The sequence below is a fragment of the Mesorhizobium sp. M0590 genome (assembly GCF_040320905.1).
In the GTDB taxonomy this organism is placed as follows: Bacteria; Pseudomonadota; Alphaproteobacteria; order Rhizobiales; family Rhizobiaceae; genus Mesorhizobium.
In genome coordinates, this window is record NZ_JAMYQN010000027.1 from 1 (window position 1) to 55,551 (window position 55,551).

At 62.8% G+C, this 55,551-nt stretch carries 52 protein-coding genes and 2 tRNA genes (1 of these 54 only partly in view); 21 read left to right on the forward strand and 33 right to left on the reverse strand.

All coding sequences use genetic code 11. From position 1 onward, the window contains the following. Positions 1–93 precede the first annotated feature (93 nt). The 3 genes from NKI52_RS29430 to recA all read right to left on the reverse strand — a co-directional run bounded on the left by NKI52_RS29430 (position 94) and on the right by recA (position 4,978). Positions 94–888 (reverse strand): PhzF family phenazine biosynthesis protein, encoded by a 795-nt coding sequence (locus NKI52_RS29430; protein WP_352474728.1) that lies wholly within the window; start codon positions 886–888, stop codon positions 94–96. Positions 889–952: 64 nt separating this feature from the next. Continuing rightward, the gene (alaS, locus tag NKI52_RS29435) at positions 953–3,619 is read right to left on the reverse strand and encodes an alanine--tRNA ligase (protein ID WP_352700505.1); all 2,667 of its coding nucleotides are present in this window, start codon (positions 3,617–3,619) and stop codon (positions 953–955) included. Between the two features lie 261 nt (positions 3,620–3,880). After that, on the reverse strand, positions 3,881–4,978 hold the full coding sequence (recA, locus tag NKI52_RS29440; protein ID WP_352700506.1) for a recombinase RecA: 1,098 nt from the start codon (positions 4,976–4,978) through the stop codon (positions 3,881–3,883). Between the two features lie 277 nt (positions 4,979–5,255). On the opposite strand from recA, the gene NKI52_RS29445 reads away from it, so the two are divergent. Further along, entirely contained in the window at positions 5,256–6,188 is a 933-nt protein-coding gene (locus tag NKI52_RS29445; protein ID WP_352700507.1) for a PfkB family carbohydrate kinase, read from the forward strand. Positions 6,189–6,222: 34 nt separating this feature from the next. On the opposite strand, the gene NKI52_RS29450 is transcribed toward NKI52_RS29445, so the two are convergent. Continuing rightward, positions 6,223–6,546 carry a TfoX/Sxy family protein gene (locus tag NKI52_RS29450; protein WP_023717364.1) on the reverse strand — a complete coding sequence of 108 codons (324 nt, stop codon included), beginning with the start codon at positions 6,544–6,546 and terminating at the stop codon, positions 6,223–6,225. 90 nt (positions 6,547–6,636) lie between these two features. Here NKI52_RS29450 and NKI52_RS29455 point away from each other — a divergent pair, with 90 nt between their 5' ends. Then, entirely contained in the window at positions 6,637–7,134 is a 498-nt protein-coding gene (locus tag NKI52_RS29455; RefSeq protein ID WP_352449380.1) for a GFA family protein, read from the forward strand. A 163-nt stretch (positions 7,135–7,297) separates the two neighbouring features. Here NKI52_RS29455 and sufA read toward each other — a convergent pair whose 3' ends face one another. The 8 genes from sufA to NKI52_RS29495 form a co-directional block, all read right to left on the reverse strand. Further along, positions 7,298–7,678 (reverse strand): Fe-S cluster assembly scaffold SufA, encoded by a 381-nt coding sequence (gene sufA, locus NKI52_RS29460; protein WP_006206001.1) that lies wholly within the window; start codon positions 7,676–7,678, stop codon positions 7,298–7,300. A 109-nt stretch (positions 7,679–7,787) separates the two neighbouring features. Next, the gene (locus tag NKI52_RS29465) at positions 7,788–8,183 is read right to left on the reverse strand and encodes an SUF system Fe-S cluster assembly protein (RefSeq protein WP_352458424.1); all 396 of its coding nucleotides are present in this window, start codon (positions 8,181–8,183) and stop codon (positions 7,788–7,790) included. A gap of 5 nt (positions 8,184–8,188) precedes the next feature. Then, positions 8,189–9,430, reverse strand: coding sequence for a cysteine desulfurase (locus NKI52_RS29470; RefSeq protein ID WP_352700508.1), 1,242 nt, complete (start codon positions 9,428–9,430; stop codon positions 8,189–8,191). 179 nt (positions 9,431–9,609) lie between these two features. After that, positions 9,610–10,878, reverse strand: coding sequence for a Fe-S cluster assembly protein SufD (gene sufD / locus NKI52_RS29475; protein WP_352637793.1), 1,269 nt, complete (start codon positions 10,876–10,878; stop codon positions 9,610–9,612). A gap of 43 nt (positions 10,879–10,921) precedes the next feature. Further along, positions 10,922–11,677 carry a Fe-S cluster assembly ATPase SufC gene (sufC, locus tag NKI52_RS29480; RefSeq protein ID WP_352458427.1) on the reverse strand — a complete coding sequence of 252 codons (756 nt, stop codon included), beginning with the start codon at positions 11,675–11,677 and terminating at the stop codon, positions 10,922–10,924. After that, positions 11,670–12,086: a hypothetical protein gene (locus NKI52_RS29485; protein WP_023674686.1), complete on the reverse strand. Its 417-nt coding sequence runs from the start codon at positions 12,084–12,086 to the stop codon at positions 11,670–11,672. Before NKI52_RS29485 ends, sufC begins: the two co-directional genes overlap by 8 nt. Further along, on the reverse strand, positions 12,083–13,600 hold the full coding sequence (sufB, locus tag NKI52_RS29490) for a Fe-S cluster assembly protein SufB (RefSeq protein ID WP_352458429.1): 1,518 nt from the start codon (positions 13,598–13,600) through the stop codon (positions 12,083–12,085). The genes NKI52_RS29485 and sufB overlap by 4 nt, the downstream gene beginning before the upstream one ends. 188 nt (positions 13,601–13,788) lie before the next feature. Beyond that, positions 13,789–14,967 (reverse strand): cysteine desulfurase family protein, encoded by a 1,179-nt coding sequence (locus tag NKI52_RS29495; RefSeq protein ID WP_352700509.1) that lies wholly within the window; start codon positions 14,965–14,967, stop codon positions 13,789–13,791. Between the two features lie 290 nt (positions 14,968–15,257). Between NKI52_RS29495 and NKI52_RS29500 the strand changes: the two genes are divergently transcribed. Further along, on the forward strand, positions 15,258–15,932 hold the full coding sequence (locus NKI52_RS29500) for an alpha/beta hydrolase (RefSeq protein WP_023674683.1): 675 nt from the start codon (positions 15,258–15,260) through the stop codon (positions 15,930–15,932). Between the two features lie 6 nt (positions 15,933–15,938). Further along, on the forward strand, positions 15,939–16,589 hold the full coding sequence (locus NKI52_RS29505) for an FMN-binding negative transcriptional regulator (protein ID WP_352700510.1): 651 nt from the start codon (positions 15,939–15,941) through the stop codon (positions 16,587–16,589). A gap of 41 nt (positions 16,590–16,630) precedes the next feature. Here NKI52_RS29505 and NKI52_RS29510 read toward each other — a convergent pair whose 3' ends face one another. Continuing rightward, a complete protein-coding gene (locus NKI52_RS29510; RefSeq protein WP_023674681.1) occupies positions 16,631–16,963 on the reverse strand; it encodes a lipid-A-disaccharide synthase N-terminal domain-containing protein in 333 nt (110 codons plus the stop codon). Then, entirely contained in the window at positions 16,956–17,684 is a 729-nt protein-coding gene (locus NKI52_RS29515) for a glycosyltransferase family 2 protein (protein WP_352575977.1), read from the reverse strand. The genes NKI52_RS29510 and NKI52_RS29515 overlap by 8 nt, the downstream gene beginning before the upstream one ends. A 385-nt stretch (positions 17,685–18,069) precedes the next feature. Between NKI52_RS29515 and tyrS the strand changes: the two genes are divergently transcribed. Then, on the forward strand, positions 18,070–19,323 hold the full coding sequence (tyrS, locus tag NKI52_RS29520) for a tyrosine--tRNA ligase (protein ID WP_352700511.1): 1,254 nt from the start codon (positions 18,070–18,072) through the stop codon (positions 19,321–19,323). Between the two features lie 530 nt (positions 19,324–19,853). Here the strand turns inward: tyrS and NKI52_RS29525 are convergent. Further along, complete coding sequence (locus NKI52_RS29525) at positions 19,854–20,948, reverse strand: alkene reductase (protein ID WP_352700512.1); 1,095 nt, start codon at positions 20,946–20,948, stop codon at positions 19,854–19,856. 58 nt (positions 20,949–21,006) lie between these two features. Then, a complete protein-coding gene (locus NKI52_RS29530) occupies positions 21,007–21,795 on the reverse strand; it encodes an SDR family NAD(P)-dependent oxidoreductase (RefSeq protein WP_352700513.1) in 789 nt (262 codons plus the stop codon). A gap of 110 nt (positions 21,796–21,905) precedes the next feature. Here NKI52_RS29530 and NKI52_RS29535 point away from each other — a divergent pair, with 110 nt between their 5' ends. After that, positions 21,906–22,469 (forward strand): TetR/AcrR family transcriptional regulator, encoded by a 564-nt coding sequence (locus NKI52_RS29535; protein WP_352700527.1) that lies wholly within the window; start codon positions 21,906–21,908, stop codon positions 22,467–22,469. Positions 22,470–22,897: 428 nt separating this feature from the next. Here NKI52_RS29535 and NKI52_RS29540 read toward each other — a convergent pair whose 3' ends face one another. Further along, positions 22,898–26,272: a hypothetical protein gene (locus NKI52_RS29540; RefSeq protein ID WP_352700514.1), complete on the reverse strand. Its 3,375-nt coding sequence runs from the start codon at positions 26,270–26,272 to the stop codon at positions 22,898–22,900. A gap of 96 nt (positions 26,273–26,368) precedes the next feature. Here NKI52_RS29540 and NKI52_RS29545 point away from each other — a divergent pair, with 96 nt between their 5' ends. Further along, a complete protein-coding gene (locus NKI52_RS29545; protein ID WP_352575971.1) occupies positions 26,369–26,836 on the forward strand; it encodes a peroxiredoxin in 468 nt (155 codons plus the stop codon). Between the two features lie 138 nt (positions 26,837–26,974). Continuing rightward, positions 26,975–28,255 (forward strand): M23 family metallopeptidase, encoded by a 1,281-nt coding sequence (locus NKI52_RS29550; protein ID WP_352700515.1) that lies wholly within the window; start codon positions 26,975–26,977, stop codon positions 28,253–28,255. A 75-nt stretch (positions 28,256–28,330) separates the two neighbouring features. Here NKI52_RS29550 and NKI52_RS29555 read toward each other — a convergent pair whose 3' ends face one another. Further along, positions 28,331–29,122: an alpha/beta fold hydrolase gene (locus tag NKI52_RS29555; RefSeq protein ID WP_352700516.1), complete on the reverse strand. Its 792-nt coding sequence runs from the start codon at positions 29,120–29,122 to the stop codon at positions 28,331–28,333. A 324-nt stretch (positions 29,123–29,446) separates the two neighbouring features. Here NKI52_RS29555 and NKI52_RS29560 point away from each other — a divergent pair, with 324 nt between their 5' ends. From NKI52_RS29560 to NKI52_RS29585, 6 genes are all read left to right on the forward strand, one after another. Beyond that, positions 29,447–30,613: an ROK family transcriptional regulator gene (locus tag NKI52_RS29560; RefSeq protein WP_352619162.1), complete on the forward strand. Its 1,167-nt coding sequence runs from the start codon at positions 29,447–29,449 to the stop codon at positions 30,611–30,613. Continuing rightward, a complete protein-coding gene (locus tag NKI52_RS29565) occupies positions 30,610–31,374 on the forward strand; it encodes an ATP-binding cassette domain-containing protein (protein WP_352571437.1) in 765 nt (254 codons plus the stop codon). Before NKI52_RS29560 ends, NKI52_RS29565 begins: the two co-directional genes overlap by 4 nt. 39 nt (positions 31,375–31,413) lie before the next feature. Next, entirely contained in the window at positions 31,414–32,454 is a 1,041-nt protein-coding gene (locus NKI52_RS29570) for a sugar ABC transporter substrate-binding protein (protein WP_352571438.1), read from the forward strand. Positions 32,455–32,617: 163 nt separating this feature from the next. After that, positions 32,618–33,613: an ABC transporter permease gene (locus NKI52_RS29575; RefSeq protein ID WP_352571439.1), complete on the forward strand. Its 996-nt coding sequence runs from the start codon at positions 32,618–32,620 to the stop codon at positions 33,611–33,613. Then, positions 33,610–34,380 carry an SDR family oxidoreductase gene (locus NKI52_RS29580; protein ID WP_023674668.1) on the forward strand — a complete coding sequence of 257 codons (771 nt, stop codon included), beginning with the start codon at positions 33,610–33,612 and terminating at the stop codon, positions 34,378–34,380. The genes NKI52_RS29575 and NKI52_RS29580 overlap by 4 nt, the downstream gene beginning before the upstream one ends. Beyond that, positions 34,377–35,033: a GNAT family N-acetyltransferase gene (locus NKI52_RS29585; RefSeq protein ID WP_352571440.1), complete on the forward strand. Its 657-nt coding sequence runs from the start codon at positions 34,377–34,379 to the stop codon at positions 35,031–35,033. The genes NKI52_RS29580 and NKI52_RS29585 overlap by 4 nt, the downstream gene beginning before the upstream one ends. A gap of 203 nt (positions 35,034–35,236) precedes the next feature. Here NKI52_RS29585 and NKI52_RS29590 read toward each other — a convergent pair whose 3' ends face one another. Beyond that, a complete protein-coding gene (locus NKI52_RS29590; RefSeq protein WP_352575960.1) occupies positions 35,237–35,557 on the reverse strand; it encodes a hypothetical protein in 321 nt (106 codons plus the stop codon). A 198-nt stretch (positions 35,558–35,755) separates the two neighbouring features. After that, positions 35,756–35,831 (reverse strand) — tRNA-Val (locus NKI52_RS29595). A 217-nt stretch (positions 35,832–36,048) separates the two neighbouring features. Between NKI52_RS29595 and NKI52_RS29600 the strand changes: the two genes are divergently transcribed. After that, positions 36,049–36,125: transfer RNA gene (locus NKI52_RS29600), tRNA-Asp, on the forward strand. Positions 36,126–36,219: 94 nt separating this feature from the next. On the opposite strand, the gene rbsK is transcribed toward NKI52_RS29600, so the two are convergent. The 3 genes from rbsK to NKI52_RS29615 are packed head-to-tail and all read right to left on the reverse strand — an operon-like array spanning position 36,220 to position 38,708. Then, a complete protein-coding gene (gene rbsK, locus NKI52_RS29605; RefSeq protein ID WP_031211227.1) occupies positions 36,220–37,161 on the reverse strand; it encodes a ribokinase in 942 nt (313 codons plus the stop codon). A 4-nt stretch (positions 37,162–37,165) separates the two neighbouring features. Next, positions 37,166–37,618, reverse strand: a complete 453-nt coding sequence (locus tag NKI52_RS29610) for an RbsD/FucU family protein (RefSeq protein ID WP_352571442.1) — start codon at positions 37,616–37,618, stop codon at positions 37,166–37,168. A 31-nt stretch (positions 37,619–37,649) separates the two neighbouring features. Next, a complete protein-coding gene (locus NKI52_RS29615; RefSeq protein WP_352456634.1) occupies positions 37,650–38,708 on the reverse strand; it encodes an ABC transporter ATP-binding protein in 1,059 nt (352 codons plus the stop codon). Positions 38,709–39,001: 293 nt separating this feature from the next. Here NKI52_RS29615 and NKI52_RS29620 point away from each other — a divergent pair, with 293 nt between their 5' ends. From NKI52_RS29620 to NKI52_RS29630, 3 genes are all read left to right on the forward strand, one after another. Next, complete coding sequence (locus NKI52_RS29620) at positions 39,002–40,666, forward strand: ABC transporter substrate-binding protein (protein WP_023674663.1); 1,665 nt, start codon at positions 39,002–39,004, stop codon at positions 40,664–40,666. 128 nt (positions 40,667–40,794) lie between these two features. Beyond that, a complete protein-coding gene (locus tag NKI52_RS29625) occupies positions 40,795–41,916 on the forward strand; it encodes a carbohydrate ABC transporter permease (RefSeq protein ID WP_031211226.1) in 1,122 nt (373 codons plus the stop codon). A gap of 13 nt (positions 41,917–41,929) precedes the next feature. Beyond that, the gene (locus tag NKI52_RS29630; protein WP_352571443.1) at positions 41,930–42,847 is read left to right on the forward strand and encodes a carbohydrate ABC transporter permease; all 918 of its coding nucleotides are present in this window, start codon (positions 41,930–41,932) and stop codon (positions 42,845–42,847) included. A gap of 50 nt (positions 42,848–42,897) precedes the next feature. Here NKI52_RS29630 and NKI52_RS29635 read toward each other — a convergent pair whose 3' ends face one another. The 3 genes from NKI52_RS29635 to NKI52_RS29645 are packed head-to-tail and all read right to left on the reverse strand — an operon-like array spanning position 42,898 to position 44,407. After that, positions 42,898–43,641 (reverse strand): creatininase family protein, encoded by a 744-nt coding sequence (locus tag NKI52_RS29635; RefSeq protein ID WP_352700517.1) that lies wholly within the window; start codon positions 43,639–43,641, stop codon positions 42,898–42,900. Between the two features lie 5 nt (positions 43,642–43,646). After that, the gene (locus NKI52_RS29640) at positions 43,647–44,213 is read right to left on the reverse strand and encodes an SIS domain-containing protein (RefSeq protein ID WP_352700518.1); all 567 of its coding nucleotides are present in this window, start codon (positions 44,211–44,213) and stop codon (positions 43,647–43,649) included. After that, entirely contained in the window at positions 44,210–44,407 is a 198-nt protein-coding gene (locus NKI52_RS29645; RefSeq protein WP_352590603.1) for a hypothetical protein, read from the reverse strand. The genes NKI52_RS29640 and NKI52_RS29645 overlap by 4 nt, the downstream gene beginning before the upstream one ends. Here NKI52_RS29645 and NKI52_RS29650 point away from each other — a divergent pair. Beyond that, positions 44,398–45,420: an aldo/keto reductase gene (locus NKI52_RS29650; protein ID WP_352681562.1), complete on the forward strand. Its 1,023-nt coding sequence runs from the start codon at positions 44,398–44,400 to the stop codon at positions 45,418–45,420. The two genes, NKI52_RS29645 and NKI52_RS29650, sit on opposite strands and share 10 nt — an antisense overlap. 87 nt (positions 45,421–45,507) lie before the next feature. Here the strand turns inward: NKI52_RS29650 and NKI52_RS29655 are convergent, their stop codons facing one another. The 4 genes from NKI52_RS29655 to NKI52_RS29670 all read right to left on the reverse strand — a co-directional run bounded on the left by NKI52_RS29655 (position 45,508) and on the right by NKI52_RS29670 (position 50,877). Then, the gene (locus tag NKI52_RS29655) at positions 45,508–45,780 is read right to left on the reverse strand and encodes an HU family DNA-binding protein (RefSeq protein ID WP_023674657.1); all 273 of its coding nucleotides are present in this window, start codon (positions 45,778–45,780) and stop codon (positions 45,508–45,510) included. A 196-nt stretch (positions 45,781–45,976) separates the two neighbouring features. Next, on the reverse strand, positions 45,977–48,388 hold the full coding sequence (gene lon, locus NKI52_RS29660; RefSeq protein ID WP_352619243.1) for an endopeptidase La: 2,412 nt from the start codon (positions 48,386–48,388) through the stop codon (positions 45,977–45,979). Between the two features lie 280 nt (positions 48,389–48,668). Then, entirely contained in the window at positions 48,669–49,943 is a 1,275-nt protein-coding gene (gene clpX, locus NKI52_RS29665; RefSeq protein WP_006332719.1) for an ATP-dependent Clp protease ATP-binding subunit ClpX, read from the reverse strand. Between the two features lie 304 nt (positions 49,944–50,247). Beyond that, positions 50,248–50,877 (reverse strand): ATP-dependent Clp protease proteolytic subunit, encoded by a 630-nt coding sequence (locus tag NKI52_RS29670; protein WP_023674655.1) that lies wholly within the window; start codon positions 50,875–50,877, stop codon positions 50,248–50,250. Between the two features lie 347 nt (positions 50,878–51,224). On the opposite strand from NKI52_RS29670, the gene NKI52_RS29675 reads away from it, so the two are divergent. Then, complete coding sequence (locus NKI52_RS29675; RefSeq protein ID WP_352700519.1) at positions 51,225–51,815, forward strand: hypothetical protein; 591 nt, start codon at positions 51,225–51,227, stop codon at positions 51,813–51,815. Between the two features lie 3 nt (positions 51,816–51,818). Here the strand turns inward: NKI52_RS29675 and NKI52_RS29680 are convergent, their stop codons facing one another. Then, a complete protein-coding gene (locus NKI52_RS29680; RefSeq protein WP_352700520.1) occupies positions 51,819–52,922 on the reverse strand; it encodes an NAD(P)/FAD-dependent oxidoreductase in 1,104 nt (367 codons plus the stop codon). 97 nt (positions 52,923–53,019) lie between these two features. Between NKI52_RS29680 and NKI52_RS29685 the strand changes: the two genes are divergently transcribed. Then, positions 53,020–54,267 carry a cytochrome P450 gene (locus tag NKI52_RS29685; protein ID WP_352700521.1) on the forward strand — a complete coding sequence of 416 codons (1,248 nt, stop codon included), beginning with the start codon at positions 53,020–53,022 and terminating at the stop codon, positions 54,265–54,267. Positions 54,268–54,289: 22 nt separating this feature from the next. On the opposite strand, the gene NKI52_RS29690 is transcribed toward NKI52_RS29685, so the two are convergent. Both NKI52_RS29690 and NKI52_RS29695 read right to left on the reverse strand, forming a co-directional pair. Next, positions 54,290–54,640 (reverse strand): cupin domain-containing protein, encoded by a 351-nt coding sequence (locus tag NKI52_RS29690; RefSeq protein WP_352700522.1) that lies wholly within the window; start codon positions 54,638–54,640, stop codon positions 54,290–54,292. A gap of 5 nt (positions 54,641–54,645) precedes the next feature. Further along, a protein-coding gene (locus NKI52_RS29695; RefSeq protein WP_352700523.1) for an O-acetylhomoserine aminocarboxypropyltransferase crosses the window boundary here: on the reverse strand, positions 54,646–55,551 show its 3' portion. Its footprint extends 375 nt past the window's final position; the window shows 906 of its 1,281 coding nt (coding positions 376–1,281); its start codon lies off the right edge, out of view; the stop codon is at positions 54,646–54,648.

The window sequence follows — 55,551 nt, forward strand, 5'->3', positions numbered from 1 at the left end:
CCCCTCTGTCCTGCCGGACAGAGGGGGGTGCTGTCCCGCCGAGGCTGGCGACAAATTCTCCCAGATCCTTGCCTTCTCTGCCTCGCAAGCCGCTCAATCGGGAAGGTAGATCTCCGCCTTCATGAAGGTCTTCGCACGGCCTGTGATCAGCACGCGATCTCCGGCCAGTTCGCATAGCAAATGCCCGCCGCGCTGCGAGCATTGGAATGCCGACAGATGCGTCTTGCCGAGTTTTTCAGACCAATAAGGCACCAGCGTCGCATGAATGGAGCCGGTTACCGGATCCTCGGGAATGCCCGCCCCGGGCACAAAGTAACGGGAGACGAAATCGTGGGCTCGCCCAGGCGCGGTAATAACCAGGCCGAGAGGATGAAAACGTCCGATCCTGAGCAGATCGGGAACGAAAGATCGCACGGTTGTCTCGTCGGCAAGCTCGACAAACAGGTTCTCGAAATTGCGGAAGCTCGCAACCGGCCGCTGAGGCAATATCGCTTGCAGCGCCGAGTTCAGCTCTTCCTCGATGGGCTGCGGCGGAAAACAAGGCAGATCGAGCTGATAGCCCCCTTCCCACCGGGAAACCCGCAGCTCGCCGACCCGGGTGGCGAAGGCCATTTCGCCCTGACCATTGTATTCCGTAGCCAGCACATGGGCGGCCGCAAGAGTGGCGTGGCCGCAGAAGTCGACTTCATGGACCGGCGTGAACCAGCGCAAATCCCAACCTTTGCCATTCGGCCGCACAAACGCGGTTTCAGCAAGATTGTTTTCGTTGGCGATGGCCTGCATTACCTGCTCCGACAGCCATTCCTCTAAAAGGAGAACGGCGGCAGGGTTACCCTGGAAGGCCCGTTCGGCAAAGGCATCGACCTGATACATCGTCAGCGTCGGCATATCGGCCCTCAAAGATATCCGCTGGGCGGCGCGCCATTTCGGCCGTGCCGCCCCCGGTGCAGGTTCACGCCGCTTCGAGAGCCGCCTTCACCGCAGCGATCGCGTCTTCGGCCTTCGAGCCGTCCGGGCCGCCGGCCTGAGCCATATCGGGTCGCCCGCCGCCGCCCTGCCCGCCCAATGCCGCGGACGCGACGCGCACCAGATCGATGGCGTTGAAGCGGCCGGTCAGATCATCGGTGACGGCGACGACGACGCTCGCCTTGTTGTCCTCGCCGGCGCCGACAAAGACGACGATGCCGGAGCCGAGCGACTTCTTGCCGGCATCGGCCAACGGCTTAAGATCCTTTGGCGAGACGCCCGATACCGCCTTGCCGAGAAAACCGACACCGGCAATGGTTTCGTTTTCCGCAGGCACACCGGCTGGCGAGCGATCGCCCAGCGCCAGCTTCTTGCGCGCCTCGATCAGCTCCTTTTCGAGCTTCTTGCGTTCGTCCAGCAGCGCCTCGACGCGGGCCGGCACATCGGCCGGCGAAATCTTCAACGCGGCGGCGGCCGCCTTCAACCGCTTGTCCTGTTCGTCGAGATGCTTTCTGGCCGCCTCGCCGGTCAACGCCTCGATGCGGCGCACGCCGGCAGCGACCGCGCTGTCGGACACGATGCGCACCAGGCCGATATCGCCGGTCGCCCTGACATGCGTGCCGCCGCATAGCTCGACCGAATAAGGCCGGTTGGCCTTGGCGCCATGCAAGCCCGTGCCCATCGAAACGACGCGCACTTCATCGCCATATTTCTCGCCAAACAGCGCCATGGCGCCTTCGGCAATGGCGTCGTCGACAGACATCAGGCGTGTGGTTACAGGGCCGTTCTGAACGACGATCTCGTTTGCCATGCGCTCGACCTCTTCGAGCTCGTCAGGCGAGATCGGCTTGTTGTGCGAAATGTCGAAGCGCAGACGCTCGGGCGCGACCAGCGAGCCCTTCTGCGCCACATGGGTACCCAGCACCTCGCGCAGCGCCTCATGGATCAGATGCGTGGCGGAATGGTTCGCGCGCAGCCTGGAGCGACGCGCGTGGTCCACCTTCAGCTCGACGGTCGCGCCCGTCTTGACCGTGCCGTTAGCCACCTTGCCGAGATGGACGAAAAGCCCATCGGCCTTCTTCTGGGTATCGGATATTTCGATCGAGAACCCGTCGCCCGAAATGACGCCGGTGTCGCCCATCTGGCCACCGGACTCGCCATAGAACGGCGTCTGGTTGACAACCACGGCAACGGCGTCACCTTTGCCGGCGCTGTCGACGGTCTTGCCGCCCCTGACCAGCGCTTGGATGAGGCCTTCCGCCTGCTCGGTCTCATAGCCGAGGAACTCGGTGGCGCCGGCGTTCTCGCGCACCGGAAACCATACCGTCTCGGTCGCCACGTCGCCGGAGCCGGCCCAGCTTTTGCGCGCCTCCGCTTTCTGCCGCTCCATCGCCTCGGTGAAGCCGGCAAGGTTGACCGAGATGTTGCGCTGGCGCAGCGCGTCCTGCGTCAGATCGAGCGGAAAGCCATAGGTGTCGTAGAGCTTGAACGCTGTCTCGCCATCCAGCATGTCGCCGGAGGCCAGCTTTTCCGTCGCCTCCGAAAGCAAGCCCAAGCCGCGCACCAGCGTCTTGCGGAAGCGCGTCTCTTCCAGCTTCAGCGTTTCGGTGATCATCTGTTCGCCGCGCACCAGTTCCGGGTAGGCTTGGCCCATCTCGCGGACCAGTGCCGGCACCAGGCGCCACATCAGCGGATCGCGGGCGCCGAGCAACTGCGCGTGGCGCATAGCGCGGCGCATGATGCGACGAAGCACGTAGCCGCGTCCTTCGTTGGACGGCAGCACGCCGTCGGCGACCAGGAAGCAGGACGAACGCAGGTGATCGGCGATGACGCGCAACGATGCGACGGCGTCCGCATCCGGACCTTTGCCAAGCGCCGACGACGCAGCGTCGATCAGGTGGCGGAACAGGTCGGTTTCGAAGACGCTTTCAACCCCTTGCAGGATGGATGCCATGCGCTCGAGGCCCATGCCTGTGTCGATCGACGGACGCGGCAGGTCGACGCGCTCCTCCTTCGTCACCTGTTCGTACTGCATGAACACCAGGTTCCAGAATTCAAGGAAACGGTCGCCATCCTCCTCGGGGCTGCCGGGAGGGCCGCCCCAGATATGCTCGCCACGGTCGATGAATATCTCCGAACACGGCCCGCAAGGTCCAGTGTCGCCCATTGCCCAGAAATTGTCCGAAGTCGCGATGCGGATGATGCGATCGTCCGAAAGGCCGGCGATCTTCTTCCAGTACGAGGCCGCCTCGTCGTCGGTGTGGTAGACGGTGACCAGCAGCTTGTCCTTCTTCAGCCCGAACTCCCTGGTGATCAGGTTCCAGGCAAGCTCTATGGCCCGCTCCTTGAAATAGTCGCCGAAGGAGAAATTGCCGAGCATCTCGAAGAAGGTCAGGTGGCGCGCGGTGTAGCCGACATTGTCGAGGTCGTTGTGCTTGCCGCCGGCGCGAACACTCTTCTGGGCAGTCGTGGCGCGCGAATAGGGCCGCTTCTCCAGACCGGTGAAAACGTTCTTGAACTGCACCATGCCGGCATTGGTGAACATCAGCGTCGGGTCGTTGCGCGGCACCAGCGGGCTTGACGCGACGACCTCGTGACCTTCCTTGCGAAAATAGTCGAGAAATGCCGACCGGATCTCGTTGACGCCACTCATGAATACTGCCTTTTCGAGAGAACCGCCGGCTGCCGGCGGAAAATAGACATGGCCTTTTAGCGGTCGCACCGCAGCCTGTCCAGAAACACCAAATGGGCTCAAATCCCGGCTTTCACCAGCGCCTTGAAATGCGTCTGCCTCGCCGTCAAACGCGAACCGCCGGCCCAGGGCCGGCGGTTCGAAACGCATCGATTACGCAAACTCAAAATCAAAACATCAAATCCAAAAACCTGGCTGACGCTCCGCCAGGCGTCGCTTGCCCTACATCACCCCGGCGTCGTCCTCGAAACCGTCATCGCTGCTTTCGGAGCTGCCGTTCTCAAGGAATTTTTCGGCGATCAGTCCGGCATTCTGCCGCAGCGCCAGCTCGATCTCGCGCGCCGTATCGGGATTGTCGCGCAGGAACAGCTTTGCGTTTTCGCGGCCCTGGCCAAGACGCTGCGAATTATAGGAGAACCAGGCGCCCGACTTTTCGACCACGCCCGCCTTGACGCCGAGATCGACCAGCTCGCCGGTCTTCGAGACGCCCTCGCCATACATGATGTCGAACTCGACCACCTTGAAGGGCGGCGCCAGCTTGTTCTTGACGACCTTGACGCGGGTCTGGTTGCCGACGACCTCGTCGCGATCCTTGACCGAGCCGATGCGGCGGATGTCGAGGCGGACCGAGGCATAGAATTTCAGCGCATTGCCGCCGGTCGTCGTCTCGGGCGAACCGAACATGACGCCGATCTTCATGCGGATCTGGTTGATGAAGATGACCATGGTGTTGGAGCGCGAGATCGAGGCGGTCAGCTTGCGCAGCGCCTGGCTCATCAGGCGGGCCTGCAGGCCGGGCAGCGAATCGCCCATCTCGCCTTCGATTTCCGCTCGCGGCGTCAGCGCCGCCACCGAATCGACCACCAGCACGTCGATGGCGCCGGAGCGCACCAGCGTGTCGCAGATCTCCAGCGCCTGCTCGCCGGTATCGGGCTGCGAGATCAGCAGGTTTTCGAGATCGACGCCGAGCTTGCGGGCATAGACCGGGTCGAGCGCGTGCTCGGCATCGACGAAGGCGCAGATGCCGCCCTTCTTCTGGGCTTCGGCCACCGTGTGCAGCGCCAGCGTCGTCTTGCCCGAGCTTTCCGGTCCGTAGATCTCGACGATGCGGCCGCGCGGCAGGCCGCCGACGCCAAGCGCGATGTCCAGCCCAAGCGAGCCGGTCGGCACCGTTTCGATCTCGACGACCTGCTCGTTCGCGCCGAGCCGCATGATCGAGCCCTTGCCGAAGGCACGCTCGATTTGCGACAGCGCCGCATCCAGAGCCTTTGATTTGTCCACCGCTTTGTCCTCTACAAGCCGCAAAGAATTCTGAGCCATGATACATCACCCCGTGGTCGTCAATGGAGGCCGGACAATCCCGCAATCCTTAAAAGAATGTACCTCATTTGTTCTCATTTGTCAATGAGCACCAAGGGTTTGAAAAATAACGGATATCCATATTTGTTCTATTTTTGTTTCGCAATTATTGCTTCCGATGTGTCTCGCCTCGCATGCGGCGCCGTTGCCGTCACCAACCGAATCGGACCCGCGATTGCAGGGTTCCGTCCGGCGACCTAGTCTCCCCCGGGCAACAGCTAAAGGGCATTTTGACGGCATGATCAAATCCCCGACGATCCTGGCCGTGGGCGGCGCCTATATCGAGCGGCGCGGCCGGGTTGCCGGCGCCTTCGTGCCGGCCGCTTCCAACCCCGGCACGATGCGCGAGCATGTCGGCGGTGCCGTCTTCAACGCCTTGCGCTGTGCGGTGCGACGCGGCGCCTCGGCCTCGCTGCTTTCGGTGCGCGGCGGCGATGCCCTTGGCGACACGGTTTTACGCGCCGTCACCGAGGCCGGCATTGCCGACCTGTCGGCGGTGTTCCTCGACCGAGCAACGCCAAGCCATACGATGCTGATCGATAGCGACGGCGGGCTGATCGCCGGCCTTGCCGACATGGTGCTCTACGAGCTGGCGCTTCCCAAGCAGATCCGCCGCGCCAAGGTGCGGGAAGCGATCGGTTCGGCCGACGCGGTGCTGTGCGACGCCAACCTGCCGTCGACCGCGCTGGGGCGGCTGGCGGCACTCGCCGCCGACAAGCCGGTGTTTGCGCTTGCGGTCTCGCCCAATAAGGCGGCGCGGCTGATGCCGGTGCTCGACCGTCTGGCGCTGGCCTTCATGAACCGGCAGGAGGCCGGCGTGCTCGCCGGCGTCGGCATCGATGCTGACGATCAAGGCATCGTCGACGGCCTAAGACGCGCCGGGCTGAAAAGCGGCGTGATCACCGCCGGCGACGAACCAGTGCTCGGTTTCGACGAATTGAGCGCGTTCTCAATCTCGCCACCGCCGCTACAAAAGCGGACCGATACTGCCGGCGCCGGCGACGCATTGGCAGGCGCCACGATCGCTGCCCTGCTGCGCGGCCTGACGCTACGCGCGGCACTGCGCGAAGGCATTGCCGCAGCTATGCTCGTCGTCGAGAGTGCCGCCTTCACCAGCGCTGGCTTTGCCGAAGCGCTGGCGCTCGTGCCCGAGGCGCGGGACCTGGCATGAAGTGCGGCCCGGAATTGCCGAAGCATGACGCAGCCTATTTGCCGGCGCGCCGTCCTGCCTCGTAGGCGCGGCGTGCCCAGATCGCCATCTCGTCGGGATCGTCGAAGGCGCTGTCGGGAACGCTCCAATAGGGCATCGACACGAGCTTGCCGTGGCGCGAGCCGGTATAGGTCCATTGACGGCAGCCGGCCGCTTCGAAATCCGGGGCGCTTTCGGCGTCGGCCTTCAGCATCAATTCGCCACGGATGACGATGGCGACGATGACGCCGTCGAAATAGATGCCCTTGCCGCCGAACAGCTTGCGGATGCTGACCGGGCCGAGGCCTTCGAAAAGCTCTTCTATGCGCTCGTTGTCCATGCGGCGATCATGTCACCCGGATTTCCCCTTGTCATCGACGCAACCGGCACCATCCTGACAAGTTCGGAATCAGTTTCATCGGAGTTTCTCATGCCGCTTCTGCTCAAAGGGTCCTGCCGGTGCAATGCCGTGCGTTTCGAGGTGGAAAGCCATACGCCGGTGCCGTTCATGCTGTGCTACTGCTCGATCTGCCGCAAGCAGCAGGGCGGCGGCGGTTTTGCCATCAATCTCGGCGCCGATTACGAGACGCTGAAAATCCAGGGCAAGCGCCATCTCGGCGTCTACCGGGCCGAGATCGAGGACGACGAGCACCCGCAACGCGAGATCTCGACGGGCGAGCGGAACTTCTGCACGAAATGCGGGACGGCACTCTGGCTCTACGATCCGACCTGGCCGGAGCTGGTGCACCCCTTCGCCTCGGCTGTCGACACAGACCTGCCGAAGCCGCCGGAGAAGGTGCATCTGATGCTGAAATACAAGGCGAACTGGGTCGAGCCGGATATCGGCAAGGGCGACAAGGTTTTCGATGTCTACCCGGAGGAGTCGATCGCCGACTGGCACAAGCGAACGGGGATGTGGGTGGATTAGCTTCGGCAGTCCCCCTCATCCGGCCCTTCGGGCCACCTTCTCCCCGCTGGGGAGAAGAGACTGGCTCAACCGTTCGCGACCTCTTCTCCCCTCGGGGAGAAGGTGGCCGCGAAGCGGCCGGATGAGGGGGTCTCGCGAAATCCTACTAAGGAAAAGAAAATTCTCAGGCCGAAGCGCGTGCTTCGGCCAGTGCCTTCAGATCAGCCGGCTTCAATTCGACCGATTCGCCGCAGCCGCAGGCCGAGCTCTGGTTCGGATTGCGGAAGGTGAAGCCGGTGCGCAGCGTCGTCTGCTCGAAATCCATCTCGGTGCCGAACAGGAAAAGGGCCGCCTCCGGCGCGACATAGACATGGGCGCCGTCACGCTCGATATGGTCGTCCTTGGTATTGGGTTCGGTCACCAGATCGACCGTATATTCCATGCCGGCGCAGCCGCCCTTCTTGATGCCAAGGCGAATGCCATGCGCATTCTCACGGGTCGCAACGATCTCGCGAACCCGGTCGGCGGCCTTTTCGGTCATCGTGATGACGGCGAAGCGTCCCATGTTTTCCTTCTCCATGCGCGCAGGTTCAAGGCCTGCCGAATGATTCCTCACCTAAAATGGTGAAGTTTTGTACCCGGCGCAAGTGCGCCAGCCTCTGGCTGGTCGGATGCTAGTACCACCCAACCGCCACCTGCGCCTCTTCCGACATGCGGTCGGGCGACCAGGGCGGGTCGAAGGTCATGTTGACCTCGACGCCGGAGACGCCTTCGACGGCGCCGACGGCGTTTTCGACCCAGCCCGGCATTTCGCCAGCCACCGGGCAGCCCGGCGCGGTCAGCGTCATGTCGATCTTGACCGAGCGGTCGTCCTCGATGTCGATCTTGTAGACCAGGCCGAGCTCATAGATGTCGGCCGGGATTTCCGGGTCATAGACCGTCTTCAGCGCCGAGACGATGTCGTCGGTCAGCCGCGCCAGTTCGTCGGCGGGAATCGTTGACCCGGAAACCGCCGCATTGGTGGTCATATCCAGTGCCGTGCTTTCGGCGGTGTGGCTGGCATCATCCATGATCGTCACCCGAAGAACTTTCGCGCCTTTTCCAGCGCATCGGCCAAAGCATCGACTTCAGCCCTGGTATTATACATGCCGAACGATGCCCTGCATGTGGATGTTACGCCGAAGCGTTTCAACAGCGGCTGGGCGCAATGGGTGCCGGCGCGCACCGCCACGCCCTGCCGGTCGATGACCATCGACACGTCATGCGCGTGGATGCCCTGCAGCTCGAACGAGATGATGGCGCCCTTGCCGGGCGCATCGCCGAAGATGCGCAGCGAGTTGATGGCGCGCAGTTTTTGATGCGCATAATCCTTCAGATCGGCCTCGTGCGCGGCGATGCGCTCGCGGCCGATGTTTTCCATGTATTCGAGCGCGGCACCCAGCCCGATCGCCTGGACGATCGGCGGCGTGCCGGCCTCGAAACGGTGCGGCGGATCGTTGTAGGTGACGATGTCTTGCGTCACCTCCTCGATCATCTCGCCGCCGCCCATGAACGGGCGCATGCGCTCCAGAATATCCTTCTTGCCGTAGAGCACGCCGATGCCCGACGGGCCATAAACCTTGTGGCCGGTGAAGACGAAGAAATCGCAGTCGAGGTCCTGCACGTCGATCGGCATATGCACGGCGCTCTGGCTGCCGTCGACCAGCACCGGAATGCCGCGGGCATGCGCGATGCGCACAATCTCCTTGATCGGCGTCACCGTGCCCAGCGCATTCGACATATGCGTGATAGCGACGAGCCTGGTGCGGTCGGTCAGCCGCTTTTCGAATTCCTCGATGTGGAAGACGCCGAGATCGTCGACCGGCACCCAGACCAGCTTGGCGCCTTGCCGCTCGCGGATGAAATGCCACGGCACGATGTTGGAATGATGCTCCATGATCGAGAGCACGATCTCGTCGCCTTCGCCGATGTTCGGCATGCCGAAACCATAGGCGACCGTGTTGATCGCCGCCGTGGTGTTCGAGGTGAAGACGATGTTGTCGGTGCTCGGCGCATTGAGGAAACGGCGAACCGTCTCGCGAGCCTTCTCATAGGCGTCGGTCGCGGCATTCGACAGGAAATGCAGGCCGCGATGGACGTTGGCATATTCCTGGGAATAGGCGTGCTGGATGGCGTCGAGCACCGCCTGTGGCTTCTGCGCCGAGGCGCCATTGTCGAGATAGACCAGCGGTTTGCCGTAGACTTGCCGCGACAGGATCGGGAAGTCGCGGCGGATCGCCTCGACGTCGTAGGGGATGTTTTCGACTTTCTGGTCCATCACAAGCTCTCTCGAGGCACCGCCTCATTCCGTCCAGCACCCCTCATCCGACCGAGCTTCGCTCGGCCACCTTCTCCCACAAGGGGAGAAGGAAGAGCGCCTCTCCTTCTCCCCTTGTGGGAGAAGGTGGCGCCGAAGGCGACGGATGAGGGGTGTTGGCACCAACCCCTCAGTCACCTCTACCCGTGCGTCAAAAACCAATCGTCGAGTCTCGCTTCAAGCGCCTCGACGATGGCCTCGTCGTCCAGTTCCTCGATCACCTCGGCGACGAAGGCCTTGACCAGCAGGCCGCGCGCGGTCTTCTCGTCGACGCCGCGCGCCATCAGGTAAAACAGATGGCTGTGGTCGATCTCGGTGACGGTCGCGCCATGGCCGCAGACGACGTCGTCGGCGAAGATTTCGAGCTCCGGCTTGGTCGAGAACTCGCCGTCGTCCGACAACAGCAGCGTGTTGCAGGCCATCTTGGCGTTGGTCTTCTGCGCATATTGGTGGACATTGATGCGGCCTTGGAAGACGCCGCGCGCGCTGCCGGTCACCACATTGCGGATGACTTCCGTCGAGGCTGTGTGCGGCACGGCGTGGTCGAGCACCATGGTGACGTCGGTATGGGTGTCGCCGGCGAGCAGATTGATGCCGCGCAGGGTGAATTCGGCGCCCTCGCCGGTCGTCTTCACAACAACCTCCTGGCGCACCAGCTTGCCGCCGGCATTCATGACGAACAGCGTCAGTTTCGAATTCTTACCGAGATGCGCCTTGAACTGGGCGAGATGCGTCGCCGTATCCGGCTGCTCCTGCACGACCAGCCATGTCACTTCGGCGCCCTCGCCAAGCACAAGCTGGCTGACCGAGCTGACCAGTGCCGCCCCCTCGCCCGCCTGGCGTTCGACGATAACAGCGTTGGCGCGGGCACCGACGCGGACGGCCAAGCGTACATGCGTCTGTCCACCGGCCTGCAAATTCTGCATTTCGACCGGCTTGTCCAGTTGGGCACCGTCGGCGATGTCGACGAAATAGCCGTCGGCGACAAAGGCGGTGTTGAGCGCGCCGATGGCATCGTCGCTGCCATAGGAATCCAGCCCCGGGGCGATGCTGCCGTCGGTCAGCTTCTCCGATAGGCGCTGTACCGTGACGCCCTCGACAACAGCCCATTTCGCGCTCGAAACGCCGTTCAGCACCGGTAAAACGCTGGAGCCTTCGACGATCGGCGCAATGGCTTTCGCGACCGCTGCCGGATCGAAGTCCGGCACCGAAGTCAGCAGCCGGCGCAGGTCCGTATAATGCCAGGATTCGACGCGCCGCGTCGGCAGGCCGCCCTTGATCGCCTCGATGGCGTCGTCGCGCTTCAGCATCACCGCGCCGTCGCCGGGCAGCAGCGACAGCCGCTCGCCAAAGGCGTCGATCAGCGCCGTTTCGGCCAATGTTCGCTGGGGTGTCGTGTGCATATTCATCAGTATCGCCTTATTTGGCTTGCCTTCCGGGCCTGCTGGCATCTCACGCGGCTTGCCCGATCACGCCGGCATAGCCATTGGCCTCGAGGTCGAGCGCCAGCGACTTGTCGCCCGACTTGATCACCTGACCCCTGTAGAGCACGTGCACCGTATCCGGCACGATGTATTGGAGCAGGCGCTGGTAATGGGTGATGACGACGATGGCCCGGTCCGGCGAGCGCAGCGTGTTCACGCCGTCCGCGACGATCTTCAGCGCGTCGATATCGAGACCGGAATCGGTCTCGTCGAGCACGCAGAGCTTTGGCTCGAGCAGCTTCATCTGCAGGATCTCGGCACGCTTCTTCTCGCCGCCGGAGAAGCCGACATTGAGCGGCCGCTTCAGCATCGCCATGTCCATGTTGAGCGAGGCCGCCGCTTCCTTCACGCGCTTGAGAAATTCCGGGATCTTCAGCGGTTCCTGGCCGCGCGCCTTGCGCTGCTCGTTCATCGCCACTTTCAGGAATTCCATCGTCGCCACGCCCGGTATCTCCATCGGATACTGGAAGGCGAGAAAGATGCCGGCGGTGGCGCGCTCGGCCGGATCCATTTCGAGGATCGACTGGCCGTTGTAGAGGATATCGCCCTCGGTGACCTCATAATCCTCGCGCCCGGCAAGGATATAGGACAGCGTCGATTTTCCCGAGCCGTTCGGCCCCATGATGGCGGCGACCTCACCGGCCTTCACCGAAAGATTCAGGCCGCGAATGATCTCGGTGCCGTCGTCGACGATACGGGCATGGAGGTTTCTGATTTCAAGCATTCTCTTGCTCTATCGTTCCGTTAACTACATATCGCCGAGCTAGGGCAACGGCGACGTCGCTTTCAAGTTCAGGTGCCAAGTCAAATCGCATACTTCCGTCCTCGACGGCGTCGGCGGGATTCGGCCACCTGGTGATTTCAAAAATCTCAGGGCCGTAGACGGTGATCATCAACTCCGTGCCGTCTTCGCGCCCAGCGCTAATTCGGTTGGCTTCGACTTCGATCCTGACGACAACTTTCCTTTCGGCAGCAAAGCTTCGAAGGTAGTTCCCGAGCGACGTTGCCAATTCTCCGCAAATCTGCTCATCGAGGTCGGCCCGATAGTTGTCGGCTAGCTCACCAGAATGCCTGTCAAACTGGTGAACGCGTGCGACCAACGGCGGACCGTCCTCTGCCTCATCGTCACTCACCCAACGCTCCCCTCGAGGCTGATCCCGATCAGTTTCTGCGCCTCGACCGCGAACTCCATCGGCAGTTGCTGGATGACGTCCTTGACGAAGCCGTTGACGATCAGCGCGATCGCCTCTTCTTCCGGAATGCCGCGCTGCATGACATAGAACTTCTGGTCCTCGGAAATCTTCGAGGTGGTGGCCTCGTGCTCGAACTGCGCGGTCGAATTCTTGGCTTCCATGTAGGGCACGGTGTGTGCGCCGCACTGATCGCCGATCAGCAGGGAATCGCAATTGGTGAAGTTGCGGGCGTTGGTCGCCTTGCGGTGCGCCGAGACCTGGCCGCGATAGGTGTTCTGCGAGAAGCCGGCGGCAATGCCCTTGGAGATGATGCGGCTCGACGTGTTCCTGCCGAGATGGATCATCTTGGTGCCGCTGTCGACCTGCTGATAACCGTTCGACACGGCAATCGAATAGAACTCGCCGCTGGAATCGTCGCCGCGCAGGATGCAGCTCGGATATTTCCAGGTGATGGCCGAACCGGTCTCGACCTGCGTCCACGAAATCTTCGAGCGATGGCCGCGGCAGTCGCCGCGCTTGGTGACGAAATTGTAGATGCCGCCCTTGCCTTCGGCGTCGCCGGGATACCAGTTCTGCACCGTCGAATATTTGATCTCGGCATCGTCGAGCGCGATCAGCTCGACCACCGCGGCATGAAGCTGATTCTCGTCGCGCTGCGGCGCCGTGCAGCCTTCGAGATAGGAGACGTAAGCCCCCTCCTCGGCGATGATCAGCGTGCGCTCGAACTGGCCGGTGTTCTTCTCGTTCATGCGGAAATAGGTCGACAGTTCCATCGGGCAGCGCACGCCCTTGGGCACGAAGACGAACGAACCGTCGGTGAACACGGCCGAATTCAGCGTTGCGTAGAAATTGTCGGAGGTCGGCACGACAGAACCGAGATATTTCTTCACCAGTTCCGGATGCTCGCGGATGGCTTCCGAGATCGAGCAGAAGATGACGCCGGCCTGCGCCAGTTCCTTCTTGAAAGTGGTGACGACAGAGACGGAATCGAACACCGCATCGACGGCGACGCGGCCCGACTTGTAGACGTTGTCGCTGGCTTCCTCGAGCTCCGACGCATCGGTCTTCTGCACGCCGGCGAGGATTTCCTGTTCCCTGAGCGGAATGCCGAGCTTCTCATAGACCTTCAGCAGTTCGGGATCGACCTCGCTGAGCGAAGTCGGCCCGGGCGTGCTCTTGGGCGCGGCGTAATAGTGGAGGTCCTGGAAATCGATTTTGGGATAGTGGACGCGCGCCCATTTCGGCTCGTCCAGCGTCAGCCAGCGGCGATAGGCTTCCAGGCGCCATTCCAGCATCCAGGACGGCTCGTCCTTCTTCGCCGAAATGAAGCGGATAATGTCTTCGCTCAGGCCCTTGGGGGCCTTGTCCATCGCGATTTCGGTCTGGAATCCGTATTTATACTGGTCGACATCGATCTTTCGAACTCGATCGATCGTCTCCTGCACAGCAGGCATCAGCGTTCTCCATCCACGCCGGGGTCAAGGCCCGGCAGTTTTCAAACTATGGCACCGCAAACGAGCACCCATCAGGCACCGGAGGCGGCGTAAGTTTCATATAGTGCGTTCATGCCGGAAATTCACCCGGCCAAATGCGAACGCACGGCTCTACCAGGCCGCAAGGCCCTACATTTCGTCTGCCGCGCTCAGGCGGCTCGTTCCCTGCTTGCCTTTTCCTTACCGGCTTGGCGCGCGACGATCGTCGCCAGCGCCGAACGGAACAGCTCGATATCTTCAGCGCTGGTCGCGTGGCCGACGGACACGCGCAACGCGCCGAGGCCGTCACCATAACCCATGGCTTTCAGCACGTGACTCGGCCCTACTTTGCCCGACGAACAGGCCGATCCAGCCGACAGCGCCACACCGGCCAGGTCGAAGGCAATCTGCGCCGTCTCGGCCTTGATGCCGGCAATAGCGAAGAATGTCGTATTGGCAAGCCTTGGCGCGCCGATCCCGAAGATTTCGGCGTCCGGAACAAGCGTTTTCACGATCGCCTCGATTTCGTCGCGACGCTGCCGCACCGTTTCGATCGTTTGCAAGCCGGCAGACGCCTCGCGCGCCGCCGCGCCAAACCCGGCAATCGCCGCCAGGTTTTCGGTGCCGCCGCGATGGCCTTTTTCCTGGCCACCGCCGCTGACCAGCGGCTTCGGCATCATCAGGTCCGACGCCGCGACAATGGCGCCGACGCCCTTTGAGCCGCCGATCTTGTGCGACGAGAGAATCAGATAGTCTGCGTAACCCGCTGACATATCGAGCGGAATGCGGCCGGCCGCCTGCACGGCATCGACAACCAGGATGCCACCCGCCGCCTTGACGATTTCGGCAATGCGGCCGACCGGCTGGATCACGCCGGTTTCATTGTTGGCAGCGTGGATGGCCACCAGCGGCAAGCCTTCGACCTTGTCATGCTGGACGAGAGCCTCGGCCAAAACGTCGAGCCTGACGACGCCGTCGGCGTCGACGCCGATCCGTGTCACCTGCGCCGCTGGGAAGCGCCCGCCGTTCAGCAGGCAAGGATGATCGGCCTCGGACACATAGAGCCGGCTCATACGGACAGCGCCGCGCCCCATCTGCCAGTCCGGCGTCAGCAGCGTCGAGGCCGCTTCCGTCGCGCCGGAGGTGAATACGACATGCTCGGCCCTGGCGTTGACCAGTCGCGCCACGTCGCGCCTGGCGTTCTCGATCAGCCGCCGTGCAGCGCGGCCCTCGGCATGAACCGAGGACGGGTTGGCGGCAACGTCGAGCGCAGCCACCACCGCCGCGCGCGCCGAGGCAAGCAGCGGCGCGCTGGCGTTGTAGTCGAGGTAGGCGCGTGCTCCGGCCATTTCCGTCCAACTGGTCCCTTCAAAAGCCGTTCCGCGAAGATAGCGCGTTATTTCCTTGAAATTGCAAGGCAAGACGTCCTATTTACGCGGCTTGCGGCGCGGGTGGCCGAGCCACAATTTTTGGCCGCCCAGTTTTGAACAATTCTAAACTAGCTTCTAGAAAGACGCTCGCCCTGCGTCAAGGCCTAGGGAAGACTGGGGCCTAGGGAAGACTGGGGCCAGAGGAAGACTGGGGCCAGAGGAAGAGTTGTTCCGGGCGCCGCGCAAATTTATACCAAGTGGAGTATTTCATGCCTGAGGTCATTTTCACCGGTCCGGCCGGCCGTCTGGAGGGTCGCTATCAGCCCTCGAAGGAAAAGAGCGCGCCGATTGCCATCGTCCTGCACCCGCACCCCCAGTTCGGCGGGACGATGAACAACAAGATCGTCTACGACCTCTTCTACATGTTCCAGAAGCGCAATTTCACCACGCTGCGCTTCAATTTCCGCGGCATCGGCCGCAGCCAGGGCGAGTTCGACCACGGCACCGGCGAATTGTCCGACGCCGCCGCGGCGCTCGACTGGGTGCAGTCGCTGCATCCGGATTCCAAGAGTTGCTGGGTTGCCGGCTATTCGTTCGGCTCGTGGATCGGCATGCAGCTTCTGATGCGCCGGCCGGAGATCGAGGGCTTCATCTCGGTCGCGCCGCAGCCCAATACCTATGATTTCTCGTTCCTGGCGCCATGCCCGTCGTCCGGCCTGATCATCCATGGGGACGCCGACAAGGTCGCGCCGCCCAAGGACGTGCAGGGCCTGGTCGACAAGCTGCACACGCAAAAGGGCATTACCATCACCCAGAAGACCCTGCCCGGCGCCAACCATTTCTTTGCCAACCATGCGGAGCTTCTGATCGAGGAATGCGCGGACTATCTGGATCGCCGGCTGGCCGGGGAACTGTCCGACCCACGGCCGAAGCGGCTGAGATAATCGGCGATGTACCAACCGCCTCACTTCCAGGAAACACGGCCGGACGTCCTGCACGGGCTGATCCGGGCGCATCCGCTTGGCCTGCTGGTGTCGAACGGCGTCGAGGGGCCGGTCGCCAACGCGATTCCCTTTCTTCTAGACGCGGATGTGCCGCCGAACGGCAGGCTTCGCGCCCATTTGGCCAAAGCCAATCCGCAATGGCGGCTTTTGGCCGACAATCCCCTGGCGCGGGTGCTGGTCGTCTTCCAGGGCGCCGATGCATATGTGACGCCGTCCTGGTACGAGACCAAGCGTGAAACCGGCAAGGTGGTACCGACCTGGAACTACGCCATCGTCCAGGTGCGCGGCATCGTCACGGTGATCGAAGACCAGGATTGGCTGGCCGAGCAGATTTCCGATCTGACGATGTCGCAGGAGGGCAGCCGCTCGGCGCCGTGGGCGGTGACCGACGCGCCGGCACCCTTCATCCAGTCGCAGATCAAAGGCATCGTCGGCCTGGAGATCGAAATCACCGAAATCAGCGGCAAATGGAAAGTCAGCCAGAACCGCCCGGCCGCCGACCGCGTCGGTGTCGCCGAGGGGCTCGAGAGCGAGACTGCCGATTCGGCCGATATGGTCCGGCTGGTAAGGTCCTACGGCGGGCTGGACGGCCAGTAATCTGGATTGCTTGCTCGACCGGTTTCAGGCCGGTCGAGGGCTCAATCGACCTTCGTCATCGCCGCCTTGCGCTCGTTGGCGATCAGCCAGAGATTGCGGATATAGATCAACAGGCCCATGGCCTGGCCGGCGATGAACACCGGATCCTGACGCTGGATGGCGTAGATCAGCAGCAGGCCGCCGCCGAACAGCGAAAAGAACCAGAAGGCGATCGGCACGACGCTGCGCTTGGCCTTTTCCGACGCCACCCACTGCACCAGAAAGCGCATGGTGAAGAAGAACTGGGCGACGAAGCCGAGCAGAACCCAGGCATCGAATTGCTTGACGAAAACATCGTGAAGCCAGGTCGCCAATTCCTGAAGCACGTTACCCATGCCTGATTTCCTCTACTTTGGGCATTCTGCGGCGCCTGCGGCGCAGCCACCAGACGCCGGCAAGATCAAGCACGCCCTGCAGGCCGCGATCGAAGATGCCGTAATTCGATTTGCCGTGACGGCGGGAGCGATCGACGACGTCGCAATGGACGACGCGGTAGCCCTCCTGGATGACCAGCGCCGGAACAAAGCGGTGGGTGCCGTCGAAGAACGGCAATTTCCTCAAAATGTCGGTATGGATCGCCTTGAGGCCGCAGCCGGTATCCCGCGTCTCGTCGTGCAGGATGGCTTTTCTCAGCCCGTTGGCGAAACGCGACGCCAGTTGCTTGATCTTGCTGTCGCGGCGCTTCAGACGCTGTCCCTGCGCGGCCCCGACTTCGGGACCAGCCTGCCGCAACGCGTCGATCAACACTGGGATGTAGCCGGGGTCGTTCTGGCCGTCGCCGTCGATGGTGGCGACGATATCGCCGCGCGCCGCCCAGGCGCCCGAGCGCACCGAGAGCGACTGGCCGGCGGATTTCGCATGCCTGAGATGGCGCAGCGGGAACGCGCGAAGCGCTGCCTGGGCGGCGAGCACCGAAGGGGTATCGTCGGTCGAGCCGTCATCGACGACGATGACCTCGAAGTCGCGCCCGGCCATCGCGGCGCCGATCTCGTCGAGCAGAAGCGGCAGGTTCGCCGCCTCGTTCCGGCAAGGAATGACGATGGATATCTCCGGCATCTCGACTCTGTCACAGGATATGGCATTCGATCGATGCCGCGCGGTCCAGCGGATGAAACCCGTTGGCGGCGCCTCATTACGCCAGCCGAAACGATGACGCAAGCAGGCCGCACGCTTGGGGTTCTCCCTTCTCCCCTTGTGGGAGAAGGTGGCCGCGCGAAGCGCGGTCGGATGAGGGGTGTTCCAGCTTGGCAACGACGGCACTCCGTCCAACACCCCTCAACCGCCTTGGCGCTGCGCGCCAATCCATCTTCTCCCACGAGGGGAGAAGGCAAGAGGGTGTCGCAAAACCGGATTCCACTTTTGCTGATCGCGCTTGAGTGCTAAACGCCCGCCTTCATGCACACCCGAGCCGCGTTCGGCCGGAAGCCTTTCGGGAAAGAAAATGTCCGCCTTCAAATCCGATTTCCTGCGCACGATGAGCGAGCGCGGTTTCATCCACCAGACCTCGGACGATGCCGGCCTCGACCAGCTTTTCGCCACGGAAACGGTGAGCGCCTATATCGGGTTCGACGCCACCGCCAGGAGCCTGCATGCCGGGTCGCTGATCCAGATCATGATGCTTTACTGGCTGCAGCAGACCGGCCACCGGCCGATCGCGCTGATGGGCGGCGGCACCTCGATGATCGGCGATCCGTCGTTCAAGGACGAGGCGCGCAAGCTTTTGACGCCGCAGGACATCGAGGACAATCTCGCCGGCATCCGCCGCAACTTCACGCCCTACCTCAAATTTGCCGGCGGCCCCAACGACGCCGTCATGATCAACAATGCCGACTGGCTGATGGACATCAACTACGTCAATTTCCTGCGCGATGTCGGCCGGCATTTTTCGGTCAACCGCATGCTGGCCTTCGATTCGGTCAAGCTCCGGCTGGAGCGCGAGCAGTCGCTGTCGTTCCTGGAATTCAACTACATGATCCTGCAGGCCTACGACTTCGTCGAGCTCTACAAGCGCCTCGGCTGCCGGCTGCAGATGGGCGGCTCCGACCAGTGGGGCAACATCGTCAACGGCATCGATCTCGGCCATCGCATGGAAGGCGCGCAGCTTTATGCGCTGACGACGCCGCTGCTCACCACCTCCTCCGGCGCCAAGATGGGCAAGTCGGCCTCGGGCGCGGTCTGGCTCGATGCGGAGATGCTGAGCCCGTACGAGTTCTGGCAATACTGGCGCAATACCGAGGATGCCGACGTTGGCCGTTTCCTGAAGCTCTACACGACCCTGCCACTCGCCGAGGTCGCACGCCTCGAACGGCTCGGCGGCTCGGAGATCAACGAAGCCAAGAAGATCCTCGCCACCGAAATCACCGCCATGCTGCATGGCCGCGAGGCGGCAGAGGAGGCCAGCGAAACGGCGCGTAAGACGTTCGAAGAAGGGGCGCTGGCCGAAACACTGCCAACCGTCGAGGTGGGCAGGGCCGATCTTGAAGCCGGCGTCGGCATATTGTCGCTGTTCGTCACCGCCGGGCTGGCTGTGTCCAACGGCGAGGCACGGCGGCATATCCAGGGCGGCGCCGTGCGCCTCAACGACCAGCCAGTTTCCGACGATCGCAGGATGGTGACGCTGCAGGACCTTGGCCCGGAAAACGTCGCGAAACTGTCGCTCGGCAAGAAGAAGCACGTTCTGGTGCGGCCGGTCTGACCAGGGCCCGGCACTTCCTGTTAGATCTTTTCCGAAACCGGTTTCATCTTGCGGCGCTGACCTTCGGTTCGGAATCACCGCCGAGGTTAATCAGCTAGCTCCCGAGAATGGCCGAGATGCCATTCGTCTCATCGATCGGAACGAGCAGGTAGCGCAAATAGCGGACGTTCTGCGGCGCTTCGATGAACGTCTTGTTCGGGGCCGGAAGCGGACTTGCGGCTTGGCGGCTTGGAATGTGAGAAGCGGACGTTCAGGCGCCCCCATGCATCGACGCGATCTGACCCATTCACGACAGTCGAAATCACGGTGAACGGGTCCGCTTGCGCCTGTAAAGCGAACGTACGACGTGCTACGAATCTCGCCTGGCTGGTCCTGGGCGGACCAGAGCAGCTAACGTCTATGCTATAGCCCTCCATGGCCCTCCTGAATCCCTGGGTTTGGACACCAGTTCGAGCGGAGCGCCAGAGAGATGCCCTGAGGCGCTGCTGTCACGTGGGATGGCTGCCTCGCAGGCGCCGCCCTCCGATAGCTCATGGGCGGCTTGAGGCGGCGATCGCGGGATAGTCGGTATAGCCAGCGGAGCCGCCGCCATAGAGCGTCGCCGAGTTGAACTCCGTCAGCGGCGTGCGCGTCTTCAGCCGTTCCACAAGGTCGGGATTGGCGATGAACGGGCGCCCGAAGGCGAAGAGGTCCGCCTTGCCCTCGGCGAGCCGCGACGCCGCGAGTTCGAGGTCATAGCCGTTATTGGCGATATAGGTATTGTTGAAGCGCCGGCGGAGCGATCCGAAGTCGAACGGCGCGACATCGCGCGATCCGCCCGTGGCGCCCTCGACGACATGGATATAGACGATGCCCAAAGCATCGAGTTGATCGACGATATAGTCGAACTGCGCCTGGGGGGCGCTGCTCGAGACGCCGTTGGCGGGCGAGACGGGCGAAATCCGAATGCCGGTGCGCTCTGCGCCGATCTCCTCGACCACCGCAGTCGCAACCTCCAGCATCAGCCGGGCGCGGTTCTCGACCGATCCGCCATAAGCATCCGTGCGGACATTGGCACCGTCCTTGGCGAACTGGTCCAGCAGATAGCCGTTGGCGCCATGAATCTCGACGCCATCGAAGCCGGCCTCAATGGCGTTCGCGGCTGCTTGCCGGAAATCGTTGACGATCCCCGCAAGCTCGTCGAGCGCCAGCGCGCGGGGCTCCGAAACCTCGACAAAGCCGTTGTTCACGAACGTCTTGGTCGCGGCCCGGATTGCCGAGGGCGCGACAGGCGCGGCGCCGTTCTCCTGCAGATCGACGTGCGAGACGCGGCCGACGTGCCAGAGCTGCAGGAAAATCCGCGCGTCCTTGGCGTGCACCGCGGTCGTGACCTTTCGCCAGCCGTCGATCTGAGCCTGAGAATAGATGCCGGGCGTGTCCTGGTAACCTTGTCCCTGCCGCGAGATCTGCGTGGCCTCGGAGATCAGCAGGCCGGCGGAGGCCCGCTGGCCGTAATACTCGGCGGCAAGATCGCCCGGAACGAAGCCCAGGCCAGCGCGATTGCGCGTGAGGGGCGCCATGACGATACGATTGGAGAGCGTCAGCGAGCCGAGAGAATAAGGCTCAAAAAGTGCTTTGTTGGTCATAGGTCACCTTGTTTGTCCCCGCCGCGACGAGGTCGTTATCAAATGGATTCGTTGGTGCTCAGGCGACCTTGCGGTACCGCTCGGCGGGATGTTCGTTCCGATAGTTCGGAAGCATGGCCTGGCGCGCGGCCTGAAGCGCGTCCCACTGACCGGCATCGGGGAGTGGCGGGATGGTCACCGGTTCGCGGCGGTCGAAGCCGACCAGCGCCGCGTCAACCAGATCGTCCACCTCCATCACGTTGGAGAGCGTGTTGATGTCGGCGCCGACGTGGCCCCAGATCTCGGTTCGCGTCGTGGCGGGCAGCACGGCTTGGACGTAGACGCCCTTCGGCTCAAGCTCGAGGCTGAGCCCCTGCGACAGAAACAGCACGAAGGCTTTGGTTGCGCCGTAGACAGTCATGCCGAACTCCGGCGCCAGCCCGACCACGGAACCGATGTTGACGATCGTCCCTGCACCCGCCTTCGCAAGTCGCGGGGCGATGGCGCTGGCAAGTCGCAGAAGCGCGGTCGTGTTGAGCGCAACGAGCCGGGCGACGTCATCGGTACTCTGCTCGATGAAGCTTCCGCCGATGGCTGTTCCGGCATTGTTGACGAGAATCCCGATGCGGGCGTCATCGCGCAGCCTTGTCTCTACCGTTGCAAGCTCGGCAGGCTGCGTAAGATCAGCCTGGATGATGTCGATCGCAACGCCAGTTTCCTGACGGAGCCGGGCTCCCAGTGCCTCCATTCGTGCCACGTCACGGGCAACCAGCACGAGGTCGTGTCCGCGGCGGGCGAACCGTTCGGCATAGGAAGCTCCGATGCCCGTGGAGGCGCCGGTGATGAGGACTGATGGAATGGTGGTCATGGCATTGCTCTTTTCTCTGATGGAACCTATATTCATGACGATCATCATGATTGCGGCTAAATATGATGGGCATCATGTAAATGTCAACGGGGCCGACGGAGAATTTTGAAATGAAGGTCAGTCGAGAGCAGATGGCGGAGAACCGTCACCGGATATTGGATGCGGCCAGCCGGCTGTTTCGCGAGAAGGGGTTCGACGCGGTCAGCGTGGCGGAAGTGATGAAGGCCGCCGGGCTCACCCATGGCGGCTTCTATGGCCATTTCAGTTCGAAGGACGACCTGATCGCGCAGACCCTTGCCCACGTCCTCGCCGCGGACTCAGGCGGAGGGGGCGATCTTCACGCTTATGTAGGTTCCTATCTTTCGCCCCGGCATCGCGACAACTGCGCCGGCGGTTGCCCGACGGCGGGCCTTGCCGCAGCCATCCGCCATCAGACCCCGGCTGCACGCTCGGCCATGACGGAAGGCCTACGATCGCAGATCGACCGTATCGGCAAGGCGCTCCCGGAGTTGGATCCGGCAGACAGACGCCGCGCGGCGATCGGAAGCTGGGCAGCGATGGTGGGGGCAGTAATCCTCGCCCGGGCGATCGACGATCCCGCGCTCTCGGATGAAGTGCTTGAGCAGACGCGTGCCTGGGTCGATGCCGGGATCAGCCAAGTGTCTGCCAGCTAGGTGGTGTGCGGCAGGAGTGCTCTTGTCGAGAGCAATGCGGCTATCGGCGTTGGTTGGGTGGCTATCTTGCAGAATATCGCACCGCAGCGTGCAATCAGCGGGATTCGCGGACCAAGAGGGTTTCGAACTTCCCTGTTGAGGCAACCATGCTGTCGCCCAATTTCCGCTAAACTGGCGAATGAAGCCGTTCAACGGCAGAACATCGAATGACCGCTCCTGGCGCAACTACGCCCTCAAGCGCGGTCGCCGGTGATGTCCGCTGTAAGGCGGTGGCACAACTAACTTTAACGGCCGACATTAGGCGCAAAGCGGCCATTTAGGCCCGGGCGGACGTCAGTCGCCTTTGGATCATGGGCGTGAATTCGCGGGGCGGACGAGCGGCCGCTTAAGATCAAAACTCGGTCGCTCGAGGTAATTGGGTTTTGACCTCAGCGATACTCGAAGATCGACCGGAAAATCCCGGGCGCTATCACCGATAGCGGATTGACCTCCAGGTTCGGCTTGTTGGCGTTGCCCTTGAGCCTGTAGGTGACGCCGATCAGGCCGCGGTCGCGGCCGTTGCCGAGCAGTGCGCCGATCAGCGGCAGTTCGCCGAAGATGCGGTTTACGCCGTAGGCCGGCATGAACGTGCCGGTCATGTCCATATTGTTGTTCTGGTCGTAGAGCGTGCCCTGGAAGGTGGTGCCGATGCGCGAGCCGCGCAGCACGCCGTTGCGCAGCTTCAGATAGCCGCTGCCCTTGTCGATTTCGCTGAAACCGCGCTCGAACTTCACCCTCGACGTGTCGAGATTGCCTTTGACCGCTTCGTTGAGGCTGCGGTTGTCGCCGGCCGGCGTCGTCGACACGATCGAGGCGAGCTTCGGCTCATTGACGATAAAGAAGTTCTTGGCGTCGACCTGGCCTTTCATCGGCCCGTCGCCGGCCCCGGTCAGCGCCAGCGTTATCGAGCCGCCTTCCATATGCTCGTAGATATTGAGGAAGCGCAGTATGGCGCCGGCGTCGGCCGACTTCATGTTGAGCGTGCGCAGGCCGCCGCCGGTCGTGTTGCTGATGGTGATGGCGGCTCCCGAACTTGCCGTGGCGCTCACCTTGAGCCCGTCCACCCGGGAGCCGGCGGCGCTGTAGTCGAGCTTCAAATTCGACAGCACCTCGTCGTGGAAGCCGGTCAGGGAACTGACGTCGGCGCTGACCGAGATCGCATCGACGCCAGTGGTCTTGGTGGCGGTGTCGACGTCGGACGTGAATTGCTTGATCAGCGAGCGTGCGTCCAGCGCGCTGCCGCTGACCTCGACCGCATAGGCCTTGCCCGACCGCTTCACCGAGACGGCGACGTCGTCGCCCCTGTTCAACGTGACCTTGCTGAACCGGGCCGAGGACAAGGCGCCGTTGACCAGCACGGCGCTGCCGTCGATGGAGAAGCTCTTGCCGTCGAGTTCGAAATTGGACAACGTCGTGGTGTCGCCGGTCTTCGCCATGGCGAAGACGACCTTGGCGGGAATGCCGGGGCCCTTGCTCCAGCCGGCCCAGGGAATGCCCAGCCTGGCATTGGTCAGGTCGGCCGACACGTTCTGGTTGCCGGTGCCACTCTTGTCGATCGCCACCTTGATGGTTCCGGAAAGCAGCGTCGACAGGCCAGGCATGGCGGTGGCGCGCGTCTTGTCGTCGAGCACCAGCGCCACTTTACGACTGCGCGGCGGGCCGCCATCCCTGAGCGGCTCGATCAGGTCGAGCTCGGCCGGAATGCCGTTGAGCAGCGCCTTCGCCGAGATCACCGCCCGGTCGGGCGCGACGGTGATCGAGCCATCGGCATGGCTGACCGTCTGGCCCTCGAACGGCTTGCCCAGCGACAGGTCCTTGTAGTCGAGCGCCACCAGCCAATCGAGTTTGGAAGAGTCGACACCGGACTGCAGGGGAATATCGGCCTTGACGTGGCCGGTCACCGTGCCGGACAGGTCGTCCGGCAGCAGGCCAACATGGCGCATGGCGTTGATCGGGTCAAAGGATGCCAGCTCGGCGATTGCCGGCGCCTCGCCGGCGACATCGATGTCGAGCGCGCCGATCACCGGCGGATGGTTCGCCGCCTTGACGGTGAGCGTGCCGTTGCTCGCCGCCACCGTGCGGCCGCTCGGCATATAGACGCTGCCCGACGACAGCGCGACGTCGACGTCATTGCCGTGGAAGCCGACGACGCCAACGGCATCGCGGATCGGCGGAATGCGGCCGGCCGTGTCGAAGCGCGATCCTTCGACCTGGAATCGGCCGAACACTTCATCGGCGGAAAGCGGCACGCCGTTGCCGAGCCGTCCGGGCACGACCTGGAACTGCAGGCTGCCATCGACGACGCGGCCGCCGAACAGGTTCTTAAGCACCCACAGCCTGGCATTGCGCGCCGAAAACCATGGCCATAATTGCTTGACGTGCGAGACCGGCATGTCGTGGACATTGAGCGCCACCGATATGCCCGGCGCCTGGTTGGCGACGAATGAAACCGAAGCCGTGCCCAGCACTTCGCTGCCCGGTCCGGACCGGACGCCGATCTGCTCGGCGACCAGCTTTTGGCTCGTCGGCTGGTAGACGCCGGCGATACGGGCAATGAAGCTGAGTGCCGGCTCCGGCGAATCGGAAGGCGCCAGGGTCGAACCGTCGCTGGTCAGGTCGTAACGATAGGATGGCTCCTCGCCCGCTGCGCCGGTAGCCGGCTTCGGCCCGATCGAACCGGCGAAATCGAAGGTCGAGCGGCCGGTTTTCACCAGCAAACTGTCGACCTGGATTTTGTTCGACCCGGCGACGAGTGTTGCATCGAGATCGATGTCGGCCGGAAGCAGGCCGCGCGAACCGAGATCGAGCACCGATCCGGTCAGTGACAGGGCAGCGGTCAGCCGCGAACCGTTGTCGCCGGTCCCTTCCGACCCCGCCAGCTTCAAGGCGATCGCACCCAATTTGCCACCTGCCGCAGTGTCGGCATCCGCTGCCTGGATGCTGGCGTCCAGCGTGGTGATGCGTCGCGTCGCCGGATCGCGGGTGGCGGAAGCGGCGATGGTAAGCGCCCTGCCGTCGACATCCGCGTCGGATGAAAACTCCATGCTTCCCGGTCCCGACTGCGAGACGGAGGCCTCGGCGATGGTGACCGACTTGACGGATCCGGTCTCGGGCAGTGCCAGTTCGACGTTGCGCAGATCGATCTGGCGCATCGAATCCTCGCGCACCGCGTCGAGCGCGCGGTTGAGGTTGGCGAAGACGGCGGCGGAAAGTTTTTCCGGATCGATGAGGCCGTCCTGGTTGCGCAGCTCGGCCGTCCAGTCGCCGCCGGACGGCATTGCCGCCATGACGATGTGCGCGTCGGAAATCCGGGCGCTGGTCAGCCGTACCTCGCCCGAAAGCAACGGGATCAGCCGGATGCCGAAGCGGACCCGGCCTGCATCGGCCATTGGTTTTCCGTCGGCGGTCTTGAGGCTGACGTCGCTGACCTGCAGCGCAATGAAGCTCGACCCGTCAAGCGTCAGCCGTGCCGGCCCGACGGCAACGTCGACATCGAAGCCGGCCAATTTCTCGATTGCCGTTTCGGCTTCCGCGCGAAGCCGCTCCGAGCCGAAGCCGGACACGCCGATCGCATAGACGCCGGCGGCAGCCAGCAACACAAGGGCGACAAGGCCGGCAAACAGCCGCGCCATCATACGGACGCCGCGACCGATCGACGCCTGGCCGAGCGGCGGGACGCGGCACGCGGACGGAAAGGTTCCCAGGTCGGTGATCTCGTCACGCCTGAACCTGATCTTCTCGTGCTGCGGTAGCTCCTGATCCACGCAATCTTCCGTTGAAACGAATTCGATCGTGGACGAATCCCCGCTCGACATTATATCGATGCAGCCTGGCGCGTAACCTCAAACAAGGGCATCGATATGGCTGACCTCGACGTGGGCGATGTTGCGCCGCAGTTCGATCTTCCGCGCGACGGCGGCGGTTCACTCAGCCTCGCCGCATTGCTGGGAAAACCCATCGTACTCTATTTCTACCCACAGGACGACACCACAAGCTGCACCAACGAGGCGATCGGCTTTTCGCAGTTGAAGCCGGAGTTCGAAAAGGCCGGCGCTGTCGTCATCGGGCTCTCGCCGGACAGCGTCAAGAAACACGACAAATTCAAGGCGAAATACGATCTGAGCGTCGACCTTGTCGCCGACGAAGAGCGCAAAGTGATCGAGGCTTACCATTTGTGGGTGGAAAAGAAGCTCTACGGCCGCACCTATATGGGCGTCGAGCGGGCGACGTTCCTGATCGGCCGGGACGGACGCATCGCCAGGATCTGGCGCAACGTCCGCGTCAAGGGGCACGCCGAAGAGGTGCTGGAGGCGGTTCGCGCCCTTTGAGAGCTGCGCCAGTCCGCTGCAATTCGATGCCCGTTTTGCGCGAAGACCTTTGGCTGTCGTTCGATCCGGCAAAACTTTGTTAACCCTAATAATGTGTAATCAGGCTTGTCGTTGGTGTCGTAACGAAAGCTTGGTCCCGTGAACGTAGCCAGTCAGTCAGCGGTCTTCGGCAGACGCAAAGAGCCCCACACGGTCATCATCGCCCGGGGCGACCAGATAAGGCATTTCACCATACGCCCATGGCTGGCTGCATTTTGCGGCTCGGCGCTGGCGGCGATCGTCATTGGCTACCTGCTGGCGACCTCCTATCTGGTGCTGCGCGACGATCTGATCGGCGCCACGACGGCGCGGCAGGCGCGCATGCAGCAGGCCTACGAAGACCGCATCTCGGCACTGCGCAGCCAGGTCGACCGCATCACCAGCCGCCAGCTACTCGATCAGCAACTGATGGAAACCAAGGTCAGCGAGCTGCTGGAACGGCAGAGCCAGCTCAGCCTGCGTCACGGCCGCCTCGGCCCGATCCTCGAACGAGCCGAAAACGAGGTCGCAACGCCGCCCGTGCCGACGGCAAAGCCGGACGAACATGCCGACGCGACCGGCAGCATCCAGCCGATGGCCTATTCCGTCGCCAGCCTTGCTGTGCCCCTTCCCAGCAACGACACCAGGCCGTTCTCGCTGTGGTCGACCCGCGCCGATCCGCTGCCGAGCGAAAGCGCGGCCGACCGGGCAGACAAGCTCTTCGTTTCGATCAACAACTCGCTGAAGGCCATCGAGAGCCAGCAGCTCACCCGCATCGCTACACTTGCCGACAATGCCTACAAAAGCGCCGACGCGATCTCGCAGGCGCTCGAGGCCGCCGGCCTGCCCGTCGATAGCGAATTCGAAAAGAGCGACGTTGGCGGCCCGCTGATACCACTCGACAGCTCGTTGGTCTTCGACAGCAAGGTCAAGGAGTTGGACGAGGCTCTTGACGCGCTGGATCATCTTAAAAAGGAAGCGCGCCGGCTGCCGCTCGCCAACCCCGCCCCCGGCCGCAGCGTTACCAGCCCGTTCGGCGTGCGCACCGACCCCATCCTCGGCACGGCCGCCTTGCATTCCGGCATGGATTTCAGGGCGCCGGTCGGTATGCCGGCCAAGGTCACGGCAGGCGGTGTCGTCGTCAAGGCCGGCTGGAACGGCGGCTACGGCCGCATGATCGAGGTCGACCACGGCAACGGCTTTGTAACGCGTTACGGGCATCTCAGCGAAATCGACGTCGCCGTCGGCCAGAAGCTCGATGCCGGAGACATCATTGGCAAGACCGGCAACAGCGGCCGCTCGACCGGCCCGCATCTGCACTACGAGGTCCGCCACAATGGCGAGGCGATCGATCCGCTGCGCTTCCTGACCGTCGGCAAGAAGGTCGCGCAGTATCTGTAGAGCCGGCGATTCATTCGGCGTGAAGCCTGGCGCGCGGTCAACCGCCCGCCAGGCAATATCAAAGATAGATCGCTTTCAGCCCTCAGCAGCAGCCATGAACGCGCCGAGCCGCCGGTTGAACGGCTCACCGGTCTGCTGAACGCTGTGCCCCGCGCCGGCGATCACGGCACGATCGGCACCAAGCACGTTTTCGAGCACGTCGCAGACGGCGTCGAATGCTGCGCTGTGCCCGCCGGATACCACCAGTTTCGGGAACGGCGCATCGGCAAGTTGCCGAAGCGGAATTTCGGCCTCCCATGGCCCGCGTTCGACGACGAGCATGGCCGCGCCTTGCGCGAGCGGGGGCGGCAGCGGGTCTGGCAATTGTGTCGCCGAGCCGACCAGATGGAGGAACTGGCGCAAGAAAAGCGCGGGATCGTCGCGGGGTCCGCTTTGCCAGTGGGTCTTCAGGCGCGTCACGAGTTCATTGACGGCAACATCCCCGCGCGCAAGGTCAAAGGCCGGCGGCTCGATCACCGTGAGCGAACGGATTGCTCGCGGGCGCATCGCTGCTGCAAGAAGAGAGATGACGCCGCCATAGGAATGCCCGACCAGATGGACGCGGCTTTCGTCCCAGAGGTCATGCGTCCGATCGAGGAATCCGGCAACCAGTCTGGCGTCGACGACGAAATCCTCGCGTTCGGCAGGGGAACTTGATCCGTATCCGGGCCGGTCGACCACAACCAGCTTCCAGCGCTCCGCAAGCGGTAGCTGCGCGGACCATGTCATCATGCCGTTCGTGACGCTGCCGTGGACGAACAGCACCGGCGGCCCGTCGCCCCGCACCTCATAGCCGAGATCAATCCCGTCGAGGGTCAGCTTCGGCATCGCATCTCCTCCCGCAGACCGGCGAGAGGAAGTATGCTCCCTGCAACGGAAAGGCGCAACGAACTCCGATCCTTGGCCGGCTCACAACCGGTTCCGAAATGGGCTTCAGGGCGCTGATCGGAATGCCGGCCAAGGTCATGCCTGGCGTCCCGTCCAACCGGTGGCGCTTCATGCTGGAAAATTGCCAGAGTTGGGCCCATCCGCCGGCGGGCGCGAATTCGCCGGCGTTAGAAGGACCTTGGCCACAGGCGAATTATTTTTGAATTCCATTTGACTGAATAAATATTCGGTGCGAACCTCTGCTCTCTCGAGAGGGCGCCAGACATGGCATTGCGCGGGACCAATCAGGAGTTCGGGCGGCCGTATAACCGGCGTATCGTGCTCGAATCCATCCGCCTTCACGGACCGATCGCCCGCGGCGACATTGCCAGGCGGGTCGGACTCACCGTGCAGACGGTGTCTACCATCGTTCGCGAGCTGGAAGAGCACGGTTACGTGTTGTCGCTGCGCGAAGAGCCCAAGGGGCGCGGCCTGCCACCGGCAACGCTGCGCATCAATCCCGAAGGCGGCTATGCCGTCGGCATCCACGTCACCCCGCTGGGCATCAATGCCGCCCTGATCAACCTAAGCGGCGATGTTATCGAGAGCACCTACCGCGAAGCCCCAAATGCAACGCCCGACCACGCTTTCGAGCTGATCGGCGCCATGGTGCTCGAATTGACGGCATTGCGGCCCGGTGGCCGCGTTCTCGGCATTGGCATGGCGCTGCCCGGACCGTTCGGCGTGGAGTCCATGAGCTTTGTCGGGCCGACCACCATGACCGGCTGGAAGGATGTGGCGCTGCGCGAGCGGCTGGCCGCCTCGACCGGACTGCCGGCCTTTTTCGAAACCGATATGGCGGCGGCTGCTATCGGCGAGCGCCTCTACGGCCTCGGAACGGCATATTCCGAGTATTACTATCTTTATTTCGGCGTCGGTCTCGGCGGCGTCATGGTGCATGACGGGGCGGCATTGCGCGGCGCCTGGGGAAACGCCGGTGAAATCGGCCACATTCCCGCGGTGCCGGGCGGCGAGCCCTGCCCGTGCGGCAATCGCGGCTGCCTCGAACGGTATCTCTCGCTCGAGGCGCTGCGGCGCCGCAACATCGCCGACGCCGAGTGGGTGAGCGAGATTGCGCCGATCTTCCGCAACGCCGTCACCATCATCGAAAACCTGTTCGATCCCGAAACCATCATCCTCGGCGGGCTGGCGTCCACCGACCTGCTCGAAAGGCTTGCCGGCGCGGCCGCGCACCTGCCCAATTCGGTCTCGGCGCGAAGCGACCGCACGACGCCCCGCGTCAGCGTCGCACGCGGCGGCCAGCACGCGGTGTTGCGCGGCGCCGCCGCGCTTGCCGTCTCAGGAGTGCTTTCGCCGCGCTTCGGCCAGATCTTCACCGCCGAGCGCGAACGCGGTCGGGATCTCTTGCATAACAAGGGGATCGCAGCATGAGTGAACCGCTGCTGGTGCTCGACAATGTAGCCAAGAATTACGGCGCCATCGAAGCGCTGAAAGGCATCAGCTTTTCGATCGACAAGGGCGAAGTGGTGGCGCTTCTTGGCGACAACGGCGCCGGCAAATCGACGCTGGTCAAGATCATTGCCGGCGGCCTCGAGCCGACCTCCGGCCGCATGCTGTTCGAAGGCAAGGAATTCCTCGCCAAATCCCCCGCCGAGGCCAAGGCCGCGGGGATCGAGACGGTCTACCAGGACCTGTCGCTCTGCACCAATGTCGACGTGGTCGCCAATTTCTTCATGGGCCGCGAGATCAGCAGGAAGGTTCTCGGCATTCCGGTGCTCGACGAGCGCGCCATGGAGCAGGTGGTGCAAAAGGCACTGGCCAGCGCCGGCACCCGCATTCCCTCGCTTCGCACCAATGTCGAGCATCTTTCCGGAGGCCAGCGGCAGGCCATCGAGCTCAATCGGTTCGTGCATTTTGGCGGCAAGCTGGTGCTTCTCGACGAGCCGTTCGCGGCGCTCGGCGTCGAGCAGACGCGGCGCGGCCTCGACATGATCCGCCAGGTGGCGAGCCAGGGCATCGGCGTCGTCATAATCACTCATATCATGCAACAGGCCTTCCAGGTCGCCGATCGGATCGTGGTGATCCGGCAAGGCGTCGTGGCGGGCGACGTCGCACGCAACAAAACAAGTCCCGACGCGGTGATCAACATGATCACCGGAGAGACGCTCGCCGGTGCCGGACCGACGAACTGAGGGACAAACGAGGGGTCCGGCGCAAGAGGAGCGAACGACATGAAGAAAATACTTCTTTCCGTCTTCGGTATCCTGGCACTGGCCTTTGCCACGCTCACGCCGGCATTCGCCCAGTCCAAGGGCACCGTCTACTACATGGTGCCGACATTGCTCGATGAGTTCCAGACCGGCTCGGTGAGCGCGCTGGAATTGTTCCTGAAGCAGGTCGGCTACGAGATGAAGACGCTGAACGCCGACAACAAGACCGACGCTCAGCAATCGCAGATGAACGACGTCATCGCGCTGAAGCCGTCGGCGATCATTCTTGCCGCCGTCGATTTCAATGCGCTGAAACCGTCGATCGAGGCCGCCCGCGCCGCCGGCATCCCGGTCGTCGAGTTCGACCGCCAGATCACCTCGACCCCGTCCGACTTCACCTCGGTGGCCGGAACCGTCGAGATCGGCTACGTCGCCGCCGACCAGGCGCAAAAGCTCCTGACCGCGAAAAACGGCTCGGTGAAGGGCAAGATCCTGCAGGTGCTCGGCGATCCGGGCGACCCCTACACGCTCGATATCCAGAAGGGTTTCGAGGAGAAGATGAAGGCGTTCCCGGACGTCAAGATCATCTCGCTGCCGGCCATGCAATGGGCGGCGGATGCAGCCGGGACCATCGTGAACGACCAGCTGCTCGCCAACCCCGACATCGACCTGATCTTCAGCCATGCAGCGCATCTTTCGGTCGCTGCCGTCGCCTCGCTCGAGGCCGCCGGCAAGAAACCGGGCGACGTCATGCTGATGAGCTCGAACGGCGCTCCGGTCGGCCTCGACCTGATCCGCAAGGGCTGGCTCAACGTCGAAGTCGAGCAGCCGCTCTATGCCCAGGCCGCGGCGGTCGCCATGTTCATGGACAAGGTGGTCAACAAGCAGGAGATCAAGCCCGGCGAATATGATGTGCTTGGCCTGAAATCGACCCTGACCAAAGAAGCGTGGGGGCCGAACATCAAGATCCCCGGCGCTGCGATCACCAAGGAAAATGTCGATAACCCTGCCTTCTGGGGCAACATGAAGCCGCCGACCGAAACCATAAAGCCGGTCGAATAGCAAACTCGCCAGAAGCTCCGGGCCACACAGGCCCGGAGCCAAGCCCTGCAGCCCGGTGCGTTCAAGCGGACGCGCACGGGAACGTTGCAGCAAATTTCAACCGCGCCTGATCTTTCCGAAAACCGAGTGGTTTTTTCGGGGTCGGCGCCAACTGGATCCGCAGATGAATCCCCGCACGCGCCAAACCCTCGAGTTCATCCTCGACAATCTCGTCTGGTTCATGCTGGTCTTCGTGCTGGTGGTCTTTTCCATCCTCATCCCGAACTATTTTCAGCTCGGCATCTTCGCCAACATCATCGAGGCATCGAGCGTGCTCGGCGTCATGTCGATCGGCCTGGCGCTGGTCATCATTGCCGGCCATATGGACCTGTCGGTCGAATCGGTGGCGGCGCTCAGCGCCATGGCGGTCGGCATCCTGTTCTGCTCGTCGGGCATCGGCCTCGGCATCCAGTTGCAGCCGCAATGGCTGATGGTTCCGGTTTCGCTGCTCATCGCGCTTGCGGTCGGCGGCCTCATCGGCGCCTTCAATGGCTACCTGGTGATCAGGGTCAAGATGAGCGCCTTCATCATCACCCTGGCGTCTTACATCTGGGTGCGCGGCCTGGTGCTGGTCATCTCCGGCGGCCGCTCGGCGCAGGACCTTGCGCCGGCGATCCGCTGGTTCGGCATCCAGCGCCTGGGTGGCCTGCCGCTGACAGCCTGGATCGCCATTGCGTGTTTCGTGGTGTTCTCGCTGATCATGGCCAAGACGCCCTTCGGCCGGCACCTGGTCATGATCGGCGGCAACGAGACGGCGACCTTCCGCGCCGGCATCCGCGTCAACCGCAACCTTGTCATAGCCTTTGTCCTTGCCGGCGCCATCGCCGGCCTTGCCGGCTGGGTGCTGGCGATCCGCACCTCCGGCGCGACAGCTAATCTCGGCGTCGGCCTGTTGTTCAATGCCTTCGCCGCGGTCGTCATCGGCGGCGTCAGCCTGAAAGGCGGCGTCGGCACCTTGCCCGGCGTCTATGCCGGCGTGCTGCTGCTCTCGGCCATTAACACGGCGATCAATTTGATGGGCCTGCCGGCCAACTTCACCCAGGTGATCCACGGCCTGCTCGTCCTCGCCGCGGTGCTGCTCGACGCATTCAAGCAAACCATCCGCCAGAGGCTCGCATGACCGGCCGTCTGGAAGATAAGGTCGCGCTGATCGTTGGAAGTGCGCGCGGGATCGGCAAGGGCATCGCACAACGCTTTGCCGAAGAGGGCGCGACGCTTGTCCTGGCCGATACCGAGGCTGAGGCCGGGCAAGCGACTGCGGACGAGCTCGGTGCCGCCTTCATCCGCACCGACATCTCGCAGATGGCTGATGCCGAGGCTGCTGTTGCACTGGCGCTCGACCGTCACGGCCGGCTCGACATCATGGTGCAGAATGCCGGAATCTATCCCTGGCAATTGCTGGAAAACACCAGTCCTGACGATTGGGACCGGGTCATGGCGGTGAACTTGCGCGGCAGCTTCATCGCTGCTCGCGCCGCACTGGTGCCAATGAAGGCACAGCATTTTGGCCGCATGCTGTTCACCTCCTCGATCACCGGCCCGCATGTCACCAGCCCCGGCCACGGCCATTATTCAGCGACCAAGGCCGGCATCAATGGGCTGATCCGTTCGGCTGCGCTCGAATTCTCGGGCTACGGCATTACAGTCAACGGCGTCGAGCCCGGCAACATCCTCACTGAAGGCATAGAGCAGCATCGCGGTGCGGCCTTCATCAAGAACATGGAAGACGCCATCCCGCTCGGCCGTCTCGGCAGCCCTCGCGATGTGGCCAATGCCTTCCTGTTCCTGGCCTCTGACGATGCCAGCTACATCACGGGCACGACCATCATCGTCGACGGCGGGCAGCTTTTGCCCGAGGGCAAGGATTTCCGGCTGCTGCCGCCATGATCCTCGATTTCGGCGGCGGTTTCTTCCTGCGCCGGGCGACCACCGCCGATCATGCAGCGCTTGCGATGATCTGTCTCAAGACCGGCGATGCCGGCAAGGACGCCAGCGGCCGCGAGGACGACCCGGAACTGCTCGGCCTCCTCTACACTATTCCCTACCAGGTGCTCGAACCCGAGCTGGCCTTCATTATCGATAGTCCCGCAGGTGCGGCCGGCTACCTGCTTGGCGCGGCCGATACGGGCGCTTTCAATGCCAGCCTGGCATCAGAGTGGTATCCCGACCTTCAGCGGCGCGTGGCGGACCCGGGACCCGACAGCTCGCGCTGGCGCGGCAGCGACTGGGCGCGGCATCGGGTCCATCATCCCGATTTCGCTGTTCCGCCTGCGCTGACCGCCTATCCGTCGCATGGCCATATCGACGTGTTGCCGCAAGCGCGCGGGAAAGGCATCGGCAGGCGCGCGATGGCCTTCCTCGAGCAGGGGCTTGCCGCGAGCGGCTCGACCGGCATCCACCTCGAAGTCATGCCGGAGAACGATGGTGCGCTAAGGTTCTACAAGGCGATTGGATTTGCGGTGGTGCAGGACGCTGATTCATCGAAGCGTTGTGTTTATGTGGCGAAACGGATTGCTCACGCTCCGGCGATTGCAGGCTGATCTGCGACAAGCCAATCGCCCAAGTTGCAAAGAACCGGGAGGCCTATGGAAGTACAATGCTGCCGTTCTGTAGCAGCCAGTTGCCCCGCGTGAACACCTTTGCCGCGGGAACGAAACCTTCGTCGCGTGCTCCACCGCAGACACGAAAGTCACCAGCATCACGGTGCGGGGCTAATTCGAGTGTTGGCGGAGCGTCTACTAGTTCATATGGGCGGCAGGGGAACATCCGCGACCGTTCCCCCGGCCACAATCGAGAGCACATAAAGCAGATAAATGGCTAATACCAACAGGGCGAGGAATGAACCGCTGGCAAAGACTCCTGCAACCGCGGCGTCGGGATAAGCTTCGACTTGTTCTTTCTTGAAGGTGTCTTCTTCGTTACGGGTTGTGTTCACAACCCGTTCGCCTGGAAGCCGGTTTTTTTCAGCTTCCTTCGATATCTTATCCGCGAGATCTCCTGCGATCACGGGATCGTCCGGAAGATGACTCACAAGCCATCCAGGAATATTTTCGCTCCCGCCCATGCCCATACGCAATTGAGATACTGCAAGTTGTAGCTTTCGGCAATCGTTTCCCTCATGAGAGGCAAGCAGATCAGACTTAAGTCCCTGCGGAAAGACAGTTCGAATCAGACCAAAGTCCGAGTAGCACAGTGGTCGGATGCGTCTCACCTGGGCGATCAGCTTGAGCGGTGTAGCCCAAACTGAACACATCGAGGAAAATGGTGGGCGATGACGGGCTCGAACCGCCGACATCTTCGGTGTAAACGAAGCGCTCTACCAACTGAGCTAATCGCCCGCCCCGGGCCGGACCTTTAAGCAGTTAGGACCGGCTTCGCAAGGCCAAATGAGCGGCGAGTGGCTTGGCCGGGAGCCGGTTTCGGCAACAAAGTTCGGCTTGTCAAAAAACCTTCTCCTGTTTGCTGTTATGCTGTCCGGGTCCGCTTGACACCCGGTGGCTTACCCCTTATCCACCGCCCCAACGACGAACACGGCTGACACGTGCTCGTCTATGCGCGGGTGTAGCTCAGTTGGTTAGAGTGCCGGCCTGTCACGCCGGAGGTCGCGGGTTCGAGCCCCGTCACTCGCGCCATTTCTCCTTTGGGGTCACGTCCCCTTGATGTCGGAGAAATGTCGACGTTGATTTGTCAAAAACCGTCTTCGTTCATGATGTAATCCATACGGTCTCACCCCTCGGCGAGCAGCGCCTCGACCTCCTGCAGCGTCGGCATGGACGGCGCGGTGCCCGGGCGCGTCACCGAAATGCCTGCGACGGCGCAAGCGAAGCGCACCGCCTGCAGGGGTTCCATCCCCCTCGACAGCGCCGCAGCCAGGCCGCCATTGAAGGCGTCGCCCGCACCCGTGGTCTCGATGACCGGGCCGGCGGCGACCGCTGCGACATGCTCGGAACGGTCGGCCGTGTGCAGCAGCGCGCCCTTTTCGCCGAGCGTCACGATTACAGCGCCCACGCCCTTCTCGAGCAGGCTGTCGGCGGCACGGCGGGCATCGTCGATGGAGGATACCTTGATGCCGGTCAGTTCCTCGGCCTCAGTCTCGTTCGGCGTGACATAGTCGCAAAGCGTGTAGATACGGTCCGGAAGCCTGGCCGCCGGCGCCGGGTTGAGGATGGTGGTCACCCCTGCCCCGCGCGCGATCTCCAGCGCCCCCAGCGCCGCCTCGATCGGCTGTTCGAGCTGGGTGACGAAAACGCCGGCCGCGCGGATCAGGCCGGCATTTGCCTCGATATCGGCGGGCGAGATCAGCATCGCCGCACCAGGGCTGACGATGATCGCGTTGTTGCCGCTCGTCTCCTCGATGAAGATATAGGCGGCACCGGTGTAGCTTTCCGGCGTGTCGATGACGGCGCTCTTCACGCCGGCGTGCGACCAGGTCTGTCTCGCCATATCGGCAAAGGGATCGACGCCGAGGCGGGTAAGGAAGGTGATATCGGCGCCGAGCCGGCCGGCTGCCACCGCCTGGTTCGAGCCCTTGCCGCCGGGGCCGAGCGTGAAGGACGTGCCCAGGATCGTCTCGCCCATGCGCGGCTGGCGGGCGGCGCGGTAGGCCGTATCGGCGACGAAGACGCCCAATATGACAACCGGCTTCATGACGATCGGTTTCGCCGGCATGCCGCTACTCCGCATCCGGTGGCACGACGCCCTTGCGGAACGCAAAACAGCCATAGAAGCGGCGCTCGCCGGTCTGGATGACGCAATAGGCCTTCTTGGCGCGTTCGTAGAAGGCGTAGCGCTCGACCGAGATCATCGGCCAGGCCTTGCCCTCGGCGGCATCGATCTCTTTTTGCACTTCCTGCTGCACGGCGGGAATGTCGTCCGGCTTGCCGACGATCTCCATGCGCGCGGCCGCGTCGTCGACGAAGGTGTCCAGCGGATAGAGCGACAGTACCGCCTTGACCACGTCGGCCGCCGACGCATCGATGCGCAGCAGCCGGCCAAGCACGGTCTGGCGCGCCACCGAATCGGACGGGAAATTGGTGTCGGCGATAATCAGATCGTCACCGTGGCCCATCGCCCGCAGCGCCTGCAGCACATCGGCATTGAGCAGCGGATCGATTCCTTTGAGCATGGTATTCCTCGCGAAGTTTGCTGGGGCGAAATCAGAGACGCTTGCCGGTCTCTGCGTCGAAGAGATGCACCTGGTCGAGCCGCGGTTTCAGGTGCAGTGTGTCGCCCGGCTTGAAGTCGTGGCGCTCACGGAACAGCGCCACCATCTCGCCCTCGCCGAAGCGCAGGAACACCAAAGTCTCGGAACCGGTCGGCTCGACCACCGAAATCTTCGCCGGAACACCATCGGGATGGATTTCGAGATGCTCGGGCCGCACGCCGTAGACGACATTACGGCCATCCTCGACGGCACTGGTTGCCGCAATCGGGAACGGCGTCCCGGCGATCTCGACGACGGGCTTGTCGCCCTTGCGCACGACGCCCTTGAGCAGGTTCATCGAGGGCGAGCCGATGAAGCCGGCGACGAACAGGTTGGCCGGCCGGTCGAATAATTCCAGCGGCGCGCCGACCTGTTCGATGCGACCGTCGCGCATCACCACGATCTTGTCGGCCATGGTCATGGCCTCGATCTGGTCGTGGGTGACGTAGATGGTGGTGGTCTTCAGCCGCTGGTGCAGTTCCTTGATCTCGGTGCGCATCTGGACACGCAGCTTGGCGTCGAGATTGGAGAGCGGCTCGTCGAAGAGGAACACCTGCGGGTTGCGCACGATGGCGCGGCCCATGGCGACGCGCTGGCGCTGGCCGCCAGAGAGCTGGCGCGGATAGCGCTTGAGGTAGGGATTGAGGTCGAGGATGTCGGCGGCGCGCTTGACCCGCTCAGTGACCACCGCCGGGTCGGTTTTGCGCAGCTTGAGAGCAAAGGCCATGTTCTGCTCGACCGTCTTGTGCGGATAGAGCGCGTAGTTCTGGAACACCATGGCGATGTCGCGCTTGGCCGGCGGCAGATGGTTGACGACGCGCTCGCCGATGGCGATGGTGCCGCCGGAGACCGTTTCCAGCCCGGCCACCATCCTCAGCAGCGTGGACTTGCCGCAGCCGGAAGGCCCGACCAGCACCACGAACTGCCCGTCGGCGATGTCGACGCTGACATCGTGCAGAACCTTGACGGTTCCGAACGCCTTGGCCACATTGCGGATCGCGACTTGAGCCATCATTCCCCCTTCAGTTGCCGTGAAGCTAAACAACGCAAACGGCGAGGGCAAGTCAGTCTCTTATAGATAAAAAACCCATTCACGTTGACACCGCACTTCGTTGTGCGAATAGTGACAGTGTCCGGCTTATGACCCTGTTCCGGGCGCACCGGTACGCTTGTCCGGCACTGAATGCCAAGCGTCGCGGGAGGGAGAATTCGGGCCGCTATTTACGGGAGTCGCTGTCGTTGGGGAACATAATCGGCGCTCCACCATCTGAACCAATTCACAATTGACCTTCTGGGAGGAACGAAATGAAAGTCAGCCTTTATAACCAACTTGTCCGCGCCGGGGCCACCCGCCGCGACGTGCTGAAGGGAGCGGCCAGCATGGCCGCCCTCGCGGCGGCCTCAAGCGCCGGACTTGGTGCGCTGACGCGCACGGCTGCGGCCGCCGACGACCTGCGTGCGCAGATCCTGCAGATCCCGGGTGTCGGCAAGGGTCAGCCGACCGATGCCGACTTCCAGCAGGTCGGCGAGCTTTGCCTTGGCGCCACCAAGGCCAATGTCAAGGAAGGCGAATTCGCCGGTGTCGAACTCACCTTCATGGGCCTCAACAACCAGAACCTGCACAATGTGCTGTTTCGCGGCTTCCTGAAGCCGTGGGAGACCTATACCGGCGCCAAGATCAACTGGATCGACCTGGCGCAGGCTGACTACAACGCCCGCCTGCAGCAGTCGATCGCGACCGGCACCGTCGATTTCGACATCATCGAAATGGGGGCACCGTTCGAAGGCGACGTCTGCGGCAAGGGTCTCACCTCCGAGATGCCGGACTGGGTCAAGGACCAGATCGACATGAAGGATGTCGTGGCCTATCTGCAGCCGCCGGTGGGCACATGGGACGGCAAGCAATATCGCGTGACCGTTGACGGCGACGCGCATAACTTCAACTACCGCACCGACGTGTTTGCCGATGCCGACCTCGCCAAGGCCTGGAAGGACGGCGGCGGAGAAGGCGAATGGGGCGTGCCGAAGACCTGGCAGCAGGTGCAGGCGGTGACGAAATTCCTCAAGGGCAAGCAGGTGAAGGGCCAGGATGTCTTTGGCTATCTCGATGCGCCCAAGCCCTGGGGCGGTTTCGGCTTTTATTTCCTCGGCAGCCGCGCCAGCGCCTACGCCAAGCATCCCGACGACAAGGCCTGGCTGTTCGATGCCGACACGATGAAGCCGCGCGTCAACAATCCGGCATGGGTGCGGGCGATCCAGGACGTCATCGATGCCCTGCCCTCCGAACCTGCCGACCAGATCAACGCCGACCCGAACACCACCGCCTTCCAGCAATTCTTGGCAGGCACCGGTTCGATGGTTACCTGGTGGGGCGACGTCGGTTCGAACGTCAAGACCAACGATTCCTCGGTCGTCGGCGACATCACCGGCTTCTCGATCCTGCCGGGCTCGGACGATGTCTACAACTCCAAGACCGGCCAGTGGGACAAGCTCGCCAGCGGCCCGAACCATGCACCGAACTGCGCCTATCTCGGCTGGGGCGTTTATGTCATGGCCCGCGTCGACAGCGACGAAAAGAAGAAGAAGGCGGCATGGTCTGCCGCTGCCCATCTCGGCGGCAAGGACCTGTCGCTCTGGTGCGCGGCCTATCCGTCGGGTTTCCAGCCCTATCGCAACTCGCATTTCAACATTCCGGAATGGGTGGCGGCGGGCTACGACGAGGCGTTCATCACCTCGTATCTGAAGTCGGAAGCCGACAGCTACAACCATCCGAACGCGGCGATCGAGCCGCGCATCCCCGGCATCTTCCAGTACTACAGCGCCGCCGAGGACATTTTGGCCAACACCTTTGCCGGCAAGATGAAGGCGCAGGAAGGCGCCGACGCCATCGCAGCCGCCTGGGAGAAGCTGACCGACCAGATCGGCCGCGACAAACAGGTCAAGCTCTACAAGGCCTCGCTCGGCATGTAGGCTGAGATAGTGAAACTGGTTCGGCGGCGCACAGCCGCCGGACCTCACCTTGACCGACTTGGCCTCGACCGGCTCGGCCGGTCATCGAGCCTCCTGTGAACGGGCAAGAACGCGTGGCTGACCGGACCCTGGCTGACCAGACTTTGTCGACAAGTGAATGGCCGGCAGGCGCCGTGCCATCCGACCTGATACCGCGGAGCCGCAAACGGCTTGGCTGGGCTCTGATGGCTGCTGCGACGCTCGGCCTTCTGGCGGTGATCGCACTGCAAATCCTCTACAAGAGCGAGGTCGACACTATCGGCTTCGAGACCTGGCGGCCGGTGGTCTACGCCTACGTGCTGTGGGGTGTCGCGCTCGGCATCGGCCAGGTACTGACGCGCGGCGAGGACGGCCAGCGCGCGCTGTTCCTGCTGCCGGCGCTGCTGTTTACCATTGCCATGGTGATCTTCCCGACGCTGTTCGGCTTCTATATCGCGCTGACCGACTGGAACCTCAGTTCCTTCAGCGGACGGCAGTTCAACGGGCTCGACAATTTCTGGCAGATGCTGAACGACGCCTATTATCGCAACGCGCTGTTCAACATGGTGCTCTACGTGCTGGCGGTGTTCGTCGAATATGTCATCGCCTTCGGCCTGGCGCTGCTGCTCAACGCGCAGATCCGGGCGCGAAAATTCTTCCGCGTCGTGTTTCTCATGCCGCTGATGCTGTCGCCGGTGGCGGTGTCGTGGATGATCGGCAAGTCGCTGATGGAATACCGCTTCGGGCCGGCCGCGACACTAGCGCGGCATCTCGGCTGGGAAAACCCCGCCTTCTTCTCCAACCCGATCACCGCCCGCATCTCGATCATGGTGCTCGACGCGTGGACGTTCATCCCGTTCATGATGATCATGCTGCTCGCCGGCCTGCAGGCGATGTCGCGCGAGGTGCTCGAGGCAGCGCGTGTCGATGGCGCCACTGCCTGGCAGACCTTCTGGCAGGTCACCTTCCCGCTGATGCTGCCGGTGTCGGTGACGGCGGTCATCCTGCGCATCATCTTCAAGCTGAAGCTCGCCGATATCATCATCACCGTCACCTCCGGCGGCCCCGGCGGCGCGACCGATTCGGTGTCCAGTTTCATCTACCGCGAATATCGCGACCGCTCGAACGTCGGCTACGGCACGATGCTGGCGATGGCCTATTTGATCATCATCATCGTGTTCGTGACCTGGCTGCTGAAATTCGCCAGCCGCTTCGTGCGCAACGTCAACTGATCGGGCTGGCAAGATGAGCGTTCAGACCACCGACTATGCCGCTTCCGAAATCCGCTCGCCGGCGAGCTTCGTCGCCAACCGCGTCTTCATCTATGGCGCGCTCATCTTCTGGGCTTTCATCTGCCTGTTCCCGATCTATTGGACGATAACCACTTCGTTCAAGACCGCGGTCGACGTCACCCAGGGCCATCTGATCCCGTTTCTCGATTTCAAACCCGACTGGAAGGGCTGGCGTTCGCTCGGTCTGTCGCCGGACTCGATCTTTCGGACGTCGACGGTTCGCGACGAGTTTATCAAGCGCTTCATGAATTCGGTCATCACTTCGGTCGGTGCGTCGAGCCTCGCCATCGTCATCGGCAGCCTCGCCGCCTACGGGCTGACCCGCTATCGTTACAAGTTCGCCTGGTTCAGGAACGAGGATATTTCCTTCTTCTTCCTGTCACAGCTGATCCTGCCGCCGGTGGTTTTGGCCCTGCCCTTCCTCGTGCTTTACCGGGAGGTCGGCCTGCTCGACACGCGCGTCGGGCTGATCCTGCTCTACACGCTGATGGTGCTGCCGATCGTCATCTGGATCATGCGCGACCAGTTCAACTCCATTCCGGTGGAGCTGGAGGAGGCAGCACTCGTCGACGGCCTGTCGATCTGGGGCGCCTTCTTGCGCATCGTCATGCCGATCGCGCTGCCGGGCATGGTCGCCGCCTTCATCCTGGCGATGGTGCTGTGCTGGAACGAGTATTTCTTCGCCGCGCTTTTGACCTCGACCGACGCAAAGACCATTCCTGTCATGGTGGCCAGCCAGACCGGCTCACAAGGCATCAACTGGTGGTCGATGGCAGCGCTTGCCACCGCCGCCATCACACCGCTCGCCGTCATCGGCATCGCGCTCGAGCGTTACCTGATCATGGGCATGACAGCGGGCGCGGTGAAATAACTGCGCCGGTTCTCCCTTCTCCCCTTGTTGTGGGAGAAGGGAAAAGTGCGCTAACCCGAAAGTGTTGCCCGCAAATGCTCGAGGATCATGGCAACCCCTTTTTGCCCCAATTCCGCCGAGGCTTCGGGCGCACTTGCCGTGTACCAGCCGGTGTTGTCGGCGAAGCGGCCGGCATCCACCGCTTCCGGGCACAGCGCCAGCATCAGTGACGTCTCGCCGGTGCCGGCATGGTCGAACGGGTACCGGCTGTGCATTGAAGCCGGCATCAGTGGATGCACCCGCACCCAGTTGAAGAAATTGCTGCCCTCGGCGTGCTCGGCATAATAGTCGGCCATAGCCGGAGAGCCCCACCAGCCTTCGCCACGTTCTTTCTCCAGGAAGCGGAAGATCGCCTGCCGGCCGGCGGCCTTGAAGGCGAGATCGGTCGGCATGCCGGCGGCAAAATTTTCGGTCTGGTGGTGAATGACGGCGTGGATGTTGCGGAAGCCGATGCGCAGCAGGCTGTAGAACAGTTCTTCCGCAAATGGCGCCAGCACATTGCCGCCGACCTGCAGCGAACCACTGCCCTCCGGTGCTGCAACAGCATAGCTCGCCGCGCCGTAATGGAAGGGCGGCAGAATGACGATCTCGGCTTCTTTTTCGAACAGTTCCAGGCTCTTGACCACCGCCAGCGTGTCCATTCCGACGGCCATGTGCTCGCCGTGATATTCGAGCACACCGAGCGGCAACACGACCGGCCGGTTCTCGGCGATCGCCTTGCGGATCTGGTGCGGCAGCATCAATTCGTAGCGCATGACACCTACTCCATATTGGTGTGGCGGGCGCGCATCGCTTCCGGCGAGACGCCGGTCAGATCCCTGAGCTTCAGCACCATCACTTCGAAGAGGACGAACAGCGCGCCTTCGAAAACCGAGCCCATCGGCAGGACGGATGTCTTTTCAGGGCCCTGGTCGTCGGCCATGGTCTGAGCCGGGATAAGCAGTGTGAAATCGGCCAGCTTCGCGGCAGTGCTGTCGGCTTGTGCGGTGAGCAGCAGGACTGTGGCACCGGCCTCGCGCGCGACCTGCATCAAGGTCAGCACCGTCGACGTCTCACCCGGGCCGGAACTGGCGAGGAAGACATCGCCCTCGCCCAGCGGCGGCGTGCTCATGTCGCCGACGACCGACACCGGCAGACCGAGATGGTAGAGCCGCATGGCAAAACCCTGGACCTGCAGCGCCTCGCGGCCGCAGCCATAGGTGACGATCTTTTTCGCGCCAGCCAGGATGGCGCAAGCCGCGTCGATGCGGCTTGCGTCGATACGCTCCAGCACGGTGCCAAGCTCGCTCAGCGCAATCCCAAAAAGGTTTTCGCCGGCGTCCGTCATGACATTTGCACCAGCTTGCCGGTGCCGGAGAACCATTTGAATATCTCAGTCACATCTGCCCCGAACAGCTTGTTTTCACTCATGCTATCACCGCGAAAATCGGTGTCCAACGACACGCAGTGCTTTTGATGCGCCACAGCCGTGATAGTGTCACGGCAAATCGCAAATGAGGAAACGGCAGCATATGAAGACACGGCATTTCGACCGCATCGGCAATGGCGGCATCACCTTCACCGAGCTCGGCTTCGGCACTGCGCCGCTCGGCAATCTTTATCGCGCCGTATCCGATGAGGATGCCAATGCTACGCTGGAGGCGGCATGGCGGGTCGGCTGCCGCTACTACGACACCGCGCCGCTCTATGGGCTGGGCCTTGCCGAAACGCGGCTCAATCCGTTCCTGCGTTCGAAGAAGCGTGACGACTACGTGCTGTCCAGCAAAGTCGGGCGCATCATGCGCGCCTGCCCGCCGGAACAGCGCACCGGCATCGGCAAATTCTTCGACACCCCATCGCGCCGCGAGGTCTACGATTACAGCTATGACGGCGTCATGCGCTCCTTCGAAGCCTCGCTGGAACGGCTCGGCGTTGACCGCATCGACATCCTCTTCGTGCATGATGTCGACATCTTCACCCATGGCAGCAAGGAAGCCTCGGACCAGCGCATTCAGGAATTCATGAGCTCCGGCTACTACGGATTGCTGGCATTGCGCGACCAGGGCGTGATCAAGGCGTTCGGCGGCGGCATAAACGAGTGGCAGGTTGCCCAGACGCTGGCCGAGCGCGGCGATTTCGATCTGTTCCTGCTTGCCGGGCGTTACACGCTGCTGGAGCAGGAAGCGCTGCAGTCTTTCCTGCCGCTATGCCAGCAACGCGGCATCGGCATCGTTCTCGGCGGGCCGTACAATTCCGGCATCCTGGCAACCGGGCCGAAGCCCGGCGCCTACTACAACTATTCGGAGGCGCCGCAGGACATCATCGACCGCGTCACCCGCATCGAGGCCGTCTGCAAGCGCCACGGCGTGCGCCTGATCGAGGCGGCGCTGCAGTTCCCGCTGCTGCATCCTTCCGTCGTCTCGGTAATCCCCGGCGGCCAGCGGCCGGGCGAAGTCGAAAGCAATCGCTCGCTGCTCGACGCGAAACCGCCATCGGCGCTGTGGGCCGATCTCAAGACAGAAGGCTTGATGCGCGCGGATGCGCCGACGGCATAGTGCCGCCTTTCCAACGACGTTGCGGGCACAGAAAAGAAAAACCGGATATACCGGCTTTTCTTTTCTCTGAAAGACTTAAGGAAGCGCTTAGTTGACCGCGTCCTTGAGGCCCTTGCCGGCCGAGAACTTCGGCACGGTGCGCGCCGGGATCTTCACTTCCGCACCGGTCTGCGGATTGCGGCCGGTCGACGCGGCGCGTTGTGACACGGTGAAATTTCCGAAGCCGACAAGCCGGACATCGCCGCCCTTTTTCAGTTCGCCGGTGATGACGGAAAACACCGCATCAACCGCCGACTGCGCGTCACCCTTCGAAATACTCGCGGCATCGGCGACAGCGGACACCAGTTCGTTCTTGTTCATAAAAATTCCCTTCCATGAGAAAACCGGAACACTCGACTCATCCGGCAGGAAACGGACTTTAGAAAGAAGCGCTCCGGCAACCAAGTCGAAAAGCGCCACGAAAGTTGAAAAAAGCCCGGAAATCCGGGGTTCTTCACATGAAAAAGCCGGGCTCAAGGCCCGGCTCTCTCTTTGTGCATTGCAACTTTAGCAAGAGCTAATGCGCCAGCGATTTACCAGCTTCGTCCCCGACATCGACCACGGCCGGCGCATTGACGGGTTCAACCCACTGGATCGGTTCCGGCATGCGCACCAGCGCATGGCGCAACACTTCGCCAACCCGTGAGACCGGAATGATCTCCATGCCGCTCTTCACGTTCTCCGGAATCTCCGCCAGATCCTTGGCGTTCTCTTCCGGGATCAGTACCTTCTTGATGCCGCCGCGAAGTGCGGCAAGCAGCTTCTCCTTGAGGCCGCCGATCGGCAGCACCCTGCCGCGCAGCGTGATCTCGCCGGTCATCGCCACATCGGCCTTGACCGGGATTCCGGTCAGCACCGAGACGATCGCCGTCGCCATCGCCACGCCAGCCGACGGTCCGTCCTTGGGCGTTGCGCCTTCCGGCACGTGGACGTGGATATCGCGCTTGTCGAACAGCGGCGGCTCGACGCCGAAATCGATGGCCCGCGAGCGGACATAGGACGCCGCCGCCGAAATCGATTCCTTCATAACGTCGCGCAGATTGCCGGTCACTGTCATGCGGCCCTTGCCGGGCATCATGACACCTTCCACCGTCAACAGCTCGCCGCCGACTTCCGTCCAGGCGAGCCCGGTGACCACGCCGACCTGATCGTCGCTCTCGACCTGGCCGAAGCGGAAGCGCGGAACACCAAGATAATCGGCAAGATTGTCCGCCGTGATGTTGATCGTCTTCTTCTTCGTCTTCAGGATCTCGGTCACCGCCTTGCGCCCGAGTTTCATCAGCTCGCGCTCCAGGCTCCTGACGCCCGCTTCACGGGTGTAGGTCTGGATGATGCCGCGGATCGCGTCCTCGCCGACGGAGAATTCCTTCGGCTGCAACGCGTGGTCGCGGATCACCTTGGGCATCAGGTGACGCTTGGCGATTTCGATCTTCTCGTCCTCGGTGTAACCGGCGATACGGATGATCTCCATGCGGTCCATCAAGGGCGCAGGGATGTTCAGCGTGTTCGCCGTCGTCACGAACATCACGCTCGACAGGTCGTATTCGACCTCGAGGTAATGGTCCATGAACGTCGAGTTCTGCTCGGGATCGAGCACCTCGAGCAAAGCCGATGACGGATCGCCGCGGAAATCCTGGCCCATCTTGTCGATCTCGTCGAGCAGGAAGAGCGGGTTGGATTTCTTCGCCTTCTTCATCGACTGGATGACCTTGCCGGGCATCGAGCCGATATAGGTGCGGCGGTGACCGCGGATTTCGGCCTCGTCGCGCACGCCGCCCAGCGCCATGCGGATGAACTCACGGCCGGTCGCCTTGGCGATCGACTTGCCGAGCGAGGTCTTGCCGACGCCGGGAGGTCCGACGAGGCACAGGATCGGCCCCTTCAGCTTCTTCTGACGGCTCTGCACGGCGAGGTATTCGACGATGCGGTCTTTGACCTTGTCGAGGCCGAAATGGTCGGTATCGAGCACGTTCTGGGCAAAGGCCAGATCCTGCTTGACCTTGGAGTTCCTGCCCCACGGGATCGACAGCAGCCAATCGAGATAGTTGCGCACGACGGTCGATTCAGCCGACATCGGCGACATCGTCCGCAGCTTCTTCAGTTCGGCTTCCGCCTTTTCGCGGGCCTCCTTGGAAAGCTTGGTCTTCTTGATGCGCGCCTCGATCTCGGCGGCCTCGTCGCGGCCGTCCTCGCCCTCGCCGAGCTCCTTCTGGATCGCCTTCATCTGCTCGTTGAGGTAGTATTCGCGCTGCGTCTTCTCCATCTGGCGCTTGACGCGCGAGCGGATGCGCTTCTCGACCTGCAGCACCGAGATTTCGGCTTCCATGAAGCCCATCGCCTTTTCCAGCCGTTCCTTGACGGACAGCGTGGCGAGCATCTCCTGCTTCTCGGGGATCTTGATGGCAAGATGCGAAGCGACCGTGTCGGCGAGCTTGGAATAGTCGTCGATCTGGCTGGCGGCACCCACCACTTCGGGCGAGATCTTCTTGTTCAGCTTGACGTAGTTCTCGAAGTCGGTGACGACGGAACGGGCCAGCGCCTCGACCTCGACCTCTTCCTCATCCGGTTCGACCAGCGCCGCAGCACGGGCTTCATGGAAATCGGGACGGTCGGTGAACGCGACGATTTTCGCGCGCGAGGCACCTTCGACCAGCACCTTCACGGTGCCGTCCGGCAGTTTCAGCAATTGCAGCACATTGGCGAGCGTGCCGATGTCAAAGATGGCATCGGGCTCCGGATCGTCGTCGGCGGCATTCATCTGGGTCGCAAGCAGGATCTGCTTTTCCTGACCCATCACTTCTTCCAGCGCCTTGATCGACTTTTCACGCCCGACGAAGAGCGGAACGATCATGTGCGGGAACACCACGATGTCGCGCAGTGGGAGGACTGCGAAGACGCCGTCGCTGGGAGCCTTGGATAATTTGGCCATTGTCCAACCTTTCATGTCGCGGCCGCCAATCGGCCAACCGCGAATCTCATATTAACGACCGGGGATCGTTCCGCCTACCACCGTTTGTGACGGGAGTTTTACAGCACAGAATTCGGCACCACGGCCTTCTGCCTTTAGTTGGAGGCACGGCGGGTAAAGATCAAGGGTCAACACGGTCCGTCCCTCCAATCCGCAGCCATTACGCGGCGCCACACGCGGTGTGCGACAGCAAAACGGCGCCCTGCGGCGCCGTTTCGGAAAAATCCACTGCCGGCTCACGTCAGGCGCTGACGTTGCCCTTCTTTTCCTTCTGCTCGGAATAGATGTAGAGCGGCCGGGCGTTGCCTGACACCACCTCTTCCGAAATAACCACTTCGCGCACGCCTTCCAGCGCTGGCAGCTCGAACATGGTGTCGAGCAGGATCGCTTCCATGATCGAACGCAGGCCGCGCGCGCCGGTCTTGCGCTCGATGGCGCGCTTGGCGATCGCCGAGAGCGCGTTCTCGTGGAAGGTCAGGTCGACATTCTCCATCTCGAACAGCCGCTGATACTGCTTGACCAGCGCGTTCTTCGGCTCGGTCAGGATCTGGATCAGTGCCGGCTCGTCGAGATCCTCCAGCGTCGCCAGGACAGGCAGACGGCCGACGAACTCGGGAATGAGGCCGAACTTCAACAGATCCTCAGGCTCGACCAGGCGGAAAACATCGCCGGTGCGGCGATCCTCGGGCGAAGCGACGATGGCGCCGAAACCGATCGAGGTCTTCCTGCCGCGATCCGAGATGATCTTGTCCAGGCCGGCGAAAGCGCCACCGCAGATGAACAGGATGTTGGCGGTGTCGACCTGCAGGAATTCCTGCTGCGGATGCTTCCTGCCGCCCTGCGGCGGCACGGAGGCGACAGTGCCTTCCATGATCTTCAAAAGTGCCTGCTGCACGCCCTCACCCGAGACGTCGCGGGTGATCGAGGGGTTGTCCGACTTGCGCGAGATCTTGTCGATCTCGTCGATATAGACGATGCCGCGCTGGGCGCGCTCGACATTGTAGTCGGCCGACTGCAACAGCTTCAGGATGATGTTCTCGACGTCCTCGCCGACATAGCCGGCCTCGGTCAGCGTCGTCGCGTCGGCCATGGTGAAGGGGACGTCGATGATGCGGGCCAGCGTCTGCGCCAGCAACGTCTTGCCGCAGCCGGTCGGGCCGATCAGCAGGATGTTAGACTTCGCCAGTTCGACGTCGTTGTTCTTGCCGGCATGGGCGAGGCGCTTGTAGTGGTTGTGGACGGCCACCGACAGCACGCGCTTGGCGTAGGGCTGGCCGATGACGTAGTCGTCGAGAACCTTGAGGATTTCCTGCGGGGTCGGCACGCCCTCGCGCGACTTCACCATCGAGGTCTTGTTCTCCTCGCGGATGATGTCCATGCACAGTTCGACGCATTCGTCGCAGATGAACACCGTCGGCCCGGCGATCAGCTTGCGCACTTCGTGCTGGCTTTTGCCGCAAAACGAGCAATAAAGCGTGTTCTTGGAATCACCGCTGTTGTTGCCGACCTTGCTCATTTTCCTGTCCTTTCATGGCCGCCCGCCGATGGTCTGGTTGAAAGGGCGCATATTCAATCTATCGCGGGAATCCGCTGCCGCCAGTGCCCCGGCTCCCGCAACGCATTCCGTACGAAACACAAATCGGAAAACGGGGCAATGATTCGAACAACCCCACGCAAAGCTAAGCCGTCCAAAATCAACATAGCCTTAACGTAGGCAATTGCACCCGTCGAGGGAACAGCCAATTGTGGCCGAAATGCCGCAAGCTGCGCCAAAAGCGCGTGATCCCGCCACTCATTGCCACCGCGGGGCCACCGCGGGCCTATAAGGCAATACCTTCGACCGGCTCACGTGACGAAATGACCTTGTCGATGAGGCCGAAATCCCTGGCCTCGTCGGCAGTCATGAAATGGTCACGGTCGAGCGTTTTTTCAATCTCATCGTAGCTCTTGCCGGTGTGCTTGACGTAAACCTCGTTGAGGCGGCGCTTCAGCTTGATGATGTCCTGGGCATGACGCTCGATGTCGGAAGCCTGGCCCTGGAAGCCGCCGGAAGGCTGGTGGACCATGATGCGGGCGTTCGGCGTGGCGAAGCGCATGTCCTTGTGGCCCGCCGTCAAGAGCAGCGAGCCCATCGAGGCGGCCTGACCGATGCAGAGCGTCGACACGGCAGGCTTGATGAACTGCATCGTGTCATAGATCGCCATGCCGGAGGTGACGACGCCGCCGGGCGAGTTGATATAGAGGTTGATTTCCTTCTTCGGATTCTCCGCCTCGAGGAACAGCAGCTGCGCGCAGACCAGCGTCGCCATGCCATCCTCGACCGGGCCGGTGATGAAAATGATGCGCTCCTTGAGGAGCCGCGAGAAAATGTCGTAGGCCCGCTCGCCGCGATTGGTCTGTTCGACCACCATCGGAACGAGGTTCATGTAGGTTTCGACGGGGTTCTTCATGGACTATCCCTTTTTGAGGATGGGATTCCGGCGCCGGAGATTTGCAATCGGGCAGAATCGGTTCTGGATCGTTATTGTGTAAATAGGATGCCGGCTCACCCTAGCGCAAGGCCGCCTCTCCTAGCCATCCGGTTAAGTCGAATCAAGGTTTCCAAACCAGTTTCGCCTGTCGCCGTGCCGGCAGCCCCTCTTCTGCCGTGGGAAGGGGCGCTCATGCTTGGCCGTTGTTTAGCAGTTTCTTAACCGCATCGCTTAACGAAAAGTGGTGAAACCGCTTTTTCCGGCCACGGCTTACCCTACAATTCAACGTTGAACTCGCTTCACGCAGTTCAAACAGGGGGAGTGCGATGATCAAGAAAGTTGCATCCTTGGCCCTTACCAGCATCGCCGTATTCGGCATGGCGTCCGAAACGGCGGCCGGCGGACGCGCGGTCGAATGCTATGAGCAGGTCAATCGGCCGGCCGTCTACGACACCGTCTACGAGGACGTGCTCGTCAGCCCAGCCGGCCAGCAGGTGGAATACGAGGCGCCAATCTACGGGACGCGCGAGCGCGTGGTGCAGATCGCACCGGCGCGCGTCAGCTACGAGATCGTGCCCGCCATCACCCGCACTATCTACCGCACCGTGAGGGTCGATGACGGCGGCTATTCCTGGGAATGGCGCATCATCGATGGCCGCAAGGTGCTGTGCAAGGTCAGGCACAGGGCGCGCTATGAACGCGTGGCCGAAATCGTCGTGCTTGAGCCGGAACGCCGGCGGCGCGTTGTCCTCCCCGCCGAGTACGAGGACGTCGCCGAAGAAGTGCTGGTGCGGCCGGAGCAACGGCGCATCATCGACATTCCGGCGTCTTATCAGACAGTGGCCCGCCGCGTGGTGGTCAGGGAGGGCTCATCCAGCTGGCGCCGCGCGCATATTCCGAGGCATTGCCAGTATTAGCGCTCAGGCCACCTCCGCCCTGAGCCATTTCTTCAGGCCGTCGACATCGCCGTTGCCGACGCAGGCCGCAACCCTTCTGCCGACTGCCGCGCCGAACTTGTAGCCGTGGCCGGAGCAGGCCGAGACGACCAGGCATCTGCCTTTCTGGTGAGCCAGGAATTTCTCGTCGGCGGTGAAGGTGTAGGCGCAGGTGACCACTTCGGTGACCTTGTACTCCTCGATACGGGCAATCGGCGGCGAAAACAGGTTGCGGATCGCCTCGCCTTCGCCCGGCACCGGCTGACGGTTCCAGTCGGCATCGCTGGTCGGCACCCTGTGCAGGCCGGAGCCGAATTTCATGCCGGCCCCGCCCGAGGGCGGGATGGCGTAGCCGTCGACAGTGCCGCCGATGTTGAGGACGACCGGTGCTGCCTGCCAGACCGCTTTCAGGTCCGTCGGCGGTTCGACATAGGCGAGCGCGGTGCGCCAGGTTTTCAGCTCGCCATCCAGCTCCGGGAACAGTTTTAGCACCCAGGCGCCGGCAGCGACGACGATCCGGTCGGCCTGCATCGTTTCGCCGCCCGCCAGCACGACATGCCCGGCCTCGGCATCGATCTCGACCACCTTGCTGTTTTCGTAGACATTGGCGCCGTTCGCGCGCAGCCACCTGGCGAGGCCGGCAGCGATCTCGCGGCAGTGCAGCGCGCCGCCGTCCGGCGAAAAATACGCATAGCGGAATGAACCAGGTTCTAGGAACGGCCAGCGTTCGACAGCGGCATCCGGCTCGAACAATTCGAACGGGTAGTTCCCGGCTTCCATGCCTTCGCGGTATTCCTCCGCCTCATCTCCCGGCTGGCGCGAAATACAGATGAAGCCGCGCGGATCGAGATGGCTTTCGCCGAGATCGGCCCACATCTCATCCCATGCCTCGTAGGCTTCGGTGATCAGCCGGCCGTAGCCCGTTCCGGCCCGGTAGGCGCGGCGGATAATGCGATGATGGTCGCCCGACGCGGCAAGCGGATTGGGGATCGGTCCCTGCTCGACGATCGAGACGAGGTGACCGGCCTTGGCCAGCGACCACGCCGTCGAAAGCCCGGCAATGCCCGCACCGACCACGATCACATTCATGAAAACCGTCCTTCCGCAACCGCTTCGGCGGCTCACCTCACGGGAGGGCCAACATACGGTCTGGCACCAGACTGGCAAGCCGCGCTAATGATCTGGCATGACCGAATTGAAGCCGCCCTATCTTGCCTTTGATCCAGCCTCCCGCCGCCTGCGGCTCGATCCGCACGAACCGGCTTTTTTCCAGGACCCATACGAAGCCTACGCCTTCCTGCATGGCGCATCGAACGCCTTCGTCTGGGAAGAATTTGGTTTCTGGTGCTTTGGCGGCTTCGACGACGTCAACCGTCTGTTGCGCGATCGCCGCTTCGGCCGGCAGAACCCGGCCGGCATTCCGGACAGCCGGGGCATCGGCCAGGACCGCACGCATCTCAGCGCCTTCGACGGTGTCGAGGCCAATTCGATGCTGGAGCTGGAGCCGCCCGTCCACACACGGCTCAGAACGCTGGTCAACCGCGCCTTCGTCTCGCGCCAGGTCGAGCGGCTCAGGCCGCGTGTCGAAGCGCTGGCCAACGAGCTGATCGACCGTTTCGAACCAGGAAGAGTCGACCTGCTGCCGGCTTTCGCCGCTCCCTTGCCGATCACCATCATTGCCGAGATGCTCGGCGTGCCGGTCGACATGGGGCCGCAGCTGCTCGACTGGTCGCATCGGATCGTCGCCATGTACATGCATGGCCGCACCCGCGAGACGGAGGACACGGCCAATCGCGCCGCGCGCGACTTTTCCGATTTTCTGCGCGGCTACGTCGCCGAGCGGCGAAAGAGGCCGGGCGAGGATCTTCTGTCGCTGCTGATTGCGGCACAGGAGGACGGCCAGAAACTGTCGGAGGACGAGCTGGTATCCTCGGCCATTCTTTTGCTCAATGCCGGCCATGAAGCAACTGTCCACCAGACCGGCAATGCGGTGCGCTCGATCCTTGCGCAAGGCGGCGACCCGCGCCGCTTCTTCGCCTCACCGGAAGCAACAGCCGCGACGGTCGAAGAGTGCCTGCGCTTCGACGCGCCGCTGCACATGTTCACGCGCTACGCCTATCAGGAGGTCGAGGCCGGGCCGGGGATCATCGTCCAGCCGGGCGAGACGATCGGGCTGTTGCTCGGCATGGCCAATCGCGACCCTACTGCGTTTGCCGAGCCCCTCGCCTTCAGGCCGGACCGTGCCGACCAGAAGAACGTATCGTTCGGCGCCGGCATCCATTTCTGCATCGGCGCGCCGCTCGCCCGGCTCGAACTGCAGGTGTCGCTGAAAACCTTGTTCGACCGGCTACCGCAGCTGCATCTTGCCGAACAGCCGCGCTTCCGCGACACCTATCATTTCCACGGCCTGGAAACGCTCGCCGTACACTTCTGAGCATTCGGTCCGGCAGGGGTGATCAAAGCTTGATCACATACTCCTTGCGAGTCGTTTCAAGCACTTCCCAGCTGCCCTTAAAGCCCGGCCTCAGCACGAAACTGTCGCCTGCCCTGACGGTGCGCGCATCGCCGCCGTCTTCGGCGATCACCGAAACCCCTGACAGAATGTGGCAGAACTCCCACTCGTCATATTCGATGCGCCATTTGCCGGGCGTTGCTTCCCAGATGCCGGCATAAAGGCCGCCGTCCTGTTCCTCGACATTCCAGGTGCGGAATTTCGGATCGCCCGAAATCAGGCGATCCAGCGCCGGTGCGCCATGCTCGGCTTCGACGGCGTCGATGTCGACGGACAGAAATTTCGGCGTGGTCATGGCGATCAAACCTTGGCGAGAGCCTGTTCCAGATCGGCGACGATGTCGTTGACGTCCTCGATGCCGACCGAAAGCCTGACCGTGTCCGGCCCCGCCCCGGCGTTGATCTTCTGCTCGTCGGAAAGCTGGCGATGCGTGGTCGATGCTGGGTGGATGACCAGCGACTTGGTGTCGCCGACATTGGCCAGGTGCGAGAACAGCTCGAGCGCCTCGACGAACTTGATGCCCGCGGCATAGCCGCCCTTCAGCCCGAAAGTGAACACCGCGCCGGCGCCAAGCGGCGAGTACTTCTTCTGCAGCGCATTGTTCTTGTCGCTGGGCAGGCCGGGATAGGACACCCAGGCGACCTTGGGATGGTTGGAAAGCCATCCGGCGACCGCCGCCGCATTGTCGCAGTGGCGCTGCATCCTGAGCGGCAAGGTTTCCAGACCGGTCAGGATAAGGAATGCGTTGAACGGCGAAATCGCCGCGCCGATGTCGCGCAGGCCGAGCACGCGAGCAGCGATGGCGAAGGCGAAATTGCCGAAGGTCTCGTGCAGGACGAGGCCGCCATATTCGGGGCGCGGCTCCGACAGCATCGGATATTTGCCCGATTTCGACCAGTCGAAGGTGCCGCCGTCGACAATGGCGCCGCCGATCGAGTTGCCGTGGCCGCCGATGAACTTGGTCAGCGAATGCACGACGATGTCGGCGCCATGCTCGATCGGCCGCAGCAGATAAGGCGAGGCCAGCGTGTTGTCGACGATCAGCGGCAGGCCGTGCTTGCGGGCGATGTCGCCGATCTTCTCGATATCGACGAAGACGCCGCCCGGATTGGCCAGGCTTTCGATGAAGATCGCCTTGGTCCTGTCGTCGATCTGGCTCTCGAAGGTCGAGATCTCGTTGGTATCGGCCCAGCGCACCTGCCAGCC

What these genes read in the sequence shown, in the direction of transcription:
- sufB (WP_352458429.1), bottom strand. Translation starts at nt 13,600, where the DNA reads ATGCCTGCTGTGCAGGAGACGATCGATCGAGTTCGAAAGATCGATGTC.
- rbsK (WP_031211227.1), bottom strand. Translation starts at nt 37,161, where the DNA reads ATGCCGGCGAAACCGATCGTCATGAAGCCGGTTGTCATATTGGGCGTC.
- NKI52_RS29445 (WP_352700507.1), top strand. Translation starts at nt 5,256, where the DNA reads ATGATCAAATCCCCGACGATCCTGGCCGTGGGCGGCGCCTATATCGAG.
- NKI52_RS29430 (WP_352474728.1), bottom strand. Translation starts at nt 888, where the DNA reads ATGCCGACGCTGACGATGTATCAGGTCGATGCCTTTGCCGAACGGGCC.
- NKI52_RS29450 (WP_023717364.1), bottom strand. Translation starts at nt 6,546, where the DNA reads ATGGACAACGAGCGCATAGAAGAGCTTTTCGAAGGCCTCGGCCCGGTC.
- recA (WP_352700506.1), bottom strand. Translation starts at nt 4,978, where the DNA reads ATGGCTCAGAATTCTTTGCGGCTTGTAGAGGACAAAGCGGTGGACAAA.
- NKI52_RS29690 (WP_352700522.1), bottom strand. Translation starts at nt 54,640, where the DNA reads ATGACCACGCCGAAATTTCTGTCCGTCGACATCGACGCCGTCGAAGCC.
- NKI52_RS29680 (WP_352700520.1), bottom strand. Translation starts at nt 52,922, where the DNA reads ATGAATGTGATCGTGGTCGGTGCGGGCATTGCCGGGCTTTCGACGGCG.
- NKI52_RS29505 (WP_352700510.1), top strand. Translation starts at nt 15,939, where the DNA reads ATGTACCAACCGCCTCACTTCCAGGAAACACGGCCGGACGTCCTGCAC.
- NKI52_RS29615 (WP_352456634.1), bottom strand. Translation starts at nt 38,708, where the DNA reads ATGGCTCAAGTCGCGATCCGCAATGTGGCCAAGGCGTTCGGAACCGTC.
- alaS (WP_352700505.1), bottom strand. Translation starts at nt 3,619, where the DNA reads ATGAGTGGCGTCAACGAGATCCGGTCGGCATTTCTCGACTATTTTCGC.
- NKI52_RS29545 (WP_352575971.1), top strand. Translation starts at nt 26,369, where the DNA reads ATGGCTGACCTCGACGTGGGCGATGTTGCGCCGCAGTTCGATCTTCCG.
- NKI52_RS29500 (WP_023674683.1), top strand. Translation starts at nt 15,258, where the DNA reads ATGCCTGAGGTCATTTTCACCGGTCCGGCCGGCCGTCTGGAGGGTCGC.
- NKI52_RS29640 (WP_352700518.1), bottom strand. Translation starts at nt 44,213, where the DNA reads ATGACGGACGCCGGCGAAAACCTTTTTGGGATTGCGCTGAGCGAGCTT.
- NKI52_RS29560 (WP_352619162.1), top strand. Translation starts at nt 29,447, where the DNA reads ATGGCATTGCGCGGGACCAATCAGGAGTTCGGGCGGCCGTATAACCGG.
- NKI52_RS29555 (WP_352700516.1), bottom strand. Translation starts at nt 29,122, where the DNA reads ATGCCGAAGCTGACCCTCGACGGGATTGATCTCGGCTATGAGGTGCGG.
- NKI52_RS29530 (WP_352700513.1), bottom strand. Translation starts at nt 21,795, where the DNA reads ATGACCACCATTCCATCAGTCCTCATCACCGGCGCCTCCACGGGCATC.
- sufD (WP_352637793.1), bottom strand. Translation starts at nt 10,878, where the DNA reads ATGAATATGCACACGACACCCCAGCGAACATTGGCCGAAACGGCGCTG.
- tyrS (WP_352700511.1), top strand. Translation starts at nt 18,070, where the DNA reads ATGTCCGCCTTCAAATCCGATTTCCTGCGCACGATGAGCGAGCGCGGT.
- NKI52_RS29515 (WP_352575977.1), bottom strand. Translation starts at nt 17,684, where the DNA reads ATGCCGGAGATATCCATCGTCATTCCTTGCCGGAACGAGGCGGCGAAC.
- sufA (WP_006206001.1), bottom strand. Translation starts at nt 7,678, where the DNA reads ATGGGACGCTTCGCCGTCATCACGATGACCGAAAAGGCCGCCGACCGG.
- lon (WP_352619243.1), bottom strand. Translation starts at nt 48,388, where the DNA reads ATGGCCAAATTATCCAAGGCTCCCAGCGACGGCGTCTTCGCAGTCCTC.
- NKI52_RS29675 (WP_352700519.1), top strand. Translation starts at nt 51,225, where the DNA reads ATGATCAAGAAAGTTGCATCCTTGGCCCTTACCAGCATCGCCGTATTC.
- NKI52_RS29610 (WP_352571442.1), bottom strand. Translation starts at nt 37,618, where the DNA reads ATGCTCAAAGGAATCGATCCGCTGCTCAATGCCGATGTGCTGCAGGCG.
- NKI52_RS29575 (WP_352571439.1), top strand. Translation starts at nt 32,618, where the DNA reads ATGAATCCCCGCACGCGCCAAACCCTCGAGTTCATCCTCGACAATCTC.
- NKI52_RS29565 (WP_352571437.1), top strand. Translation starts at nt 30,610, where the DNA reads ATGAGTGAACCGCTGCTGGTGCTCGACAATGTAGCCAAGAATTACGGC.
- NKI52_RS29585 (WP_352571440.1), top strand. Translation starts at nt 34,377, where the DNA reads ATGATCCTCGATTTCGGCGGCGGTTTCTTCCTGCGCCGGGCGACCACC.
- NKI52_RS29525 (WP_352700512.1), bottom strand. Translation starts at nt 20,948, where the DNA reads ATGACCAACAAAGCACTTTTTGAGCCTTATTCTCTCGGCTCGCTGACG.
- sufC (WP_352458427.1), bottom strand. Translation starts at nt 11,677, where the DNA reads ATGCTTGAAATCAGAAACCTCCATGCCCGTATCGTCGACGACGGCACC.
- NKI52_RS29470 (WP_352700508.1), bottom strand. Translation starts at nt 9,430, where the DNA reads ATGGACCAGAAAGTCGAAAACATCCCCTACGACGTCGAGGCGATCCGC.
- NKI52_RS29620 (WP_023674663.1), top strand. Translation starts at nt 39,002, where the DNA reads ATGAAAGTCAGCCTTTATAACCAACTTGTCCGCGCCGGGGCCACCCGC.
- NKI52_RS29570 (WP_352571438.1), top strand. Translation starts at nt 31,414, where the DNA reads ATGAAGAAAATACTTCTTTCCGTCTTCGGTATCCTGGCACTGGCCTTT.
- NKI52_RS29650 (WP_352681562.1), top strand. Translation starts at nt 44,398, where the DNA reads ATGAAGACACGGCATTTCGACCGCATCGGCAATGGCGGCATCACCTTC.
- NKI52_RS29465 (WP_352458424.1), bottom strand. Translation starts at nt 8,183, where the DNA reads ATGGATGATGCCAGCCACACCGCCGAAAGCACGGCACTGGATATGACC.
- NKI52_RS29495 (WP_352700509.1), bottom strand. Translation starts at nt 14,967, where the DNA reads ATGGCCGGAGCACGCGCCTACCTCGACTACAACGCCAGCGCGCCGCTG.
- NKI52_RS29655 (WP_023674657.1), bottom strand. Translation starts at nt 45,780, where the DNA reads ATGAACAAGAACGAACTGGTGTCCGCTGTCGCCGATGCCGCGAGTATT.
- clpX (WP_006332719.1), bottom strand. Translation starts at nt 49,943, where the DNA reads ATGAGCAAGGTCGGCAACAACAGCGGTGATTCCAAGAACACGCTTTAT.
- NKI52_RS29510 (WP_023674681.1), bottom strand. Translation starts at nt 16,963, where the DNA reads ATGGGTAACGTGCTTCAGGAATTGGCGACCTGGCTTCACGATGTTTTC.
- NKI52_RS29670 (WP_023674655.1), bottom strand. Translation starts at nt 50,877, where the DNA reads ATGAAGAACCCCGTCGAAACCTACATGAACCTCGTTCCGATGGTGGTC.
- NKI52_RS29685 (WP_352700521.1), top strand. Translation starts at nt 53,020, where the DNA reads ATGACCGAATTGAAGCCGCCCTATCTTGCCTTTGATCCAGCCTCCCGC.
- NKI52_RS29455 (WP_352449380.1), top strand. Translation starts at nt 6,637, where the DNA reads ATGCCGCTTCTGCTCAAAGGGTCCTGCCGGTGCAATGCCGTGCGTTTC.
- NKI52_RS29590 (WP_352575960.1), bottom strand. Translation starts at nt 35,557, where the DNA reads ATGGGCGGGAGCGAAAATATTCCTGGATGGCTTGTGAGTCATCTTCCG.
- NKI52_RS29535 (WP_352700527.1), top strand. Translation starts at nt 21,906, where the DNA reads ATGAAGGTCAGTCGAGAGCAGATGGCGGAGAACCGTCACCGGATATTG.
- NKI52_RS29630 (WP_352571443.1), top strand. Translation starts at nt 41,930, where the DNA reads ATGAGCGTTCAGACCACCGACTATGCCGCTTCCGAAATCCGCTCGCCG.
- NKI52_RS29635 (WP_352700517.1), bottom strand. Translation starts at nt 43,641, where the DNA reads ATGCGCTACGAATTGATGCTGCCGCACCAGATCCGCAAGGCGATCGCC.
- NKI52_RS29580 (WP_023674668.1), top strand. Translation starts at nt 33,610, where the DNA reads ATGACCGGCCGTCTGGAAGATAAGGTCGCGCTGATCGTTGGAAGTGCG.